The 57,671-nt window shown below is 48.6% G+C and carries 38 protein-coding genes (1 of these 38 running past the window's edge); 12 read left to right on the forward strand and 26 right to left on the reverse strand.

From position 1 onward, the window contains the following. From H4O21_RS16510 to H4O21_RS16570, 13 genes are all read right to left on the reverse strand, one after another. A partial coding sequence (locus H4O21_RS16510; RefSeq protein WP_220495701.1) for a hypothetical protein occupies window positions 1–186 on the reverse strand: 186 nt, incomplete at its 3' end. Window positions 187–440: 254 nt separating this feature from the next. Then, entirely contained in the window at window positions 441–4,649 is a 4,209-nt protein-coding gene (locus H4O21_RS16515; RefSeq protein ID WP_182809982.1) for a beta strand repeat-containing protein, read from the reverse strand. A gap of 124 nt (window positions 4,650–4,773) precedes the next feature. Continuing rightward, a complete protein-coding gene (locus H4O21_RS16520; protein WP_182809983.1) occupies window positions 4,774–9,207 on the reverse strand; it encodes a beta strand repeat-containing protein in 4,434 nt (1,477 codons plus the stop codon). Window positions 9,208–9,599: 392 nt separating this feature from the next. Further along, complete coding sequence (locus H4O21_RS16525) at window positions 9,600–10,970, reverse strand: tetratricopeptide repeat protein (protein ID WP_182809984.1); 1,371 nt, start codon at window positions 10,968–10,970, stop codon at window positions 9,600–9,602. Window positions 10,971–11,217: 247 nt separating this feature from the next. After that, on the reverse strand, window positions 11,218–12,339 hold the full coding sequence (locus H4O21_RS16530; RefSeq protein WP_255487344.1) for a glycosyltransferase: 1,122 nt from the start codon (window positions 12,337–12,339) through the stop codon (window positions 11,218–11,220). Window positions 12,340–12,439: 100 nt separating this feature from the next. Next, window positions 12,440–13,393 carry a dTDP-4-dehydrorhamnose reductase gene (gene rfbD / locus H4O21_RS16535; protein WP_182809986.1) on the reverse strand — a complete coding sequence of 318 codons (954 nt, stop codon included), beginning with the start codon at window positions 13,391–13,393 and terminating at the stop codon, window positions 12,440–12,442. A gap of 3 nt (window positions 13,394–13,396) precedes the next feature. After that, window positions 13,397–13,951 (reverse strand): dTDP-4-dehydrorhamnose 3,5-epimerase, encoded by a 555-nt coding sequence (gene rfbC / locus H4O21_RS16540; RefSeq protein WP_182810034.1) that lies wholly within the window; start codon window positions 13,949–13,951, stop codon window positions 13,397–13,399. A 71-nt stretch (window positions 13,952–14,022) separates the two neighbouring features. Beyond that, window positions 14,023–14,898, reverse strand: coding sequence for a glucose-1-phosphate thymidylyltransferase RfbA (gene rfbA, locus H4O21_RS16545; protein ID WP_182809987.1), 876 nt, complete (start codon window positions 14,896–14,898; stop codon window positions 14,023–14,025). A 166-nt stretch (window positions 14,899–15,064) separates the two neighbouring features. Then, on the reverse strand, window positions 15,065–16,129 hold the full coding sequence (rfbB, locus tag H4O21_RS16550) for a dTDP-glucose 4,6-dehydratase (protein ID WP_182809988.1): 1,065 nt from the start codon (window positions 16,127–16,129) through the stop codon (window positions 15,065–15,067). Between the two features lie 23 nt (window positions 16,130–16,152). Then, a complete protein-coding gene (locus H4O21_RS16555; protein WP_182809989.1) occupies window positions 16,153–18,993 on the reverse strand; it encodes a glycosyltransferase in 2,841 nt (946 codons plus the stop codon). 65 nt (window positions 18,994–19,058) lie between these two features. Continuing rightward, window positions 19,059–21,413: a GNAT family N-acetyltransferase gene (locus H4O21_RS16560; protein WP_182809990.1), complete on the reverse strand. Its 2,355-nt coding sequence runs from the start codon at window positions 21,411–21,413 to the stop codon at window positions 19,059–19,061. After that, complete coding sequence (locus tag H4O21_RS16565) at window positions 21,403–22,212, reverse strand: ABC transporter permease (RefSeq protein WP_182809991.1); 810 nt, start codon at window positions 22,210–22,212, stop codon at window positions 21,403–21,405. The genes H4O21_RS16560 and H4O21_RS16565 overlap by 11 nt, the downstream gene beginning before the upstream one ends. Window positions 22,213–22,428: 216 nt before the next feature. Next, window positions 22,429–23,127, reverse strand: coding sequence for a Crp/Fnr family transcriptional regulator (locus H4O21_RS16570; RefSeq protein ID WP_182809992.1), 699 nt, complete (start codon window positions 23,125–23,127; stop codon window positions 22,429–22,431). A 272-nt stretch (window positions 23,128–23,399) separates the two neighbouring features. Between H4O21_RS16570 and H4O21_RS16575 the strand changes: the two genes are divergently transcribed. Continuing rightward, window positions 23,400–25,046 carry a FecR family protein gene (locus H4O21_RS16575; RefSeq protein WP_182809993.1) on the forward strand — a complete coding sequence of 549 codons (1,647 nt, stop codon included), beginning with the start codon at window positions 23,400–23,402 and terminating at the stop codon, window positions 25,044–25,046. Beyond that, the gene (locus H4O21_RS16580; RefSeq protein WP_182809994.1) at window positions 25,046–27,070 is read left to right on the forward strand and encodes a CHASE2 domain-containing protein; all 2,025 of its coding nucleotides are present in this window, start codon (window positions 25,046–25,048) and stop codon (window positions 27,068–27,070) included. Before H4O21_RS16575 ends, H4O21_RS16580 begins: the two co-directional genes overlap by 1 nt. 132 nt (window positions 27,071–27,202) lie before the next feature. Here H4O21_RS16580 and H4O21_RS16585 read toward each other — a convergent pair whose 3' ends face one another. The 3 genes from H4O21_RS16585 to H4O21_RS16595 are packed head-to-tail and all read right to left on the reverse strand — an operon-like array spanning window position 27,203 to window position 31,258. Then, entirely contained in the window at window positions 27,203–29,224 is a 2,022-nt protein-coding gene (locus H4O21_RS16585; protein ID WP_255487342.1) for a polysaccharide biosynthesis protein, read from the reverse strand. Then, window positions 29,221–30,255: an MraY family glycosyltransferase gene (locus H4O21_RS16590; RefSeq protein WP_182809996.1), complete on the reverse strand. Its 1,035-nt coding sequence runs from the start codon at window positions 30,253–30,255 to the stop codon at window positions 29,221–29,223. The genes H4O21_RS16585 and H4O21_RS16590 overlap by 4 nt, the downstream gene beginning before the upstream one ends. A 4-nt stretch (window positions 30,256–30,259) precedes the next feature. Then, on the reverse strand, window positions 30,260–31,258 hold the full coding sequence (locus H4O21_RS16595; RefSeq protein ID WP_182809997.1) for an NAD-dependent epimerase/dehydratase family protein: 999 nt from the start codon (window positions 31,256–31,258) through the stop codon (window positions 30,260–30,262). Window positions 31,259–31,450: 192 nt separating this feature from the next. On the opposite strand from H4O21_RS16595, the gene parE reads away from it, so the two are divergent. Beyond that, a complete protein-coding gene (gene parE, locus H4O21_RS16600; RefSeq protein WP_182809998.1) occupies window positions 31,451–33,352 on the forward strand; it encodes a DNA topoisomerase IV subunit B in 1,902 nt (633 codons plus the stop codon). An 84-nt stretch (window positions 33,353–33,436) separates the two neighbouring features. On the opposite strand, the gene ftnA is transcribed toward parE, so the two are convergent. The 3 genes from ftnA to H4O21_RS16615 form a co-directional block, all read right to left on the reverse strand. Next, window positions 33,437–33,979 (reverse strand): non-heme ferritin, encoded by a 543-nt coding sequence (ftnA, locus tag H4O21_RS16605; RefSeq protein WP_182809999.1) that lies wholly within the window; start codon window positions 33,977–33,979, stop codon window positions 33,437–33,439. A gap of 72 nt (window positions 33,980–34,051) precedes the next feature. Then, window positions 34,052–34,219, reverse strand: coding sequence for a hypothetical protein (locus tag H4O21_RS16610; protein ID WP_182810000.1), 168 nt, complete (start codon window positions 34,217–34,219; stop codon window positions 34,052–34,054). A 165-nt stretch (window positions 34,220–34,384) separates the two neighbouring features. Continuing rightward, the gene (locus H4O21_RS16615; RefSeq protein WP_182810001.1) at window positions 34,385–35,557 is read right to left on the reverse strand and encodes a GGDEF domain-containing protein; all 1,173 of its coding nucleotides are present in this window, start codon (window positions 35,555–35,557) and stop codon (window positions 34,385–34,387) included. A 550-nt stretch (window positions 35,558–36,107) separates the two neighbouring features. Here H4O21_RS16615 and H4O21_RS16620 point away from each other — a divergent pair. Next, on the forward strand, window positions 36,108–37,040 hold the full coding sequence (locus H4O21_RS16620; protein WP_182810002.1) for a LysR family transcriptional regulator: 933 nt from the start codon (window positions 36,108–36,110) through the stop codon (window positions 37,038–37,040). A gap of 287 nt (window positions 37,041–37,327) precedes the next feature. Here the strand turns inward: H4O21_RS16620 and H4O21_RS16625 are convergent, their stop codons facing one another. Next, complete coding sequence (locus H4O21_RS16625) at window positions 37,328–38,983, reverse strand: ATP-binding protein (RefSeq protein WP_182810003.1); 1,656 nt, start codon at window positions 38,981–38,983, stop codon at window positions 37,328–37,330. Window positions 38,984–39,085: 102 nt separating this feature from the next. Further along, window positions 39,086–39,805, reverse strand: a complete 720-nt coding sequence (locus H4O21_RS16630) for a response regulator (protein WP_182810004.1) — start codon at window positions 39,803–39,805, stop codon at window positions 39,086–39,088. An 844-nt stretch (window positions 39,806–40,649) separates the two neighbouring features. On the opposite strand from H4O21_RS16630, the gene H4O21_RS16635 reads away from it, so the two are divergent. Both H4O21_RS16635 and H4O21_RS16640 read left to right on the forward strand, forming a co-directional pair. Continuing rightward, the gene (locus H4O21_RS16635; RefSeq protein ID WP_182810005.1) at window positions 40,650–43,535 is read left to right on the forward strand and encodes a ribonucleoside-diphosphate reductase subunit alpha; all 2,886 of its coding nucleotides are present in this window, start codon (window positions 40,650–40,652) and stop codon (window positions 43,533–43,535) included. 286 nt (window positions 43,536–43,821) lie between these two features. After that, window positions 43,822–45,087, forward strand: coding sequence for a ribonucleotide-diphosphate reductase subunit beta (locus H4O21_RS16640; RefSeq protein ID WP_182810006.1), 1,266 nt, complete (start codon window positions 43,822–43,824; stop codon window positions 45,085–45,087). A 122-nt stretch (window positions 45,088–45,209) separates the two neighbouring features. Here H4O21_RS16640 and H4O21_RS16645 read toward each other — a convergent pair whose 3' ends face one another. After that, window positions 45,210–45,746 carry a nucleoside deaminase gene (locus tag H4O21_RS16645; RefSeq protein WP_182810007.1) on the reverse strand — a complete coding sequence of 179 codons (537 nt, stop codon included), beginning with the start codon at window positions 45,744–45,746 and terminating at the stop codon, window positions 45,210–45,212. Window positions 45,747–46,188: 442 nt separating this feature from the next. Between H4O21_RS16645 and H4O21_RS16650 the strand changes: the two genes are divergently transcribed. The 3 genes from H4O21_RS16650 to H4O21_RS16660 all read left to right on the forward strand — a co-directional run bounded on the left by H4O21_RS16650 (window position 46,189) and on the right by H4O21_RS16660 (window position 49,415). After that, window positions 46,189–47,811 (forward strand): methyl-accepting chemotaxis protein, encoded by a 1,623-nt coding sequence (locus tag H4O21_RS16650; RefSeq protein ID WP_182810008.1) that lies wholly within the window; start codon window positions 46,189–46,191, stop codon window positions 47,809–47,811. 232 nt (window positions 47,812–48,043) lie between these two features. Beyond that, window positions 48,044–48,433 (forward strand): hypothetical protein, encoded by a 390-nt coding sequence (locus tag H4O21_RS16655; RefSeq protein WP_182810009.1) that lies wholly within the window; start codon window positions 48,044–48,046, stop codon window positions 48,431–48,433. Then, complete coding sequence (locus H4O21_RS16660; RefSeq protein ID WP_182810010.1) at window positions 48,375–49,415, forward strand: hypothetical protein; 1,041 nt, start codon at window positions 48,375–48,377, stop codon at window positions 49,413–49,415. The genes H4O21_RS16655 and H4O21_RS16660 overlap by 59 nt, the downstream gene beginning before the upstream one ends. 88 nt (window positions 49,416–49,503) lie before the next feature. Here H4O21_RS16660 and H4O21_RS16665 read toward each other — a convergent pair whose 3' ends face one another. Next, on the reverse strand, window positions 49,504–50,682 hold the full coding sequence (locus H4O21_RS16665) for a MalY/PatB family protein (RefSeq protein ID WP_182810011.1): 1,179 nt from the start codon (window positions 50,680–50,682) through the stop codon (window positions 49,504–49,506). Between the two features lie 83 nt (window positions 50,683–50,765). On the opposite strand from H4O21_RS16665, the gene H4O21_RS16670 reads away from it, so the two are divergent. Beyond that, a complete protein-coding gene (locus tag H4O21_RS16670; RefSeq protein WP_182810012.1) occupies window positions 50,766–51,188 on the forward strand; it encodes a hypothetical protein in 423 nt (140 codons plus the stop codon). A 101-nt stretch (window positions 51,189–51,289) separates the two neighbouring features. Here H4O21_RS16670 and nrtS read toward each other — a convergent pair whose 3' ends face one another. Further along, on the reverse strand, window positions 51,290–52,375 hold the full coding sequence (nrtS, locus tag H4O21_RS16675) for a nitrate/nitrite transporter NrtS (RefSeq protein ID WP_182810013.1): 1,086 nt from the start codon (window positions 52,373–52,375) through the stop codon (window positions 51,290–51,292). 130 nt (window positions 52,376–52,505) lie between these two features. Further along, on the reverse strand, window positions 52,506–53,219 hold the full coding sequence (trmH, locus tag H4O21_RS16680) for a tRNA (guanosine(18)-2'-O)-methyltransferase TrmH (RefSeq protein ID WP_182810014.1): 714 nt from the start codon (window positions 53,217–53,219) through the stop codon (window positions 52,506–52,508). Window positions 53,220–53,462: 243 nt separating this feature from the next. Between trmH and H4O21_RS16685 the strand changes: the two genes are divergently transcribed. Both H4O21_RS16685 and H4O21_RS16690 read left to right on the forward strand, forming a co-directional pair. After that, the gene (locus tag H4O21_RS16685; RefSeq protein ID WP_182810015.1) at window positions 53,463–55,430 is read left to right on the forward strand and encodes a HAMP domain-containing methyl-accepting chemotaxis protein; all 1,968 of its coding nucleotides are present in this window, start codon (window positions 53,463–53,465) and stop codon (window positions 55,428–55,430) included. Between the two features lie 281 nt (window positions 55,431–55,711). Then, complete coding sequence (locus tag H4O21_RS16690) at window positions 55,712–56,890, forward strand: MFS transporter (RefSeq protein ID WP_182810016.1); 1,179 nt, start codon at window positions 55,712–55,714, stop codon at window positions 56,888–56,890. Window positions 56,891–57,012: 122 nt separating this feature from the next. Here the strand turns inward: H4O21_RS16690 and H4O21_RS16695 are convergent, their stop codons facing one another. Further along, window positions 57,013–57,671, reverse strand: the 3' portion of a protein-coding gene (locus H4O21_RS16695) for an ABC transporter permease (RefSeq protein ID WP_182810017.1). 64 nt of this gene lie beyond the right edge of the window; 659 of the gene's 723 nt are visible here — the last part of the coding sequence; its start codon lies beyond the right edge, outside the window; the stop codon is at window positions 57,013–57,015.

A 57,671-nucleotide genomic window follows, 5' to 3' on the forward strand; every position in this document is an offset into this window, starting at 1 on the left:
AATATCAATCGTAAACACAGAGGCTAACTGGAGAATACGTTGCTCAATCCAATCACGGCGGTGTTCAAAACTCTGACCACTGACCTGATCAATACCACACAGATAAGCTCTGCGTACACAGCGATTAACTACGTGATACCAGGGTGTATCGGAAAGACTGATTTGTTCACAGCGAGCTTTAGTCATGATGCCAGACCTTCAAATGATAGATTTATGATAACTCATATTTATCACTATTTAAAAGTGGACCAGTTAAAAGTGGGTGTCCTTTTGTCTCCCTCCACTATTTAAAAGTGGGTGTCCTTTTTGTCTCTGTCCCTTCCTTTTGTCTCTGATGTTAGACATGATTCAGTTCCTGTAATTAAAGAAAAACCGCCACCTTGCGGTGGCGGTTAATAGCTTAACTAAGCCTTACAACTGGTCTTAGACCAGCAGAAGGATTAAGCGATTTCGATCAGGTTTACAGTACCAGCACCTGCAGCTTCCAGACCAGTAAAGTTTCCGCCTACCAGCTGTACAACTGTGTCGGTTACACCATCCTGGAATACGAAAGCAGCATCTTCCGCATCAGTTGTGTCAAGATCACCGTTCGCGTCGTAGTTAAACATTACCGTTGCACCACCATCAATGTTAGCTGCTAGGTAAGCCAGAGCATCAGCCAGAGAGATCTGATTTGCGCCAGTACCTACTACAACTGCAGAGAATGCGTCAGTGTCGTCAGTATCGAAGGTGATAACACCATCATTACCGATTCGGTGAGACTGAATCACACCTGCATTATCGCCATCGACACCGTTAGCACCACCGGCATCGAGTGCAGCAATAGTAGTCGTATCCAGGTTCAGCTTGTCATCACCTGAGTTGGTACCCGCAGTAGCAGCAGCTACCGGAGTAGCTAGTGCAACGCCACCCGCATCGAAACCATAGATCACGTCCCAACCGCTAGCAGTGGATTCACCGTCAGCGATAGATACAACGTCTGCATTGCCATCAATAGTCGCAGTGTTCTGCAATACGAACTGATCTGCACCCGCACCACCGTTGAACAGGTCAGTACCGCCACCACCGACAGCAGCATCGTTACCCGCACCACCGCTAAAGGTCAGGAAGTCATCTGCTGCAGTCAGCAATGCAACGTCGTTACCAGCTCCACCGGAGAAAGTAACGCCCTCTGCAGTAGCACCACCAGCAGTATCAGTCAGGATGTACAGGTCAGAGTTAGCAGTACCAGCAAAGCTCAGGTTAGGAGCTGCAGTGCCGTCGTCAAACGTAGTTGCCACGCGACCGTCCAGTACAGCCGTACCAGTTGACAGAGCGGCGCCGGTCCAACTCAGTCTTAGGTCAGAGCCTGCACCTACCGCCAGCATCTGATCTACGTCACCCACACCCGCGCCATCACCTGCAACGTCGATAGCGACCGCAGCAACACCACCGCTCATCGCCACCGTGTTGGTCGCCAGGCTGGCGTTGATACCGGTGTTCAGGTTGTCAGTGAAGCTGTCGATACCAGTACCCAGGTCTACCGTGTCGTTGCCGTCTTTGGCGGTAACGATGTCATTACCCGCACCAGCAGTAATAACGTTGTCACCACGGTCACCGTGAATGGTATCCCAGCCGCTACCGGTGGTGATGGTGTCGGACTGCGCAGAACCCGTCAGGTCATTGTCACCATTACCCGCTGTGATGCTGATGTTCTTACCCGCAGAACCCAGCGCGCTGAAGGTGTGGTCACCGTTCGCCAGCGTTACCTTTGCGTTGTCACCCAGCGAGATAACGTCTGCTGTTACATCACCGCCAACCTGAGACGCATCCAGAGTAGTCAGGGAGTTGTTCAGCGCTGCACCGGATACGGTGTTCAGGTCAACATCATCCGCTGCCGAAATCGTCAGAGATGCCATGTTCTTAGCATAGATGTTGTTGATGGTTGTTACTGCATTAGCTCCACCCACCTGGTCATCTTCATCTGTGATCTTAATATCCATCGACGTGATGCCATGCGCCGTCAGCTGACCCAGGTTGTACGCCTGAGCACCGAAGATAACATCATCCAGGCCAGAGTTGATGTTCACGGTCAGGGCTGTTGCGGTGTTGTTCGCCAGCGTCACACCGTTGAAGTTCGCCGTGTCTTCAGCATCATCGAGAACACCTTTGTAGGCTGCATCGTAGGCTGCTGTACCCACTGCACCAGCCGCCAGACCTGCCGCTTCAGCCACAGCGCGGGCAGCCGCTGTGTTGCGATCATCCGTGTCCAGGTCAGCCTGGAAGTTCAGTTCGGTCAGCGCAGTATCGGTCAGCGTGATGATATCTGTTGGGCCCGCACCGTTGATGTTGAATGGCTCTGCCGTGGTTGGGGACGCATCAGCATTACCATCCGCTGCGATATCCGCCAGGATAACCAGCTGATCAACATCGGCGTTAGCCATGCCCAGCTCAACATTTTCAGTCGCAATGATATGCAGACCTTCAATGTCGGTCAGAGACAGTGCAGAATCATCGCTGAAGGCCGCACGCACAATATCGCTACCACCTGCATCAGAGATGCTGTCAACGGCCTGGAAGTCGTCGATGTTTTCAAAGGTCAGGATGTCGTTACCGGCACCCAGTTTGATATCCTGAGTAACCGCTGTACCGTCAGTTTTACCTACGGTCAGACGCAGGTCGCTCAGCTGAGCAGATGCATCAACCGTTGCGGCAACCAGCGAGTCGTCTACTGTGTAGGACTGGTCTGCAACACCACCAGACAGCGTAACTGTACCGGTGTGGTTCTGCGCCTGGGTCAGGTTAACAATGTTGGACTCTGTGTCCGCATCAACGATGGTTACGCTTTCAACCGTTTCTGCCGCTGAAGCGCCTGTCGCGTTCAGGGTGTAATCGAAGGTTGTGCCTGTGTTGAGGTCATTTTCAACGGTGATCGCAACAGTGTCGTCATTACCGGAAGCATCTTTCAGCTGGGCATTAACCACAGCGTCAGTGCCAGCAACCGCATCTGTAATGGAGTGACGCAGCACCAGGTTACCGTTAGATGCCAGATCTGCACCCAGATCTACCAGGTTGAAGGTCGCGCCATCGAAGTCACCGCCACCGACGTCACCAGTTGCATCGCGGAATTCATCACGCATAATAACTTTGGTCAGGTCTGCATCGAATGCATCGAAATCAACAGTCTGAGCTGTAGCAGCATCATCATTCACCGTATCTGTACCCTGCTGACGCAGTTCCAGAGTCTGAACGTTGCTGATTGCAGCATCACCGGCAATGCCTGCTGTCGTCACCAGAGTGTTTGCACCGGTACCACCGTCCAGTGTATCGCGGTTGGTCGTAGACGTTGCAGCGAAGCTTGTACCTGTCCAGAAGGTGTCATCGCCCGTACCGCCCTGAATGCTGGTGTGTACGGGTTCACCGGAGTTACCTGGATCCTGGAAACCACCCAGTGCGGTGCTCACATCCAGTGTCAGAGTACCGGTGAAGGCAGAGGCATCCAGGTCCAGCAGGCCAACCGCTTTAGGGTTTGCCAGTGCACCTGCGGTAAAGTTCATGAACTCGGTCGCCGCGTTGGCACCTGCGCCTGAAGCCGCAGTCAGGTTAACGATGTCCAGGTAGTCACTACCGGTAATCGTCAGGGTTTCCATTTCGTTCACGGACAGGGCGCTGATAGCAACGCCATTTACTGCGTGCAGGTTTACGGCTTCAAAACCTTCAGTATTAGCGCCAGTGCTCAGTGCGTTCTGAGTGATGGTGTTCGCCAGTACATCGTTGAGTTCCAGATTGGCGGTTTCAGTACCGGCCAGTACACCGCGCTGGTAGTTAAAGGTAACGGTCGTTGTTGCATCCGCCGCGTCTGCTACACGCAGGTTGGCCGCTGGCGTGGTGATGTTGTTGACGGTTACGGTGTTTGCATCCGCTGTGATTTTGTCGATGTTTACGGTACTAACATCGTCTGCATAGCGCAAGTCAACAGTTGTGGTGTTACCGGTCCACTCCAGGTTAACAATCTGGATATTGTTCAACTGTGGTGTAACGGTGGGTGTAGTACCTTCATCAGCGTTGGTGTTACCGATTTCAGCGTTCAGTGTGTTATCGGTACGGCCTGCTTCACCCGTCAGCTCATCTTCATCCTGTAGGGACAGGATGCGGTCACTGCCATCTGGAGTGAAAACCATGTCAGAGTTGAAGATGTTTGCGGTTGCTTTATCGCTTCCATTGGTCAGGTCAAAGCTAGGGCCAGCAGGGGTGCTGGTATTCGTATCAATAGTACCATCATCCTGAATAGTACCAGAGTTAACACCATCAACTACGGAACCATCAGTCGGTACGGTTGTACCCAGAATGTCAGCAACAAACGCATCATAATCTTTGGTAACACCTGCAACGCCAGCTAATGGGTTACCACCAATTACGTAAGACATAGTACTCGCACCCAGCACAGTGACAACAGCACCGTTGCTTAGTGTTAATTGAGCCGTATCGCCAGCTATTCTTGCACTGGCAATTGTCAGACCGCCAATCAGCTGAACTGTATTTGAACCCTCAACATCAGAAATACGGATTTCTGCATTATCGTCAATCAGGTTAGCAGACAGTACATAAGTGTCATCACCTGCTGCTGCACCTACGATTCCACGCTGTACGTTAACTGTATCGTTAGACATTCCTACTTTCCTCAAGAATTTAAACTATAGGTTTGTGATGCAGCAGGAATACCACATCACAAACCAAGTATCATCCATTAACACTACCCGCAAATTATTGCCGTTAGTGTCAGCTACTTACTAATTAAGCCAGAGTAATATCAACCAGCGAAGGATCTGTCACGCCATTCAGCTCGACACTGATAACATCACCATTTGCATCCTGACCCAGGTTAACAAAGATAGACTGATTAATCTGATCAACCTGAACACCGATAACACCAGTGTCGATTGTATCACCTGCCAGATCAGACAGAGTCACACCATCTGCACCCGTCAGGCCTGCCAGACTCAGTTTATCCGCAGCAGTATCAAAGCCATCAATCACATAATTGCCATCATCCAGCTGATCACCAGATAACTGGATAACATCTGATCCAGATGTCGCTGTTACATTACCAGAAGCATCAGGTGTCAGCACATTAACACCACCGGTAACACTTGTGTCATTAACTGTGACTGTAGCAGTCTGACCAGCTACCGTAAGAGCCAGAGTTTCTGCGCCTTCAGTTGCATTATCTGCAGTCAGATCAACAACCAGAGTACCTACGCCATTAGCTACAGTAATATTACCTGTCAGAGCCGTTGCAGTATCTGCCGCTTCAACACCAGAGATAGTGTAAGCATAGTCACCATCAGTAGCGTTCTGTGCATTCAGAGTAAAGGTTACAGAAGAGCCCTCATTTACTGCTGATGCATCAGAAGCCAGAGTATAGGTAGGCGTTACTGCATTCATACCATCAGTAATATCAACATTAAATTCATTAATGTTTGTTACACCGTCTGAAGCCTTCAGCTCACCATTCAACAGCTGGTCAGCTTTCATTTCCAGATCAGCCATTACAGAATTAGCAAACTGACCGTCAGTTGATACTGCATTGCCAGCCAGGTTGAAACCTGTGCCAATACTATAGCCAAAGTCCAGAGTTCCCAGCAGTACGCCATCATCATTAAAGTTTGCACTATCGGATGCAGAAGTTAATGAGAATACCTTGTACTCACCTGGGTTGTTTACATTCTGAACCATAACAACATGCTTATGTGTAGAACCAATCAGGTCACCACCAGCGGTTGTTGTTGCTGCATCCAGCGATGAATTCTGAATTGTACCGGTACCCAGAATTGCAGCACCAGCATTACCATTCAGAGCAGCAACCAGGTTAGTCGCATTCAGACCAGCCCAGTCAACTGCATTAGCGTTAGCCGCATCAGCAGTAAAGTTCAGAACGCTAACAGAGTTAGCTTCAGCCGTTGCGTCAGTATTAACAGTGTTAGCAATAGCTACAGTAGACTGAGTATTGCTGTTACCTGTAGATACATCTACACGGTTATCCAGGATAGATGTGAAGTCCAGCAGATGGTTACCAACGGTCAGAGCACCAGAACCAGCAACATCGGAATCAGTGTTATCGAAGAAGTTAACAACACTTACTTTACCGAATGTACCTGTCACTTCCAGTACGTTAGCACTGTTATCATTAGAGTGCAGCACAACCAGATCGTTGCTACCAGTACCCATGTTGATGGTAGAGAAGTTGATAGCAGTAGCATCATCAGTTGTAGCAGTGATGTTACCTGTGTTAATAGCAGTATAGTCAGAACCTACCACACCATTAACACCAACATTACCGGCAAAAACGCCCTTCGCGCCGTTACCAAACTCCGCCTGCCCCATTTGAGCAACGATAGCTGCGCTATCACCCAGGCTGGTAGAAGTAATATCAGTTGTATCAATAATACCCTGACGCAGAGCTGTTACGTCAGCAGATGCCAGATCATTCGTAGTCAGGACAGGCTGAGAGATCTTAACACTCAGATCATTCAAGCCACCTACAGTAGAGGTAATAACCAGCTCCTGCACACCTGTACTGGATGTATCAGAAGAAGTACCACCTACGCCAGCTGTAGTTGCAGTTTCAGCATCGTTTTCAACTTTCAGCAGACGAGCCAGCTCAGGATTAGCAGCAATCGCACTCTTAATCGCTTCGTTGATCGTCAGCTGGTTAGCAATGTAGTTACCGTTCGCATCTGTTGGGATATTAACAGTCTGCTCGAAACCTGCGAAAGAAACTTCAAGTGTTGCGTTATACAGTACACGCTCACCAAACACCTGCGCTCCGGTATCCTGACCGAAGGTCCACATACCAGTAGATGCATCGCCATTCTGATCAGTGGAGTTGATACGAACGAAGTCGCTGCCGTCACCAGCATTGATATCGAACGTGCCATAAGCATTCAGATTAACGTCATCATCACCAGAACCGGCATTAATCGTCAGGTTATCCAGCGCCTGCATAGTCTGGAAAGACACGTCTGGCACGTTATCCAGATCAACGGTATCCATGATAACCGTAACTTTATCACCACTTGCACCAGTATTCACTGTAAAGCTGGTACCGTCCTGATCAACCGCATCACCGTCCAGAGCAACTACAACAGTGTCGCCTGCCACACCAGTAGTGTAGTTGAAATCACCTTTTTCAGTACCGTCGATTGACGCTGTAACATTGATAGCACCACCACCAGTTGCAGTGAAGGTATCAACATTCATCATCGCTGTTGAGCTACCAATGGTCAGATCACCAGAGAAGCCACTTGCGTTAACCGTTTCAACATTAGTATTGTTGCTCCAGTTTTCGTTATCACTACCACCATTAAAGGCATCACGGATAACCAGATCAGCGCCGTCCCAGGTAGCACCATCAGCGATATTAACAGTGTTCAGAGCCTGATCAGTAGAGGATACATAGCCCAGGTTAGATGGCTGGTCATTAGTACCATTAACATCAATATTAAATACTGCGATACCATCAACCTGATCAGTTTCAGTGTCAGTCAGAGAATTCTGATCCTTACCACCGATAACCAGGTTACCACCTTCACCGTCGCGGCCTACTTTTTCCAGCTCAACGTTGATAGTAACAGGCTTATTCTGCTCTTCTGTAGAGCTTACTTCTGCACGGTCATAACGGTTAGAGTTCTGAACCAGGGTACCATCAGTAGAAGTAGGGTTCTGATCAGAAGGCGCCAGATAAACCAGGTTTTCGTTTGCTGTCAGCTCAACACCTTCAACACCTTCCAGACGAACAATTGGAGCAGTACGACTACTACCAGTTGCACCCTGTGCAGTTTCTTCGGTGAACTCACCACCGATAACAGCAGTTACCTTATCAGACAGTCCCAGCTGCTCAATTGCAGCATTCATCGCCTCAACCAGCTGCTCGTGTGTACGAATCGCTGTACCAGTAGCATCCTCATCGCTACCAATCAGAGGAGCCAGCTGATAAGTTTCACCATCCAGTTCAAAGTTCAGACGCTCGAAGGTTACACCATCAAGCAGTTCAACATCTTGTTTACCTTCTTGAATCAGATCGTATGCATCCTGGTTCATAACGCGGTAATCAATGCTGCTAGAAGCACCGATCTTGCCAGAAATCAGGTAATCTTCATCGAAGTATACTGTCAAATCGGATGCATCACCGTCGCTATTAACGTTATCAGTGTGATCCATAATAATGGTCAGATCTTCGGTGTTACGAGCATCAGCCAGGTTACCCGTTTTAGTCAGTGTGGTCAGGTTTTCGATAACCAGATCACCGTCAGACTGTTTAGAACCGATCTTAACAACATCGGTCATGTACTTGGCATCAACAGTTACAACTGCACCACTGCCATTGAACCCCAAGTCAGGAGCATAATCACGAGACTCAATCGTTATCTCTTCAATCTCTTCTGTCCTAGGCTGAACATCAATATCGTTCCAGCCGTTATTAATACCAACAAATTCTTTCGTCAACTGAGCATGCAGGTAGTCATAACCATTCTGACCGTCCAGCTTATCAGCAGAAGAAAGGGTATTAGACACACCACCAGCCATGCTATTCTGAGCCATGAAGGCTTCAAAAGAGTCAGACTCTGAAGTACCTGTCAAGCGATCAGTACCAGAACTCAGCTCAATAGGGGCGTTATCAGAAGGTGCTTCAGCACCATTAATCAGCTCTACAATTGAGGTAGAAGAAGATACATCAGAGTTCTGGTCAACATTCTGCAGAACAGCCTGCAGTGAAGCCAGATCATTAGCGTTGCCGCCCATGTCTACACTGTAGTAAGTCGCTACAGCAACTTTGTTAGACAGAGCCTGGGCAGATGCACCCCAGTTAGCGTCGTCTGCAGATACAGCGCTCAGAGCCTGTACTGCACTCAGAATTACTTCACCACGATCCGCACCAGCATTCAGCTGACCAGTAACAAAAGCTTCTGCTTCTGCAACAGTGTCTGCGCTGGCTTCAACCAGAATGTTTGAAACAAACTTTGCTGCAAACTCTTCGTTTGTCAGCCACTCTGCGTAGATAGACTTAAACTCAGCAGATTCTGCCAGACCAGAAGCCGTTACTTCCAGGCTTTGGCCGATTTCCGTTGCGCGTACAAAATCATTCAGCAGATTAGTGCTTGGAGCAGCATCAAACATGCCTACTACCAGGCTAATGATATCTGCGCGAGTTTCAGCTGTAATAGCCATCCATTTCTCCTTGATCAAGGGTCAGAAATTAACATCGAATGTTAAATTAAATTTACTGTTTCTGGTGAAAGACACCACCTGCGCCCAGCCATCAGACTGCATCCTGCAGGCCAGTGCATCCACACAAACTTGCACGTCGGGCAAGACTACTGAAAGAAAGTCTACCGGGATGTGACCAGCATCACACGATGCTGAAATTACCCCGGTTCAGTACCGATGGGTACATCAAGGCAACATATTGTTACCTTAATGACACCTGCGGAAAAAAGCTTTTCAGATAATACTTTACCCCACGGCGATAATTCCGTGCGCCGGTCATCATAGACATAGTCGCCTTTTTTGACAACCCATTATATTGCCCATCGCTACAGACATCGTTTTGACGTAAATCATCAAAAACTGAATGCCAGGCCCAGGTCAGTCCGGGTCCCTCTGGTATGGAACAATTCAAGGTTACTTTTTTGCCGCTGACGGCTGACGCTGGCCATCAGGGTAATATTGTCAGCGACAGGGTACAGATACTGTATGACAATGCCGCTACGGAAAATCCGACGAGCTTCTCCATCAGACAGAAGGGGACTGTAGCTTTCGGCATCATTCAGATCCGATAAACTGACCTGTCCATGAAGCACGCCCTTACCAAACGGATACTGGATACCAAACAGAGCACTGATTCCCGCTCGATCTCCACCCGGACGACGACTATAAGCCGACTGGCTATTCATATAATCCAGCTCAGCCGACAGGCGGCTATGACCAATACGACAGTTTGTGCCTGCGGTCAGCTCAATACTGGTGTCATTAACTTCTTTCTGGCCAGGAAAGAATTTCTGCTCTGCTTTCATTCCGGCATAAGGCCTGCAGTTCTCATGACGCCATTGATATCTTATGTCCAGCTCAACACCACTTGATAATGAATGCCCACCATAAAAGATATGATTAACGCCGATCGAACCGGACACGCTGCCACTTAACAGCTCATGGCTGACCTGATAGCTGGACCTGAGTTCAGTGACATCGGTAAAACTGTAGTCACTGAATTTACTGTTAATATAGAAACGCAGGTGCTGAGTATTCCCTGTCCCTGTTTCAGACCTCTGGGCCTGCCATATAATCTGACCAAAATGCCCTTCCACCGGCTTAGAGCTTTCATGCAGAGGCAGCGCCTGAGCAACGCCATCAATCGTCAGCGTCAGATACTCCAGATCGGCCATACCGCTCAGATTGCTGTCATAACCACTTTTCAACATCAGATTATGCCGCCAGCTTACAGCCTGCTGTTCCCAGTATGACTGTCTCTGCTCCAGGTAAGGTCTCAGGGTATCCGGCAGGTCTGACCTCATTAATAGCTGCATATTCAGCTGCAACGCTGCCATCAGCTGTCCATTCAGATAAAGAGCCTGAGAATAATCGACCAGAGCGCCACCGTTTTCAGGATCAAGTAGCAGCGCCCGCTCCAGCATCTCCAGTGCCTGATCCAGTTGACGCGTATTCAGTAACGACGCGCCGTATAAAGCAAAAAATTCTGCTGAATCAAGGCACAAAGGCATCTGCTTACTGAGCCATGATCGGGCTTTCAGCCATTGCTGTACATCGGCATCAAAAGAAACGTAAGGCAACGCCGGGCACTCAGCAGTCAATTGAACAGAAGGAGATGCACCAGCCAGTTCCTCCCCTGCAGCTTTTAAATCTGCTGCAAGCAGAAAAGACAGACAAAAAGGCAGGAGATATCGGATACACCGGATAGAATCAAAACAGGTCATATGACTCATATCATAAAACGAGGGACTGTCCCCGGAGAGAAAACAGATAAAAAAAGGCTACAGGCATTACTATCCACTGTATATTTCCCAACCACCGATTCAATTCCTGGCACCTGTTAAACAACATACAGCCATTTGCAAGGGCTGCCCAAAGCAGACCGGAGTATGCTCGTACACACCCGGACTATCTGATACTGGCAGGCAGATTATTCTACCTTTGCATTTATGTAACGATCTGCCAACTTTTTCACAGTTCAGTATCTTTTTGTTTGCGATCTGTGACGTTTCTGCGACCAGAAATGGACAGCATCAGACAGAAAAGGAAAAATAGCATCTGATCCTTACGCTTTCTGCGGCAACGCATTGATTCAATTCCCAGCCGGATCGCCCCGAATCCTGCACGGGGTTTCAGGTATCCCGGATAGTGTGTTGATGAACCTCCCAGCATAGCCAGCGCTTTCAGCGTCAGCTCAACCTGATCAAGCGCCTCCCCTCCCAACAGTTTTTTCATACGGAATAAAAAAGCCTTATGGCCACGATTCACACCAATCAGGTTACTCTGGTGCTGACGGTAGTCCATCGTAATAGATGAATCGATATACCATTTCATATTGAGGTGGCGCGCCACGGCATAGCAGAACCAGTCATGATATTTAAGGCTTCCCGCCAGCGCCTGATGATCAGACAGGAAGCGCTGAATGGTCTTACTCAACTCAGGAGTCAGAACATAAGTGCAACCAGGACCTGCCGCTTCAAAGCAATAATCCCACTTTTGCTGAGACTGAGATTTTTTCACCTTCTCAGAACGACCATCCGGCCAGAATGCACGCACATCGGAAGAATACCCGGATAACTGATGCCGCTTCATTAATTCGCTCGCCCGGCTGAGTTTATCCTGGTACCAGATATCATCCTGATCGGCAAAAGCTACATAATCACTCTGGGAAAAATCGGCGTCTCTCAGCAAGCGAAAAAAGTTAGCTGTCGCTGAACCATACCGCTGTCCATAAGGCAGCACAGAGATACGATGATCATTCTGTGCCTGTTCGCAGCACCAGTCATAACTGTTGTCATCGGACAGGTCGACACTGATCAGCAGTTTTATACGTACATTATCCTGCTTCAGAATACTTTCCAGCTGTTCAGGCAACCAGTTCATGCCATTAAAAACAGCCATAAGAACCAGTACTTCGGGATAAGCAGAAGCCACACCGGGAAGCTCATCCATCACTTGCTCATGATTACCAGGCAAATCATTCGAAGGCTGGCCAGGCATAGCATCATCCGCGGCTCCCGTTTTGAAACTGCCCCACCATGAGGTATGAGTTTTCCCTGTACGAAAAGCATTACTCAGGAAAATATTCTGCATCAAAAGTCAGCACCTCTGCTAACATAGCGGTAAAAAAGAATGGCTGTCACCAGCCTTATAAAACATGAAAACATGAGTCATTTCCCTGACCTGCAGGTCGTCAGGGAGTTCTGGCAAGAGCGTTTAACGACAACATAACCCCATCTTTCCAGTCATTACAGAATGACTCCTGCAGTAAAAGTTCCAGCCGATTAGTGTTTAATGCAGAGTTTGCAGGGCGGGCAGCCGGAGTAGGGTAGGCTTGCGTCGGAATTTCTGACAGTGCAGGAATATGGTAAGCCAGAAAATCAGAATCCGGCTCGCTGGCACTTTCTTCCTGACGCTGTTTCAGCTGTCTGAAAATCTCACTGGCAAAACCATACCAACTCGTTACAGGTTGACCGGAAAAGTGATAGACCCCTTCAGGGCGATCCTGATCATCACTCAACAGATAATAAGCCAGCTGAAGGCAGACGCGAGCGATATGAGGTGCATACGTTGGACCACCGATCTGATCAGACACAATAGATAAGGCATCTCTGTCCCTGGCCAGTCTGAGCATTGTCTTCAGAAAATTCTGTCCGAATTCACTGAACACCCAGCTGGTTCGGAGTATCACAGCCTCAGGCAGCACCGCCTGTATCTGCTGCTCACCTGCCAGCTTACTGGCACCATAGACACTACAGGGGTTTACAGCATCGGATTCAGAGTACGGGCCGGATTTCGCCCCATCAAAGACATAATCCGTTGAAATATGAATCAGCTTAACGCCACAGGCATGACAAGCCCTGGCCACAGCAGCAGGCCCATCCTGATTAATCAGAAAGGCCTGTTCACGGTCACTTTCTGCCTGATCCACAGCAGTATAAGCCGCAGCATTAACCACAACATTAACAGAGTGAGCAACCAGAAAGGTTCTGATCGCCTCCTCATCGGTAATATCCAGCTGCTGTCGACCCGCAAATATCAGTTCAATTCCGGATAACATTCCATTATTAAGACAGTGCCCTGCGTCCAGAGCACGAAAAGCCTGGCCCAGCTGGCCATCAGCTCCGGTAATCAGCATATTCAGCATAAATCAGCTGGTTCCTTTTAACTGGTTTACTAATTCCGACAGACCTGGATAATGCTGATCTTTTTCTGACAACGCAGGCGTTTCAACAGGCCATTCAATACCGACTTCAGGACAATTCCATGCCAGCCCGGCCTCATCCTCGGGATAATAATAATCGGTGCATTTATAGCTGAAATCAACCGTATCAGACAAGACACAAAAGCCATGAGCGTAACCTGGTGGGATATACAGCTGTCGATGATTATCATCACTTAATTCGACCGCAACATGCTCACCAAAGGTCGCTGATTCAGGGTTAATATCAACGGCCACATCAAGTACCGCCCCTCGGGAAACACTGACCAGTTTACCCTGTGGGTGATTTTTCTGAAAATGCAGCCCCCGCAGCACACCTTTTACCGAACGAGAGTGGTTGTCCTGCACAAAATCCAGCTCAATACCCGCATCTTGCTTATAACGCTCAGCACTGAAAGATTCCAGAAAAAAACCTCTGTGATCCCCGAATACCCGAGGCTCAATAATTACTACACCAGGTAGCCGGGTCTGAATAACATTCATAATATAGAAATAGGTTGCTACAGGAGAAAAACCAGAAGACCGCCCCTGCAACAATTATCTGTCCTGTAAGGTTAAGCGGTTGGGGATTTCAGTAAACTCAGCAGATACTGTCCATAGCCTGTTTTTGCCAGCTTCTCGCCCTCGTCCTGCAATTGTTTTGCACTCAGCCAGCCCTGATTAAAACCGATCTCTTCCAGGCAGGCGATTTTAAGCCCCTGGCGGTTTTCTATAGTTTGCACAAACATCTGAGCTTCCAGCAAACTCTCATGAGTGCCGGTATCCAGCCAGGCAAATCCTCGACCAAGAAGCTCTGCATTCAGATCACCTCGCTCCAGATAGGCCTGATTTACAGAAGTGATTTCCAGTTCACCACGATGAGAGGGAGTGACCTGCTTCGCAATATCCACTACGTCATTATCATAAAAATACAGTCCGGTCACTGCATAACTGGATTTGGGTTCAGTCGGCTTTTCTTCGATAGACAACGCTTTGCCATTCTGATCAAACTCCACGACGCCAAAGCGCTCAGGGTCCTTCACCAGATAACCAAAGACGGTCGCACCACTCTTCCGCGAGGCCGCAGTCTTTAATTGCTCGCTGAAGCTCTGGCCATAAAAAATATTATCACCCAGCACCAGACAGACAGAATCATCACCAATAAAGTCTTCACCAATAATAAATGCCTGTGCCAGACCATCCGGGGAAGGCTGAACGGCATAGCTCAGCTGGATACCAAAACGGCTACCATCACCCAGAGCTCGCTGAAACCCGGCCTGATCTTCCGGCGTGGTTATAATCAGAACGTCACGTATACCTGCCAGCATCAGCACAGATAACGGATAATAAATCATTGGCTTATCATAAACAGGCAGCAATTGTTTAGAAACGCCCATCGTCACCGGATAAAGGCGAGTGCCTGAACCCCCCGCCAGAATAATACCTTTCATGCCTTAGAACCTGTTTTCCTGCAATTCATTGCCATGCTATCACTCTTTATGACAGAGACAGTCTGTTTTTTTGAATCTTTATGTGATTCATCAGCCTGCCCGGATAACAAATACGACCTGTACACTTTCCGGACTCGCATTTTCAGTTATCACATCAACAGATGATCTACAAACTCTGCCCCAGGCGCTCTCTCTGGTAAGAGCCATCCTGGACTCTCTGACACCATTCCAGGTTATCAAGATACCACTGAACCGTTTTGCGCAGCCCGGAAGCGAAGGTTTCTTCTGGCTTCCACCCCAGCTGTCGATCAATTTTGCCCGCATCAATGGCATAACGCAGATCATGTCCGGGGCGATCTTTTACAAAGGTAATCAGCTCCCGGTAGTGCTCCACACCCGATGGTTTTTCTGGCGCCAGCTCTTCCAGCAGATCACACAAAGTGTGCACTACATCCAGATTACGTACTTCGTTATGACCGCCGATATTGTACGTTTCACCAACACTGCCCTCTGTCGCCACTTTATATAGCGCGCGCACATGATCATCAACGTACAGCCAGTCTCTGATCTGACTGCCATCACCATAGACAGGTAAAGCTTTACCCTCCAGTGCATTCAGGATCATCAGAGGAATCAGCTTCTCCGGAAAATGGAAAGGCCCATAATTATTGGAACAGTTAGTGACCACAACAGGTAAACCATAAGTCCTGTGCCATGCCCTTACCAGATGATCGGAACTGGCTTTACTGGCAGAATATGGAGAGCTGGGGTCGTAAGCGGTCTGTTCGGTAAACAAAAGACCTGTGTCTGCCAGATCGCCATAGACCTCGTCGGTAGAAATATGGTGGAAGCGGAACTGAGTCTTCTGAGCGCAATCCAGCTGTTCAGAGTAATGCCGCGCAATATCCAGCAGAGTATAAGTCCCGACAATATTCGTTTCGATAAAAGCAGACGGGCCATCAATTGAACGATCCACATGAGACTCTGCCGCCAGATGCATGACAATATCAGGCTTAAACTGTTCAAATGCCTCTGTCATTGCCTGACGATCACAGATATCAGCCTGCAGAAACTGATAACGATCATTATCAGCAATAGTCTTCAGAGACTCCGGGTTACCCGCATACGTCAGCTTATCGATGTTCAGCACCTGGTGGGACGTATCATTAATCAGAAATCGAACCAGAGCACTGCCAATAAAACCCGCTCCGCCTGTCACAAGAATATTCAAGTTAATACCTGTCAGAAATCAGTTTACTTAATATCGGCTATAGCCTGTGCCGCATTTTGTTTCACATCAGCATAGGCATCATCCAGCAATTTTTGCCTGCGAGCCCGCTCATCACTGTTCATTGGCGTCCGGTACAAAGACGTTGTTTTAGCGACATAAACAAAGGTCTGGTTATACGCATAACGCTGCCAGAGATGCCAGTCTTCCAGATAGTCTATATCTGTATTAAAGCCTCCCCGTTCATGGAAGAGCTTTGCACTAAACAGAATGGCTTGTATCGGAATGTAATTACATTCACGCAACAAAGCATAATCATAAGACTGCCTGAGTGCCGCAACCTGCCGGTAGCCCCCTTCTTTAATCACGGCACCACCCTGCTGGATATCCGATTCAACTTCCCAGGCCAGAGAATAAGCAGCAGATGCCTGCGGATTCTCCAGAAGTTGCAGCATCAGCGTTTCAACATGATCGGCGTACAGGCAGTCATCATCATCCAGAAACATCATCCACTCGCCAGAAGCCAGCGCCATGCCCTGGTTACCCGCCGCGGAGCGCCCTGCTTTTTCAAGACCCTGGTAGACGATTTTTATTCTGGCATCAGCCTGCATGAATGCTTCAACAACATTTTTCTGCTGCTGACCACCATCCTCAACAACAACCCACTCAATATTCGGGTAGGTCTGATTCAGTACGGTATAGCCCGCTTGTCGAAGCAGTTTATCACGGCCAGCAACGGTTCGGGTAATAATGCTGACCAGCGGTAATTCCTGCTGATCGCCCTTATTTAAAGGTAAAGCTTCAACGAAAGCCCCTTCACGGGCCTGCTCATAATCCATAAGACGGAATGGAAAAAGCATTCCCTTATAAGCCTGCTTTTTACGATCAGCAATCAGCGAAGGCAGATGTTTCAGATAACGGCTATACACCCCTTTCAGCAATGCTCTTCGGCTTCCCCTGAACGGAGATCGTAACAGGATTGCCGCCAGCAAAGGAAAAATCAGCGCCCGATCTTTTTTATTACCATACCGACTGCGCAGATAAAAATTGGACAGGATGCTACCAACATATTGTGCAGGTTTCACCTCTCCCGCACTGTCATAAGTGTAATGCCAGACAGATGAAGCAGGGACATATTTCAACCGGAATCCGGCTTCTCTAAGACGGTAAGAAACCTCTACATCCTCACCATACAGAAAGATTCTCTCGTCATACCCACCAATCTCAGCCATAGCGCTTCGACGTAGCAGAATGCAGGCATGAGAGCACCAGATAGCTTCCAGAGTGACCGGATCATAGCGCTTGGGATGCTCGTAAGGCTTTTGACGCGCCTCCCAGCATGCAACATCTGAATCATCCTGAACAGCCTGTGTAACCAGACTGGTCAGTGTATCCGCTTCAAATTCAATATCCGGGTTGACCACCAGAACATAGTCAGCCTGACCTTCGGCTATGCCAGCATTATGCCCCGCACCAAACCCCCGGTTAGTCCGGTGCAGAATATTAAACCCGGCAAAAAAGCGGCCAAAACTGGAACGCAGCGATTCCAGCACCTGGATACTATTATCTGTTGACCCATTATCAACAAAAGTCAGAACCAGACGATCACACGGATAATTCTGTCGGTGCAAACTACTGATAAACGTCTCCAGCAATCCGCTACTGTTATAAGTCACTACCGATAAATCAATAACCGGAAGATCATCTATTACCCGCAAGTAACGCAAAGGGATATTATCAACAGGAGAAGCAGATGAAATAAATTTCTGGCGCTGCTCCAGAAACGCTTCAGCAACCACGTTATTAGAAGTGGAATAAGCTTCACGCTGAACAGACTGGACCAGCCCGGATGGTAAAGATCTGATCGCCTGCTTTGCCACTGAGGGCAGAGGCAGTGCTTTCCATAGCCGTCGCGCAGTGATAAAGACCAGGGTACGAAGAGAACTCTGCCCCCTCAGATACCGACTTAACGTCCTCAGAGGGCGGGTTACTTTCCAGCTTTTTGAAGCATAAATATGATCCAGCTTCTGGTGTGCATCCTGCAGATCAGATTTCAGTCCATCAATATCATTTTCCAGCCTTTGTACAAAGTCTGCTTGCAACCGAAACTCTTCGTCCAGTTTCTGATAACGCAGGTCTGCAGCAATAGCGTCTTGCTGAAACTGCTGCACAGCCTGTTCAGCCGCAAGCAACACTTCATTTTCCTGACGCGCTTCGTTCTTAGCCGCTATTGCACCCGCCTGTTGTTTATTCAACAGAAAAAAGGCCTCAACAGATTTAACAGACAAAGGTAAAGAGTAAGTACGATACGCATTCAACCCATTGATCTGATTGCTATAATTCTGTTGAGCCAACTGACTATGAAAACAGGACATGGCCTGCTCTTTAACCTCTGCCTGTGGCGTAATATTGAGCAAGAAGTTGCTTTTCAGTGGTGTCCCAATTTCATACATCGCCAACTGGCAATCATCAGACATATCAGCCATCACCTGCAGAGCAGCAATAGCAACAGCCCGATGATCTCTGTGCATTTCCCATACAGATGGTGCCAGAATCAGATCAGGATTAATGGCTTTCAGCCAGGCCGAAATTCTGACCTCCAGACCAGTCTGCTCCAGCAGACTTCCATCTGGCAGCCCCAGAAATTCAGGTGATTCATAACCAATAACCTCTGCCGCCTGGCAGGACTCCTGACGACGTAACAGGTGATAAGGCTCTGCCTGTGCATCATCACCTGATTCTGAACAGATGGCAGTATCCTTCTGGTGATCCGTCAGAACCAGCACACGAACCTCTGCTCCTGCAGCCACCAGCTGCGTCAGAGCACCGCCACAACCAAAAACTTCATCATCTGGATGCGGAGCCAATACCGCAACGACGTTTCCCGGCAAGCAATCATTTGCTGTATATGGAATAAAAAATTGCTCAAAATTCATCGAAAATCTGTATCGCCCCCTGTCAGCCACCAGCGGTCTTTAACCTCCAGGGCATATTCTTTATCATTTACAGCATTACCGGGTATGACCACTTCCGTCGGTTCTATCACCGGAGATGTTTCATCCAGCCACGCCTGTACTGACGGCGTTGTCCAGGCAAACAGCCATTGCTGTCCCATCTGAGCGGTCAGTACCTGAGCAACACGAATCACAGATGGGGCATCAGCCCGCGATGAAACAAAATCAATCAGTTCAATACCTGAGCCATCTCTATGGGCTTTCAGCACCAGCAAACCACAAGGCTTCAGCGCAAATCGGCGAAACACCAGTTTAATCAGATAGTCCTGTTCAGGTTTATTCAGGTAACGGTGTTCAATGTACTGTCGGTCACGTACACCAATCGCCAAATCAGACACGTCAGCAGCCATCTGTCGCCATAACATATCAATATATTTAAGATGAGCTGGTTTTAAATCAACGGCCCGCCAGCGCAGTAACCTGGCAGAAAAAGCAGGCCAGCGCGCCTGATCAATACGATCCGTATCAACATAAAGCCCTTGCTTCACACCTAACCGACAACTCCTGGCATGGGGAAAGCCAAAACCATAGGCATACGTCTTGCCCCGACCAACATATTGTTCAAGAAAGTGTTTTGCAGCCAGATAAAAAGGCCCTTTACGTGTCAGCACGCCCCGGACTTCAGGCGCTACCATCACATCGCCCAGCTGAACAGTCAGCGTTTCACGCCCCAGGACCAGGGATCTTCTCGGTATAGCGCCATTAAAAGCAACCAGCTTGCCACTTTCAAAAACAACACTGCCATCATTATCAGCACTATGATACTTCCAGCGCCATAATGCTTCCGACATTGGCTGACCAAATGCTTTATGGAACAGTTCAAGCTTCTGCTGCTGACTGGCCCTGGTTGCATCAGTTACTTGCCAGCGAGATGAAGTGCCCTTCACTGTTTCTACAGAAACTGACTTAATGTGGCTATCAGAAGGATCATCATTCACAGAAACGCCGGCAACAGGTGTTTCCTGACTCCAGTATCGAGGCAAGCTTATCAGCCCCCGCTCTCTGCCATCCTGAACCACTTCAAGCGTAGCCGCAGGCTCTACCTCATCATGCAGAAACAATCCTCTCTGGCAGAACAGCAGAACACCAAGCGTATAACGCCCTTTTAACAGCGGGATTTTATCAAATACAGCCCTGAGCCTGCCCTGCCCCGCATCATTTATTTCCACCTTTACACCATCAGCCCAGCTGCCACAACTGGAAACCAGCTGCCCCCCTGAACTATGAATGGCGATGGCTACACCAGGCAAATCATCTGATATGCCTTTCACAAAACTGATATCAACTTCCAGGCAGCTATGCTCACTTTTTACCGTCAGCACTTTTCCCGGAACTCCATCCGATAAAACCCGGACGGAGGTCAGTCGCGTATCCGATGTCGCGCTACTGTTCTGCCCGGCCACTGCACTCTGATTCTGAGCCTCAGTTTCGCCACTATTGCTGTCATTAAGGCTAAGACGGTCCAGATAAGACTGATATTCAGCCACCACTTTATCTGGTTGCCCTTCGGCAATAACATTACCTTTATCCAGCCATATCGCTCTGGAACACAAGGTTTCCAGCTGATATAAAGAGTGGGAACAGAACAGAATGGTTTTACCCTGTTCTTTCATCGACATAATGCGTTCAAAAGAGCGACGGGCAAAATCACCATCCCCCACTGACAGCGCCTCGTCAATGACCAGGATATCAGGATCGACACTGGTCGCCACAGAAAAAGCCAGACGCACATACATGCCACTGGAATATGTATTGACGGGCTGATCAATAAAATTCCGGATACCCGAAAAATCAATAATACCTTCCAGTCTCTGCTCTGTTTCACGATCAGAAAGCCCCATGAGAGCAGCAGACAAACGAATATTCTCCCGCCCGGTAAATTCGGGGTTGAAACCGGCACCGAGTTCAAGCAGTGCAGCAATGCGCCCGGAAACGTGCAGTTCCCCTGAACTGGGGGTCAGGGTGCCACAAATCAGTTGCAGCAGTGTCGACTTACCCGCCCCATTGCGCCCGACCAGCCCCAGCACTTCACCCTTATGAAGTTCAAAACTCACATTATTCAATGCTGTAAACGCTTTGTAGTACTGGTTTTCAGGCTGGATAATCTGCCTGAGACGGGCGACAGGAGAAGGGTACTGATGATAGACCTTACTCAGCCCATCAGCTCTGAGCACAACCGATCTGTTATCAGACACACTACTGTCTTCTGGTTTATCGATCACGGGGAAGTCTTTCTCTTTTTCAGATATCACAGAAGAGGAATCAGAGCACATCGGCAAATCCCTTCCGGGTTCTATCGAAGCACCAGGCTCCGAACCTGGCCACGATAACGCCTGTTGCGCCATAAGCCGTCAGCATATAAAAATCTGGCCAGCGACCATCCAGCAAACATGCTCTGAAGGCTTCAATAATCACCGTCAGAGGATTCAGCAGCATCAGGTCCTGAACAATCTCAGGCAGGGCTGTCACGGGATAAAAAACAGGAGATAAAAATAACATGGGCGTCAGAATCAGACCGACAATATGACTGATATCTCTCAGATAAACCCCCAGAGCAGCCAGCAGCCAGCTGAAGCCAAGCAACAGAGGTAAAAAAGCCAGCAAAACAAAGGGAATTGCCAGAAATGAAACCGCCACACTTTCCCTGACAACAGCCACAGCCAGCAACAATACGACAAGGCTGGCCATCGTATAGAAAAAAGAAGAGGCGGCGGAAACCCAGGGTAAAATTTCCAGAGGAAAGATAACTTTTTTAACCATATTAGGCTGACTGACAACCAGCAAAGGGGCGCGACTGACAATCTCACTGAAGAGACTGAAAATCATCAACCCTGAAAAAATCTGTAACGCAAACTCTGTATTTGAATCTTCAGCTCCTGGCCAGCGTGCATTTAGTACAGTCCGAAATACAAAGGTATACACTGCCAGCATTGCCATTGGAGTAATCAGAGCCCAGCCCAGTCCCAGCCATGACCCCCTGAAGCGTTGCTGAATATCTCTTCTGATCAGCTGTTTCAGTAACGCTTTATGCTGAACAGGAAAAAAATACTCCCGAGGAAATAAGCGCGACATAAACCCTCTCTAGTTAGCATCAAACAGCGCCATGCTCAGAACCCTGTTGGCTGTATGTAGCCATAATTTAACAGGTTCTGGCGATCTGCCAGACAAAAGGGGCGCATTATACAACAGAATGCAACAACAATCTTTCTGGTAATCGGGTAAACCCGGAAGGGTAAACACAAGAGATACACACTGAAAGCAATTGCCAGATTATTATTCTGGGCAAATTTATTCTCCTTCGCCTTCAGCCATTAGTTTCAATGCTTCTGGCTCCATGATCAACAGCCGGGTGGTGCCATCCCGCTTAACAATTTTCTTCTTCTGTAACGACTGGAAGACCCGAGTCACCGTCTCCCGGCTCATATTCAGCATAATCCCCATTTCCTGATGGGTCGGAGGGTTCAGAATTTCCATCGCGCCTTCATCATTTATTGACTTCTTATCTGTCAGCATCCATAACTGGCCACAAACCCTCTGGTTAGTATTAGAAAGCCCCAGCAGCGCCCGCTGTGCCGACATAGTCCGAATACGCCCGGCCATACGGGAAAACATCTGTTCAACCAGTCCCTGGTGAGTCAACAGAATGCTTCGAATGGCAGTAGCAGGCACAAAAACCACCTGAGCTTTTGTCAGAGCAATAACGTACTCCGGCTGTCCACTGGCATCAAAAAGTCCCAGCTCACCACAGAAATCTCCCGGATCAACAAAATACAACCCAACCTCTCTGCCATCCAGAGTAAAGTCAACGCCCTGCAAACGACCTTCAAACAGAAAGCATAAATATTCAGACTGATCTCCGGCGTTAATCACCACGCCTCTGCGAGCAAACTTTCGGAGTACAGACTGGGAGGCCAACTCCTCCAGAGCAGGCTCCGATACTCCTTTAAGAACAGGAAAATACTTTAACAACTCAGTAGAAACAGCCATTCGGACCTATAGGATTGAACAAGAAACAGTCCAGGGAATTATACCGAAAAGAGATCATTAACCGCGAGGAATACAATGTTCTTTACATGTTCTGCGATATTGACAACAACTCAGTACGAGCTGACACACTGAAACACAACAGTACCAGTCAGTAAACAATTCACTGAAAAAGTGTGATCCATGTGATGCTCATCACCTCATAAAATTTTGCAGGATTTACTATACCATCAGATTATCAGACAACGAGGGCTTACAACAGGCAGGCTCTGGCAATGCATACAGAACAATTTCTTCACAAGCTGACACAGCGGTTTATTTCTCCAGTGAAACCTGGCAAGCAAGTACTGTCTCTGACTATGACGGCTCTGCTGTTTCAGTCCGCAGCGGCTTACGCACAAAAAAACGAACATGATCAGAAGAAACAACCCGCAGCCGGGCATGTTTCTCTGGTGATAGGTATCGCCTACGCCGAAGGACCAGAGAGAAGTAAGCGACAGAAGCTTTCATCTGGCATGCCTGTTTATGAAAAAGATCGCCTGGTAACGTCCTCCGGCGGACATGTTCACATCCGCTTTATTGACAACGGGCTTGTCAGTCTGCGCCCTGACAGTCAGCTTGAAATTGCACATTACACCTACAATGCCAGCATGCCAGAAAAATCAACGATTAAGTTTAATCTGGAAGAAGGCATAGCCCGATCAGTTTCAGGCACAGGTGCAAAAGCGGCCAGACATCGCTTTCGCATGAACACACCGATTGCAGCAATTGGGGTCAGAGGTACCGATTTTGTGGTCAGCGCGGGTAAACAGGATGTCAGGGCTATTGTTAATGAAGGCATCATTGTTGTAGCACCTTTTTCAGATCAGTGTACAGCATCCGCTCTGGGGCCCTGTAACGTCAATGCGGTTGAACTCAACGGCCTGTCAAAGCAGATGCTGGAATATAATACACTGCTGGATAAACCGAGACTCGTTCCTGTCAACGCACCTGATTTGCCAGATGTATCACAGCAACAATCTTCTGCACCTGAAAAGAAACAGGTTACCGCGTCTGAGCAAACATCAGATCAGGATCAACAGGCATCCTCAGAGTCAGATAACTCTTCCACAGAGAAAGACAGCACAGCGTCTGAAGAGCAGACTGCAGGCCAGAAAACCTCCGGTACAAACTCATCTCAGACAGAAAACACCGATAACAACACCGCATCGGATAGTAGTGCGATACCGGACAATACAACGGATTCCTCCACGGCCGATAACGAAGCGGCTTCTGAGGGCAGCGACACATCGGGAATCATCCAGGGAGCGGATACAGACACAACCGATGAGGACATCAGAGAAACAATTACGGATCGCTTATCTGATAGCCTGCCCGGAGTGATCGACTACACCCCGACTGCACCACTGGATACTAACGCCCTTAAGCGCCGCCAACTGGCATGGGGTCGCTGGGGACAAACTATGCCAAACGATGTTTATATGCTGAAACCGGGTGACTTGTCAGGTAGAAAAGTTACGGTTGGAAATACCCGTTATGCATTGTATCGACTGGATACCGGAGCCACAGAGGTCCAGGCAGGACTGGGTGATGTCAACCTGAATCTTCGTCATGCTCAGGTGAACTATAATGAGAAAGGTGGCAGTACTGATGCCATGAGAGTATCCGGTGGATGGCTGAATATTAACTTTAACAATCAGACATTCAGGACAGGTCTGACGATGGACCACAACAAAACAGGCGATGTACTTTTCTCTGCCGAAGGCGACATCAATAAACACGGCTATTTTTCCAGTAAGACCAATGATAGTCAAATGGCAGGAGCCGTTAGCCTGGACAGTCGTGAAGCAGGCTATTTCTTTGAAAAACAGCTGGAAAACGGATTTATTGAAGGCACTACATTATGGGAAAGGCCTGAATAATGAAAATGCCTTTCAGAACATTACCACAATCCGATTCTGCTGGTAGCAGTCAGAATAATGTGTTGTCAGTCACTCTTTCCGCATCAGGCGTTCGAGCTGCGGCTATAGTGCTGGCTGGCATTGTTGCCCTGATACTGACTGGAGTGGCCTCTGATACCAGCCAGACAACCGAAGAGCGCCTTGGCAGCCTGACCTGGTCTCTGAATCCAGACCAGACTACGGAAAAACGTCTGGCTATCGTTGCCATTGACGAGCAGAGTCTGGCAGAAATCGGCCCCTGGCCGTGGCCTCGGGAAACGATGGCCCGGCTTGCAGATAAATTACAGGGCTACGGCGCTGCTCAGCTGCTTTTTGATATCGTATTTCCGGAACCAAGATCAGGTGATCAGGCTCTGGTCAGCAGCCTGCAGGACTCCCCTTCAGTTCTGGCTCAAATCCCGGTACTGGAGAGTAACCAGTCGATTCAGGCAGGACTAATGACTCATGCTGCCCGCGGCTTAAGTTGCCAGCCTCCGTTTCCCAGAACAAACAGCTTTCTGGCCAGTGATCGCGTATTTTCAGGCATTGCCAAAGGGCATATCACACCAATTGTGGATCACGATGGCATGATTCGACGAATACCTGCGGTCATTTGTGTTCAGGATGAACCCTATACGGCTCTGGCGATCAGCGCACTGATTAACAGCCTGCCACTATCATCTGAACAGCCAGCTCTTACTCTGAAGCAAGGCCGGGGAATATTCTCCCCTGACTGGATACTCAGGCCGTCAGGTTATCCTGGAATAGCCATTCCTATGGACAGCCGGGGTAATATCCGGATTAATTATCAACAACACCCTTATAGTTACCAGGTTATCCCCGCATCTCAGATACTGGCAGGCACAGCCCCTGAGACACTGATTAAGGATCGCTGGATACTGATTGGTGCAACGGCTTTTGGCCTGGGTGATGTCGTCCCGACACCTCACAGTGGAGCCACTCCCGGAGTAGAGTTGCAGGCTCGCCTTATCAGCAGCCTGCTGAACAACCAGGTACCTTATACCCCGCAACATTCTGCCATCATTCAGCTGTTGGTCGCAGGTCTGTTTGCCTGGGGATTATGGTTCATCGCGGGGCATAGCAATAGCCGCATGGTCGCCACCGGCCTGCCTGTTGCAGCAATAGCCATGCCTCTGATAGCTCTTGCTTTGCATCTGTATCTGCTGGAACAGGCCTATATCTGGCTGGGGTGGCTGAAGCCTGCTCTGTTTGCACTGCTGGCAGCAACCTTGCTAGCGTTACTGGAACATGCCAGAGTTCGCATTGAAAAAAATCGGGTCTTTAACAACCTGAATAGTTACCTGCCAGGTGATATTGCCAGTGAAATTGCATTCAACCTGCCAAATGGGGCTATTGAAGCGAAACGGAAAGAGCTGGTATTGCTATGCGCAGATCTTCGTAATTTCTCTGCGTATGAAGAAGCAAGACCGCCAGAAGAAGCCGCTGCATTACTACATTGTTTTTTTGTGAAAGCCACAGAAATCATTGAGCAGAACAACGGTCAGCTGGAAGAGTTCAAGGGTGATGCCGTACTTGCCAGCTGGAATGTCAGCGAAGACAGTAATGCCAGCCAACAGGCTCTGGCCGCAGCTCATCAGCTACAGGATAACATTACCCGGATGATTCCTGACAAAGCACCTGCAGGCCTGGAACCGCTTGCACTGGGTGTGAGCATTGAAAAGGGGCCGGCTCTGGTAGGCTCTATAGGCCCAGCTCATCGGCGCACACATACACTGTTAGGCGATACAGTGACCATCACACTACGCATCCAGGAAATGACTCAGGAGCTGGCACAACCCATACTGGTTGGAGAGTGTGCCGCTCGGGACTTACCGGGGGAAACTCTGGAATCCCAGGGAGCTTATCTGCTTGATGGCCTGCAGAATCCTCACAAACTCTTTGCCCCGGAAATGGAGTTCGATGATGAAGAGAATGATCAGAGTGCTGTCCATCTGACGCTGCTCAGCGGTGGTAAAGCCCACTGAACAAATTCCTATCTGCTCTGATTGAATCAATCGCAACTGACTATCAGAGGTCAAAGAAAAGCCGGCATGAAAGCCGGCTTTTTCTTATCCGGACAGAATGAAACGAAAAAACACAGGGTGTATCTGCTTACTCTATAGTGTCCCGTCAATCCGTTTTTCTGCATCCCTGCTATCTGCTGGTTCAGGCTTCAACCAATCTGAAAGTTCATCGGTAGGTTGATACCCCGACACCAGCTTCATCATTTGCTCTCTTATGCCATCATAGTCGGCATTCAGCATCAGCTGTTCCAGTAGCATTAATTCAGGTTTCAGCTCATCCCAGGGCAGAAAACCCTCACGGGCCATCATAATCATAGGATGCTCTGTCCCCGATACGTCGCCACCAATTAATAACTCTTCGTAAAGCTTTTCACCAGGACGCAACCCGGTATACATCAATTCAATATCACCTTCCGGGTTATATTCATCCCGAACCGTTCGACCTGCCAGTCGGATCATCTCTCTGGCCAGTTCAGCAATACGTACGGGCTGGCCCATATCCAGCAAGAATAGATCACCACTTCGCCCCATCGCACCAGCCTGAATCACCAGTGAAGCAGCTTCCGGGATCGTCATAAAATATCGGGTAATTTCCGGATGCGTTACCGTGACAGGCCCTCCTCTTTCAATCTGAGTGCGGAAAACATGAACCACAGAACCAGATGATGCCAGTACATTACCAAACCGCACCATAGCAAAACGGGTTTTCTCTTCGTTTAAACCATCATTTTCCCGAGCCGATATTGCCTGTAAAACCATTTCAGATAACCGTTTGCTGGCTCCCATAACATTTGTCGGGCGTACTGCCTTATCCGTCGATATCAGAACAAAGTGCCGCACACCACCGCTCACAGCAGCCTCTGCGGTTTGCCAGGTTCCAATCAGGTTGTTACGAATACCTGCCACCATGTTCTGTTCAACAATAGGCACATGTTTATAAGCAGCAGCATGATAAAGGGTCTCTACAGAGAATCGCCTGATTACCCTTTCCAGATGCTCCCTGTCCTGCACATTGCCCAATACGGCAATAAGTTCTGGATAATAGCCTGCTTTACCCTCATGAATCGCCTCCGATGAGGACAGAAAATGCCGCAACTCCCTTTCAATGGTATAGAGTGCAAACTCACTCATTTCATAAAGCACCAGACGGGCAGGCTTGAGTGTCAGCACCTGACGACACAATTCAGATCCAATTGATCCTCCTGCCCCGGTCACCATCACAGAACACCCCGCCACGCAGGATGACAACAACTGCTTATTCAGCTGAACAGAGTCACGACGTAGCAGGTCCGTTACTTCAATATCAGACATATCAGAGTACTGAATTTTCTGACTATCAACATCCACCAGAGCTGGCATCACTTTTACCGTCACCGGATGATTTTCCAGCATACGCACCATCTCTCTTTGTCGGGAGACAGTTAAAGAGCCAATCGCCAGAACTACACTATCAATACCATAGCGCTCAATGAGTCCGGGGAGTTCTTCCGGACTATAAATACGCAGTCCTACCAGCTCACTCCCCTGAATACTGGCATCGTCATCAAGAAAACCTACCGGACTGACATCCGTACTATTAATAAAAGCGGTTGCCATCTGATTGCCGAAGGAGCCAGCACCGTATATCAGCACCCTGTTAGCATGTCTGTTTTTATAACTGTATCCGACAGGCGATAACTGCCGGAACATCCAGCGCCCCAGCATTCGGGTACCTCCCACCGCCAGCAACGCCGTCATCCAGAAAATGATTATGACAGCCAGAGGCAGAGCTGCACCGATCACATTCAACGCCAGCATCCATATCAGTGTCCCCAGACTGACGGCCTTTACTACATTCCATAACGCGTGATAGCCAACATAGCGAATCACAGCCCGATATAACCCGGTCGGTATCATCACAGGGATCACACTGACCGGAGCCAGAACAGATACCAGAATCAGACTGCTATCTCCGGCATATAACCAACGGCCATAATGCAACACCAATGCGACCTGGCAGGCCACACAAAGCAGCCCGACATCCACAGCCACACTGACCAGCCGCTTATATGGCCTGGAACGTTGTAAAAACCAGTTAAATAAACGCTTAAAGGGTATCAGATCAGGTTTACTCAAAGACTGCATTCCTGTTTTTCTTCCGCTCCGGCATGATAGCGCCACGCCAGAAATATCAAAGGGGCATAAGCAGCTATCAGCCCTGCCCAGTCAGCAATTTTCCCCTGACTAACCAACAGCGCCAATGGAAATAACCAGAACACGTTAATCATAGCGACACCCAGCGACACCCTTATATGGCTATTAAAGGTACGAGCAGCAAACTGATAAGCATGACTCCGATGGGCTTCGTACAGTGCTTTTTTACGCCAGGCTCTGCGTATCAGGGTAACTGTGGCATCCGTATTAAAAACAGCCATCAGCATCAGAGCGCTCCAGAATAGCTCACTATTCAACTTACCCGAAATCAGCACCAGAGTGGCAAATGTAATCCCAAGAAAGCCACTTCCGGCATCTCCCATAAAAATTCTGGCGGTCGGAAAATTCCATAATAGAAACCCCAGAGCCGACACTGAAATTACCGCAGGTAATATCCACACAGAGTCATCCGATGACAACGAAAACAGGATCGCAAGCCCTCCTGCGGTTGTAACCGCCTGAATACCTGCAATACCATTAATACCATCCATGAAGTTATACAGATTCAGCATCCATACCATAGCAGGCAGAATCAGCATCATGATCAGTACCGGAGTAATAGTCACCCCTGCCAGAGAGATCTCAGGTAAACCGCTCAAGGCAACCACAGCGATCAGCACAGCCAGAAAGTGTGCCATTAAACGCCAGCGCGCCGGAATATGGCCATGATCATCAATAAAGCCCGTTATGGCCGTCAGGCTGCCCCCCGCTAATAATGGCAACCATGCAAAAGCAGGCACTCCATCCCATACCGACATGAGCACCAGCACCAGCAATACCGTCACCACGACAGATACGCCACCACCTCTGGGGGTAGGGACCTGATGAGAGCTCCGTCCTCCGGGCAGATCTATCAGATTCTTACTCAGAGCATACTGCCTAATCAGCCCGGTCAGTCCGTAGCTAACAAAAAACACCAGTATTAATGCAATTAAAAAACCCGTCTCGTTCATCTGTTTATTCTGCTTTTATCTTACGATTATTCCCTTTACCGGATGACTCTGTATTCTGAGGCTCTATCAGGAAACAGCGGACTGTCTCCGTTAATCCCTGATCCACAGTCACCGGAGGCTGCCAGCCAAGCTGACGATTCTTACTGATATCCACAGATAAAGGCTCACATAATCTCTGATAAATTCCTGCCTTACCCGCCATAGTGGCTGCCAGTTTCAACAAGCAATCAGGCAAGGCAAACAGTCTGGAGGAGCGCCCCATCGCTTGCGCGGTTTTACTTAAAAGCTCACCAATGGTCAGATCCTGGCCATCGCTGACCATAAAGGTTTCATTAGCCACATCCGGGTGCTGTAAACAGAAACAGATAAAGTCCACCAGATTATCGACATACACCAGACTTCTTCTGGCCCGGACGGCAGCCAGGGGCAAAGGTATCCCTTTTGATACCCAGCGCATCAGAGTCCGGAAGTTCGCTCTGACTCCAGGCCCATAGACCAGAGGAGGTCGGATAATGACCACCTCCAGACCTGTTTTTTCTGCAATATCAACCAACTGTTGCTCAGCGATCCATTTTGAATCGCCGTAAGGATCAGCCGGAACCGGAGTCTGTTCCGGGCTATAACAACCTTTTTCGCCATTTACTTTGACGGAACTGATAAATATCAGGCGCTTTACACCTGAACGGACAGCACTTTCAGCCAGCCTGACCGTTGCCAGTACATTGACAACATTAAACTGCTCCCTGGCATAAACAGGGTCTTCATTCATCACATGAGCCCGTCCTGCACAATGGACCACCACATCAACCCCTTGCAACGGCTCTGACCAGTCTGTATTACCATCAAAATCCGGCATGACAAAATGATCCGGGTGATCATCCTCTTTACGACCTGCTGTCATCAGATGTAAATCACCATCAGCGCTCAGCCGATGGTATAATCGATTCCCCACAAAACCACTGCTACCGGTCAGCAGAACCCTGAGTTTTGCCTTCTTTTTCACTGGCAATATCCAACATAATCAAAGCCTGCCATCATACCAGATTATCGGTGCAATGCTCTGGGCATCCTGTGATCCGGGGCAAGATGCCCCGACAGGTACTGTTCAAAAAAACAGGAAACACGTACACTGCTGTTTTTCTTTTTGATCGGAACATCATCAGACCTCAGATGATGATCACTGTCGGGAACAGATATGAGCGGTAGTCAGAATAACGACCAGTATAATGCCCAGGCCATTGAAGTACTCAGTGGTCTGGACCCCGTTAAAAAACGGCCAGGCATGTATACAGATACCACACGCCCCAACCACCTCGCCCAGGAAGTCATCGATAACAGCGTCGATGAGGCACTGGCCGGGCATGCCCGGAATATCCAGGTCACGCTGTATAAAGATGGCTCATTATCAGTCGAGGATGATGGACGAGGCATGCCAACGGATATCCACCCGGAGCATGGCGTCAGTGGCGTGGAACTGATCCTGACCCGACTACATGCCGGTGGTAAGTTTTCCAATAGTAATTACCAGTTCTCAGGCGGTCTTCATGGGGTGGGGGTATCGGTTGTCAACGCTCTGTCATCAAGACTGGAAGTGTACGTAAAACGTGCTGGCGAACAGCTGAAAATGGTATTTGCCGATGGAGAAAAAGTATCGGATCTGGAAATCGTCGCCAGTGTAGGCAAACGTAATACCGGTACCAGGGTCCACTTCTGGCCGGATGCCAGCTACTTTGACAGCGCCAGAATCTCAGCTACACGACTGAAGCATAATCTGAGGGCTAAAGCCGTTCTCTGCCCCGGTCTGTGCATCTCCTTCCGGGATGAAAATACAGATGAACAGATACAGTGGCAATATGAAGATGGTCTGACAGACTATCTCAAACAAGCGGCAACAGACTGGGAAACCCTCCCCGCTACACCTTTTACCGGCAGCTTCAGCGCTACTACAGAAGCAGTAGACTGGGCGCTGCACTGGATGCCAGAAGGCGGGGACCTGCTGGGGGAAAGTTATGTCAACCTGATTCCTACCGCTCAGGGCGGCACTCATGTCAATGGCCTGCGTACCGGATTACTGGAAGCTCTGCGGGAGTTCTGTGAGTTCCGTAATCTGCTGCCACGAGGTGTAAAGCTGTCCCCGGAAGATATCTGGGAGCGCTGCAGTTATGTCTTATCCGTTAAGATGCAGGACCCTCAGTTTGCAGGACAGACCAAAGAGCGCTTGTCATCCCGGCAAACTGCCAGTTTTGTCTCAGGTGTTGTCAAAGATGCTTTCAGCCTCTGGCTGAATCAGCATACTGCCGAAGCAGAGCAACTGGCTGAAATGGCCATTAGTTTTGCCCAGAGACGCCTCAGAGCCAGCAAAAAAGTGGCTCGCAAAAAAGTGACCCAGGGGCCTGCACTACCCGGAAAACTGGCAGACTGCTCAGGACAGGACAGCCTGCGTTCCGAACTCTTTCTGGTAGAGGGAGACTCAGCAGGCGGATCTGCCAAGCAGGCCCGTGACCGGGAGTTCCAGGCCATACTGCCCTTGCGAGGAAAAATCCTCAACACATGGGAAATCAGCTCAGACCAGATTCTGGCATCCCAGGAAGTCCATGATATCGCGGTTGCCATTGGTATTGACCCGGCATCCGATGATCTGACAGGGCTACGCTATGGTAAGGTCTGTATTCTGGCAGATGCTGATTCTGATGGTTTGCATATTGCGACCCTGATCTGTGCTCTGTTTATCCGTCATTTTCCGGCTCTGGTAGATAAAGGCCATGTCTATGTGGCTATGCCTCCTCTGTACCGCATCGATATCGGCAAAGAAGTGCACTACGCCCTGGATGATGACGAAAAGCAGGGAATTCTTGATCGGCTGGAAGCAGAGAATAAACGCGGCAAAATCAATGTACAGCGTTTTAAAGGTCTGGGTGAGATGAACCCGATGCAGCTCAGAGAAACCACTATGGACCCCAATACCCGTCGCCTGGTCCAGCTAACCCGCGAAGAACATGACGGTACACTGGAAGTGATGGATATGTTGCTGGCGAAGAAGCGTTCCGGAGATCGTAAACACTGGCTACAACAGTACGGTAATCTGGCTGAGATCTGATTCTGCGCTCAACAGTATTACCGGATAAGAATATTCTGGTCCTGGACCAGAATATTCAACTCATTGACTGCTTGCGGATGTATGTCAGGCTTCAGTGCCATCCTCCGCAGAAGCATCCATGATACTACCCGACTCGCTGGCAGCCATCTTGCCAATTTCTTTATCAATAAAGAACAACCCTTTCCCATCTTCACCAATAATTTCAATCTTATCCAGGATACCTTTGAACAGCTTTTCCTCTTCATGCTGCTCGGCAACATACCATTGCAGAAAGCTGAACGTAGAGTAATCCTGAGTTGTAAAGGCAGTATGAGCCAGATCATTAATTTTCTGAGTAATCAGGCACTCATGCTCAAACACTTTCTCAAACAGATCTTTAATGGATCCAAACTCTGCCGGAGGAGCCTCAATTGAGCCAATCATCGCCTGAACACCGGTTTCATTTACATACGTAAACAAACGTTTCATGTGCTCCATCTCTTCATCCGCATGCTTCTGCAGGAATGCCGCGCAACCTTCATAGCCTTTATATTCAGCCCAGGCACTCATTTGCAGATACAGATTTGAAGAATAAAATTCCAGATTAATCTGCTCATTCAGACGATCGATCATGGCTTGTTTTAACATGGTGTCTCCTGACAAAGGGGGTATCTCTTGATTATTGTCTCTCATGATACTGCATCAGTATCAGAGGATAGATTACATTTCCTGAGGCTTACAAAGCCGCTTTTTTTCCATAGCAGAGCGAGCACACTTAACACACAGATAACGGCTTTTTTCCGTCAGTCTGACCAGCTCATCAAAGTGATCTTTGATATCACTTTTACTGAATTTGCATAAAGCTCCGGAGCGGATAGATTTCCCCATAATTTTACCTGCTGCAACAACATACACAAGAGAGGTCAAAAACCGGCCACATCTGCAAGGCTGGTAACTTTTTGCATGATAACAATTATCATCCTTAATTTATATCAGAAACAACCAGAGTCAGAGTAATATCAAATATCTGATAACGACGGGATAACATAGAAGTTAATCGGTATATAAATCAGCATCATTATGTAATGACGACAGAATCAGACTACTCAGATTATCTTCTGTCACCACCTGATTACGACCACGGTTCTTTGCTGAATACACCGCAATATCAGCTCTGTGCATCGTCTCTTCAATGGCTTCTTTTGGTTTATATTGCGCAACCCCAATACTGGCCGTAACCCGATGAGATGGCTCCAGAATTTCAAGACGCGCCGCTTCCATTGCCTGCCGGAGACGCTCCGCAACATAAACTGCACCATCCAGAGGTGTTCTCACCAGTACCAGTACAAACTCCTCTCCTCCCAGACGGGCTACAAAGTCCACTTCTCTGACACTGTTTCTGGCCAGATCCGCAAATGTCTGCAGCACTTCATCACCGGTTTTATGGCCATACTGATCATTAATCTGTTTAAAGTGATCCAGATCGACAAAACAGAGACTGAATTCGTAGTCACCCCGTACAGCCAGAGCCTGTTGACGTCTCAGAATATCCATCAGATGGCGCCGGTTATATAAACCGGTCAGATCATCCGTAATAGCCTGCTCTTTGACCTGTTTCATAACAGCATTCAGCTCGGAATTTCTTTTTTTCAGCGCCCAGCGCAAGCTACTGATTTCAGTACCGATGATGCTTACTCCGATAAGCATAAACAGAAAAACAATACCGCCCAGAAACTCACTGAGTAAACCATGCTCGTGCTTGCCGCTCAGATGCAACAACGCCATCACTCCCGTGTAACAGCTCAGAATAACGACGCCCATGATAAGAAAGCCCCGACGCTTCATTCTGAAAGCACCAAACAGAACCACCAGAAGATAATGCATTAAAAAGACACTATGCAGGTCCGGTACCAGATAGATAGAAATGGTGTTGGTCAATGTATGCCAGATTAACTGAGGAATAGTCAGGCTGGGGTCTTTAAATAACAGGTTGATGTCATAACTGATCATCAGAGGGAATGACAGATTAATCAACCAGATCAGACTGTACAGCAGAATAAAAGCCGTTATGGACATATCCACCAGTCCCATCATTCGGGCGACTATAACAATAACGGTCAGTACCAGCCCTGATCCTGTCGCCATCAGTGTCCGGCGCATACGCAGCATCTGATGCGTTTCAGAAGGTATCAGGTGTGGAAAGTAACGATACAAAAGTGTAGTCATATATCCCTCATGCCAATCACATAGGTACGCCCGCTTCATCCCTGCTGTCATTACAGACAAGCTACCAGAGCAGGCTTGTTATTATTATTAATCATTACATGCTTCTACTTTACCGGATATATCTGCAAATCTCTGTAACATGTCTTGTCTTTTTTCGTCTTAGGGATACAGATCTCATTTTAATGACGTAAATGACATTACACTGGCAAAGCAGTCAGGAGCAGGCATAAATATTATTCTGTTCATGCCGATGATACATACCTGAACCAAAAGTATTTCGACTTCTCCTGCCTGCAGACAAAGACAGTAGCGCCTGGCAGGAAAGCTTCCGTTCAGTTGTTTATCGCTCTTAGCAAACCCGGAAACAAGAAGAAAGCGGATTATCCCATTTGCCCCCTGAATATAGCGATCCGGACTATATTTATATCTATAGAAAAAAACCGATATAACGGATTGTTTTAAAAACCTGGTGCTTAGCTATTGGAAATAGCGGATGAAGCAAACTAAATTATTTAAATAATCATCTTGAGATTATTTCAACGAGAGAATCATGATTGAGATCAGACATCTGAAAACCCTGATGGCCCTTCGGGACACTGGCAGCCTGGTTGAAGCGGCTGAACGTATACACCTGACTCAATCAGCTCTGTCTCATCAGCTGAAAGATCTGGAAGAACGTCTGGGTTGCACTCTGTTTATCCGCAAAAGTAAACCACTGCAGTTTACCGGCGCAGGTATGCGCCTGTTACAGCTTGCTGATGATACAATGCCCCTGCTTCGAGCTGCGCAAAGAGATCTGGATCGGATGGCCGGAGGGGAAGTCGGCCGTTTACATATGTCGATCGAATGTCATAGTTGCTTCCAGTGGCTGATGCCGACTATCGACAGCTTCCGCAATAACTGGCCGGAGGTTGAGATGGATTTCGCATCAGGTTTTAACTTTGCTCCTCTGCCAGCACTGGCCAGAGGCGAACTGGACCTGGTCATTACCTCTGATCCTCAGCCGCTGGCCAATGTCAGCTATGTCCCTCTGTTCCGTTATGAAGGGATGCTGGCTGTTGCCAAACAACATGAGTTTACCCGAAAACACTTTATCACCGAACAGGAATTGGCAGATGAAACCCTCATTGTCTACCCGGTAGAGAGAGACAGACTGGATGTATTCAGTCATTTCCTGACACCCGCCGGTATAGAACCCAGAGAAACCCGCTCTGCTGAACTGACCATTATGATGATGCAGCTGGTCGCCAGTGGTCGGGGAGTCTGTGCCCTGCCAAACTGGGCTCTGACAGAGTATCTGGAACGAGACTATGTCCGTGCAGTCAGATTAGGCGAACAAGGGCTCTGGAGTACTCTGTATGCAGCAATCAGAACGGAAACAGCCGATACGGCCTATATGAAGGATTTTCTTCGAACAGCAAAAGATGTTTCATTCAGAACACTGAATGGTATCCAGCCAGTCCATCCATCAGAAGAACACTGAGATATAAAATCTGAAAAGAAAAGCCGGGAACAAAAAGAAAAGCTGGGAATGAAAAAAAAGGGGCCCACTGCACGGCCCCTTCTCAACAAGGAGAGATAAAGGATAGAACATCAAGTCTCAGCTACAAATCAACCTGCGTTCCAATTTACTGCAGGAAAAATATTACTGAATCCCCACACTTTCTTTGTTGATATCCATCAAAAAAACCCAGGTGAAGAATTAATCTGCATCAAGTTTCTGTGAGTCATGCTTTTTTCTACGGCAAAACGCACCTGATCAGAAAACATTTATTTCCCGGCAACAGATAGTATATTGTCAGATTCTCCCACCAGCTCCGGCCGGAAACGAGGGAAAATCAGACTGAATCTGGCCCCCCCCAGGTCATCGCTTCTGTCAACCATCGCACTACCCTGATGCCAGTAGGTAATACGGCGCACAATGGACAAGCCGAGGCCATAACCTCCGGTCTCCCGTGTACGGCTGTCATCCAGCCGGGAAAAAGGCGTAAAGACCCGGTCCCAGTCTGCTTCAGGAATACCAGGTCCATCATCATCCACATCAATACGCAAGCTATCTGCTTCGGTATAACAACTGACCACGACCTGGCTTTCAGCATAACGGCAGGCGTTGCTGACCAGATTCTGCACGGCTCGCTGAAAATAGCGTACTTCAACGTCTGCAGTATCACCATAATCAGGGCTCAGATGGATAATCTTCAGCTCCAGCTCTGGCTTCAGTACCTGTAAACCATCTGTTACCTCTTTTATCAGGGGCATCACCTGGACATGTTCATACTGCAGCTTCAGACTCTCCTGCCCGAGCCGGGCATAGGTCAGAATTTCGTCAACCAGTTCATCCAGTTCCTGAATATCATTATCCACCCCTTTCAGCTGCTTACGAATGAAAGGATCTTCAGCCAGATCCTCAATCATCTGCATACCAAAACGTATTCGGGCAACAGGCGTTCTCAACTCATGAGATACCGCATGAATCATCTCCTGCTGTGTTCTGAGAAGCTCTTGTACCTGACGGGTCATTGAGTTAAATGCCGATGCTAAACGGGCAACAAAATCATCTCCGTCAACCCTGACCCGTGTATTAAGATGGCCCGCAGCAATCCGACTTGCCGCCTGCTCAACTTTCTGTAACCGGTGTTCGAGCACCCGGACAGACAGATAAACACCGCTGGCTGACAACACCAGAGCAATCAGCGCAATGCCTGCCAGCATGGGTACAGGATACGGATCAAACAGTTCGACCGGTCCGACCTGAAGTAACTCATCATCCTGAAGATGGGCATAGGCAACAACGGAACGCCCGCTTTCAGTAAACGTCAGCACAGTTTCACCTTCAGCCAGCTGGACCTGCTCCAGTCGCCCAAGATTTAACTCAGAGGTGCGCACACGATTCAGCTCATAATAAAAGTGGGCTTCCTTACTGGCCAGTACCTGATCAACCGGCTCTCCGGTTGACAGAATAGTCTGTCTTAACAACTGAACCGATGCCCTGGCATGTTGTTCCGATAAACGGGGAATCCTGGCAGTCACCAGCAAATCCTTCGACATATCCAGATAACGATAGGCTACCAGCTCTCCGGTATCGCCGCTGTCCAGCAGTAACACCCGGTTTTCTGCCAGACGCTGCATCTGCCAGCTATCCAGCGAGGTATCACCAGACGTCACAATATTCAGTTCCAGATCCATCAGATCTGCTGTCTCAGACAACCACTGTTGCCTTTGCTCTGCCGGCGTTTGTTGCCAGCCTTTTGCCAGAAGAAAAAATGTACCTGAGGCCAGCTGTTCACGGTACTGTTCAAGACGCACATGATTAATCAGAGATGTCGCCAGCACAGCCAGAAGAATCACTACCAGCATTGCCAGTAACATATGCAGATAGACACGAATAAAAATACTGTTTACACGAAGAGAGTTCGCCAGTTTCAATGCAGTATCACCCGATCAGGATCCATCAGAAACAAAACCACCGCACAAAGGCGGTGGTTAAGATCAATAAAAAAGGCAGGATAATCATCCTGCCTTTCTATCTTAAACTTCCTTAACAAAAAGGTAACCCTTACTGCGTACCGTTTTAATACGACGTGGATGCATAGGATCATCTCCGACCTTAGGCCGTATACGGGACACCCTGACATCAATAGAACGGTCCTGACCGTCATATTCAATGCCTCTCAGCGCGGTAAAAATTTCTTCCCGTGTCAGTACACGTCCGGCATTAGAAGCCAGCAACCACAACAGATCAAACTCAGCACTGGTCAGATCAATACTTTCATCTTTCAGCCAGGCCTCTCGCATAGCATTATCAATGACCAGATCTCCGAACTGCAGACGGCTGTCATCATCCGGTACGGCTTCAGCAGGTTCTTCTCCACCAGTTACCCGCCGTAATAAAGCCCGGACTCTGGCCAGAAGCACCCTTGGACGAACAGGTTTGGAAACATAGTCATCAGCTCCCATTTCCAGACCAACCACCTGATCCATATCATCCGTTCTTGCTGTCAGCATCAGTATCGGGCCACTGTATTCAGGGCGCACACGACGACAGACACCTAGTCCATCTTCACCCGGTAGCATTACATCCAGAATAACCAGATCAGGTTTTTCATTCAGAATACGCTCTACCGCGCGATTACCATCACCTTCAACACCCACTTCAAAACCATTTCCTTCGAGGTACTCTCTGGTCAACGTGGCGAGGCGTTCATCATCTTCTACAATCAGAATGCGGGAAGTTTCTTGTGTATCCACGGAATAATCTACCTAAATTATCTGTATTGTCAGCTACGGCCAGGCGTCACCTGAAAAATAACAAGTAAAGGTGCGCTGCTGCTTGTTTTATTTTTACACACTTTAGTAACGATATAACGGCCTTAAAAGACAATGCTTTACATTTCTGTCATAGTTTTTGCCACAATAACGGAAACACGACACTATTTTTCTTGAACCTCTATCAGGATACGCCTTTTCTTCTGTCTGTGATTCACTGATATTCAATCATATTTTATCAGCACCCGGTCGTTCTCTGCGATTCCGACAACCCGACCAGAACAGGTATATTCAATGCACTTTCTATGCATAATGCGTATCTTTTACTCACCGTAATCATACATCAGGTTACATTTAAAACAATATGTGTCGTCTGAGTTGTTGTCTGAGCGAGATCAAAAAAAACTTTCATTTATTTTGCCTGATAAGCTGAAAAAAATTCTTTTTTCTAGCTTGAATTTTTCATTTCCCCTCTGGAGTCATCCTTTCCCGGTTAGTAGGTTTTCACCCCCTGAATAAACACAATTTATCCACAGGTTATCCACTTGCGCAAGAAAAAAAACAACATTATCTTGTGCTCCCGTTCACAGCAAACCCAATATATTGGGTTTATGCATAAACAGAACTACAATTCAATACAGCCCTTTAATTCTGGCAGTTTTTCCGGATCCGATCCGGTTTTTTTGTTTAACGGGCAGACAATATTTGCGCTTTTATAGAACACTGCTCTTCTGCTACAGGCCGTTGATCCGGGCAGGAGATCATTTACGACGATTTGAATCGCCGTTTCCATAACCGACATAACCAGGCAGGCAATTAAATAGCTATGGCACAGGATATAACTCAGAATGCAGCCCTGAGCTCACTTCAGGTCATGAAGCGTACGGGTGATCTGGTAACTTTTGACCCGCAAAAAATCTCTGTAGCGATGAGCAAGGCTTTCATTGCTGTCGAGGGAGATAATGCTCAGGCATCCAGCCGAATCCATGAACAGGTTGAGAAGTTCACCCAGTTAATTGCCGGAACCTTTCTGAGACGCATGCCTGCTGGCGGAGTCGTGCACATCGAAGATATTCAGGATCAGGTTGAGCTGATGCTGATGCGTTCAGGTGAACACAAGATTGCCCGTGCTTACGTACTGTACCGTGAAGAACACGCCCGCTTACGTGCGGCTAAAGAAAAAGGTATCAGTAAACCTCATCCAAGCATCAACGTGACTCATCCGGATGGCCATAAACTCCCTCTGGACATGGGGCGTATCGAGACCGTTGTATCTGAAGCCTGTGCAGAACTGGCTGAGGTCGATAAACAGATTATCATCAATGATGCGCTGAAGAATCTGTATGACGGTGTACCTGCTGATGGTGTATCGACTGCGCTGATGATGGCCGCACGTACCCTGGTAGAAAAAGAGCCAAACTACACTTATGTCACCGCTCGCTTACTGCTGGATAACCTGCGCCGTGAAGCACTGAGCTTCCTGAATATAGCCGATGAAGCGACTCAGCATGAAATGGATGAGCTGTACCCTCAGGCATTCAGAGCCTATGTTGCTAAAGGTATAGAGCTGGAACAGCTATCTCCGGAACTGGCAGAGTTTGATCTGGAAGCCCTGGGAGCCGCGATCAGACCAGAAAACGATAACAACTTCACCTATCTGGGCCTGCAGACTCTGTATGACCGTTACTTCCTGCATTGTGACGACGTACGCTATGAGCTGCCTCAGGTGATGTTTATGCGTGTTGCTATGGGACTGTCGCTGAACGAAGCACAACGCACTGAGCGTGCTATCGAGTTCTATAATCTGTTATCCAGCTTTGACTACATGGCATCAACGCCAACCCTGTTTAACTCTGGTACCCGTCGTCCTCAGCTGTCTTCCTGCTACCTGACACACGTGCCGGATGACCTGGAAGGCATTTATGGTGCCATTAAAGATAACGCCCTGCTGTCCAAGTGGGCCGGTGGTCTGGGTAATGACTGGACACCTGTGCGTGCACTGGGCTCTTACATCAAGGGCACCAACGGTAAATCTCAGGGTGTAGTACCTTTCCTGAAAGTCGTTAACGATACCGCTGTTGCTGTTAACCAGGGTGGTAAGCGTAAGGGTGCGGTCTGCGCCTATCTGGAAAGCTGGCATCTGGACGTCGAAGAGTTTCTGGATCTGCGTAAAAACACCGGTGATGACCGTCGTCGTACCCACGATATGAATACAGCAAACTGGGTACCGGATCTGCTGATGAAACGTGTGTTCGAAGACAAAGATTGGACTCTGTTCTCTCCATCCGACACTCCGGATCTGCATGATCTGTACGGCCTGGCTTTTGAAGCACGCTATGAAGAATATGAGCGTAAAGCCGAGCTGGGCGAAATTCGCCTGTTCAAGAAAGTAAAAGCAAAAGACCTGTGGCGCAAAATGCTGTCCATGCTGTTTGAAACAGGCCACCCATGGATCACCTTTAAAGATCCGTGCAACCTGCGTTCACCTCAGCAACATGCCGGTGTTGTACACTCGTCTAACCTGTGTACAGAAATCACACTGAATACCAGTGCCGATGAAATCGCGGTCTGTAACCTGGGTTCTGTTAACCTCGCCCAGCATGTCACAGACTCTGGCGAGCTGGACGAAGATAAGATTCGTGCCACTGTGACCACAGCGGTACGTATGCTGGATAACGTGATTGATATCAACTACTACGCAGTACCTCAGGCACGCAACTCTAACCTGAAGCACCGCCCTGTGGGCCTTGGTATCATGGGCTTCCAGGATGCACTGTACAAATCCAAAACCCCTTACGCTTCAGAGCAGGCCGTTGCTTTTGCCGATCGTTCAATGGAAGCGATCAGCTACTTTGCGATTAAAGCTTCCAGCGACCTGGCCAGAGAACGCGGCCGCTACGAAACCTATGATGGTTCTCTGTGGAGTCAGGGCGTATTGCCAATCGACTCACTGAACAACCTGATTGAGGCTCGTGGTGAGAAATTTATCCAGGTCGATCAGAGCAGTACTCTGAACTGGGATGCTCTGCGCGATCAGGTACAGACTCAGGGCATGCGTAACTCCAATGTGATGGCCATTGCCCCAACAGCGACGATTTCTAATATTTGTGGTGTATCTCAGTCTATTGAGCCGACGTATCAGAACCTGTACGTAAAATCGAATCTGTCTGGCGAATTCACGGTGGTGAACCCGTACATGGTACGTGATCTGAAAGCTCGCGGTCTGTGGGACGAGGTCATGGTGAACGATCTGAAATACTACGATGGTTCGGTTCAGCCGATTGAGCGTGTACCTGCTGACCTGAAAGCACTGTACTCTAATGCCTTTGAGGTTGAGCCACGCTGGTTAGTGGAATCCGCCAGCCGTCGTCAGAAGTGGATCGATCAGGCACAGTCCCTGAACCTGTACATTTCAGGAGTCAATGGTAAGAAGCTGGATATCACCTATCGTATGGCCTGGCTGTGCGGCCTGAAAACCACGTATTACCTGCGTGCAATGGGCGCTTCAACTGTTGAAAAATCAACCGTTGACCGGGGCACACACAATGCCGTTTCGGCCAATGCAGCGCCCACCACACCAACGGCTGCACCGGCACCAACCCCGGCTCCGGCAGAAAAACCGGCGAAGGATGAGTTTGAGCTCGACGGTGAAGCTGCAGCAGTACCACTGGCCTGCTCTATTGATAACCCGGATTGTGAAGCCTGTCAGTAAACACAACCGGTTGTGGATAGTACTGGTCGGCAATAGCCGGCCAGCTGGCAGGGATGCCAGATCATAACTCTTAAACGGACCCATACCACCGGGGACGGTTTGCCTCAGTGCTTTATCCGGGTGTTATAAGACAGCTCTCTGGTTTTGCTGATTGATCAGATCAATTTCAGAATCACCGGATTTATCCTGTCAGAGCACTGCAGCAAACCGGAGTTTCGGTATAATACGGGCTATACTGTATAAATAATCAGTTATCTGATCTCTTATCTTTTCAGAGGTAATCACTATGCTAAGCTGGGACGAATTTGATTCCGACGATACCGCTGTCGCAGAACCAAAACCACATTATGCCCCGCAGCCAAAAGCTGCTCCACAGGCAACAGCACCAGTTAAGACTGCTGCTCCGTCCCCTGCTCCAGAAACGGCTGCCGTTCAGGTCAGCCAGCCAGCCGACCTGAGTGCACAGGAAAAAGCCCGTCAGGCTGTTAAAAATATTGATGTAGCGCCAGGTCTGGAAGATCTGGAAATGGGTGCTGCACGTATCGAAGTCGACGACAAGCGTATGATCAACTGTCGTGCCGACCTGAACCAGCTGGTCCCCTTTAAATATGATTGGGCGTGGCAGAAATACCTGGATGGTACTGCAAATCACTGGATGCCGCAGGAAGTCAACATGAATGCGGATATCGCCCTGTGGAAAAGCCGGGACGGTCTGACTGAAGATGAGCGTATGATTGTCATGCGCTCTCTGGGTTACTTCTCCACGGCAGATTCTCTGGTTGCGAACAACCTGGTACTGGCGGTTTACCGCCTGATCACCAACCCAGAGTGTCGTCAGTACCTGCTGCGTCAGGCATTTGAAGAAGCGATTCACACGCACGCTTATCAGTACTGCGTGGAATCTCTGGGTATGGATGAAGGCGAAGTATTCAACATGTACCGTGAAGTACCGTCCATCGCGAAAAAAGCCAGCTGGAGCCTGAGTCACACTCACTCCCTGTCTAACCCGAACTTCCAGACCGGTACTCCAGAGACCGACCAGGAACTGCTGCGTAATCTGATCGCCTTCTACTGTGTGACCGAAGGCATCTTCTTCTACTGTGGCTTCAGCCAGATTCTGTCTATGGGTCGTCGTAACAAGATGACGGGTGTAGCAGAGCAATTCCAGTACATTCTGCGTGACGAATCTATGCACCTGAACTTTGGTGTCGATGTGATCAATCAGATCAAAATTGAGAATCCGCACCTGTGGACATCAGAGTTCCAGGAAGAAGTGACTCAGATGATTCTGGAAGGCACTGAGCTGGAAATTGAATACGCTCGCGATACCATGCCACGTGGTGTTCTGGGTATGAACGCAGGCATTATGGAAGAATATCTGCACTTTATCTGTAATCGCCGCCTGCAGCAGCTGGGCCTGAAAGAACAGTTCCCTGGAGCAACCAACCCGTTCCCATGGATGTCTGAAATTATCGACCTGCGTAAAGAGAAGAACTTCTTCGAAACTCGTGTAACCGAGTATCAGGTTGGTGGTGCTCTGAGCTGGGATTAATATCTCTTAGCACAGATCATGGGATATATTTCCCACAACTCTGTTCCGGTTGTGATCAGCAACCGGGGCAGAGTCCCTGCCATCAAATCCATCTGAGAAACGATCACTCTGCGTATTTACCTTCAGCCTCGCCAGGCTTTTAATACCTTTTCTCTGTTTCGAACCAGATTCTCCTCGGCCAGCTGCCGGGCCAGCTTTTTCCAGAAAGGATGCACACGAGCCTGAGCCACAGATAAACGACTGGACAGATTCTTCCAGGCCGGGGGCAAATGATGCAGATGGCAGGCAAAGCCACCATCCGGGTCACGGGTCAGATAACGAACACGCCTGATACCTGATAACAGAATACGTCCGGTACACATCAGACAGGGTTCGAGGGAAACATAAAGAGTCAGACTATCCCGGGGTAAATCAGCAAAATGCAGCTCCAGCTGATTAATCAGCTCCATCTCTGCATGCCTCTGACTCTGATAACCTTCAGAAAACACCTTATTATGCGCTTCAGTGATCAGATCAAGGTCTTCATTCACCAGAAGAGCACCAACGCCATAACCGTTTTCTTCTGCTGCTAGCATAGCCTGCTCACAACATAAACGAGCCCAGATATCATCTTCATAATCTGCCTCTGGAGCCTGCTGGAAAATAGTGCGATTGATCATCAGTCACTCCCTTCATGCCTGGCAGATGTTATCAATAGAGCTTTCTGAAGATGCCTGATCACATCACCAGACAATATGATTAAACCAGTAATTTTTTCTACCTGACCCGATAATATCAGCATAAATTAAGATCAAACTGGCAATTACTGGCCAGTCAGTCGATATATACGGGTCTGGCGTACATGAAAACGCTCTGTATAAGGGCATCCTTTAGTCTGACTACCAACTGGCAGAAAGATCCATCAATACAATAAAGCTATTATTAATCAAATATTTGTAGAATTATTTAATTTAAATAAAACTAATATTAAGAGTAATCACTCAGATTCTTGTCCTGCCTCAATTGTTCGAATATCACATCCAAGTTACAATCCAATTACATAACTAAAATAAATGTTTACACCCTTAATAACCAAAATGACTATTACAGGACTGGAATCACATGGGAATCCGTCATTGGCCAGTAGGGCGCAAGCTAGCTCTGCTTATCGGATTAATGCTGACTACGCTGACTCTGATAGAATTAAACTCACTGTATCGCTTGTATGATGAACTGCTGACAGCACGCAAGGCTCAGGTTCAGGAACAGGTACAATCCGCACACAGCCTGTTAGGCTTTTACTATAAACAGATCCCTGAACTGGGGGAAGATCAGGCTAAAGCCCAGGCTCTGGCTGCAATAGCCAGTATGCGTTATGGAAAAAACGGATACTTCTGGGTCAATGATATGAACCATAAACTGGTCATGCATCCGATCAAAAAGAAAATTATCGGAAAAGACATGACCAGCTCAAAAGATGCCTCAGGTAAACACCACTGGCAGGAGATGGTACAAGTGGTTAAATCACAAGGCGAAGGCTTTGTTGAATACACTTACAAAGGCCCTCAGTTCAAAGAACCCAAAGATAAAGTCTCCTTTGTGAAAGGCTTCAAACCCTGGGGCTGGGTTGTGGGAAGTGGGGTTTATCTGAGTGATGTAGCTGATATTTTCTGGGCTGCACTGACTGAATCTCTCCTTTTCCAGTTGTTACTGCTGACACTGGCGGTCTGGGGCAGCTGGGTCATGGTGCGCAGCATTACTCAACCACTGAATAAAGTACTGGAAACCGTTCGCTTTATTGCAGGGGGTGACCTGACACATCAGGTTGGGCTGACCCGTAAAGATGAAATAGGTCAACTGGCCAGAGAAGTGGATTCTATGACACGCTCACTGAAGGATATCCTGACCGATGTCGAGCTGGCCGCTGATCAGCTGAGAACCCATACCAGTGAAATGCACCACAACACCGAAGAAACCCGTAATGGTATGGACCGTCAGTTCCATGAAGTTGATAAGCTGGCTTCAGCGATGGAAGAGATGTCCAGCACGATACAGGAAGTGGCCAGAAATGCCGTTGATACTGCCAGTACAACTCAGGCAGCTCGTCAGGAAGCCAGCACCAGCCAGCAGGAAGTAGGTGAAACCGTCAATGCTATCAACTCGCTGGCCAGTAACGTGGCTAATGCCAGCAATGTCATGAATCAGCTGAGCGAACAAACGGATCAGATTGGCAATGTCATCAGTGTTATCCGGGAAATCTCAGAACAGACCAACCTGCTGGCCCTGAATGCAGCCATTGAAGCCGCCAGGGCCGGAGAAGCCGGGCGAGGCTTTGCCGTGGTAGCAGATGAAGTACGCAATCTGGCCAGCCGGACACAAGGCTCCACCGGAGAGATCGAAAATATTATTGAACAGCTGCAACGCAGGGCAGAAGCCGCCAGCAACAGCATGTCCCAAAGTCAGGAGCAGGCCCGTCAGAGTGTCGACCTGATGAGCCAGGCTGGCAGTGATCTGAATCGTATCGTCAGCCATATCAGTCAGGTCAGCGATATGAGTACTCAGATTGCCTCAGCCGCTGAGCAGCAAGGCTGTGTTGCCGAGGAGATTAATAATAATCTGACCGGTATCCGGGATATTTCACAGGACGTTCTGGACAGGACCGGCACCATCACTCTGAGCAGCCAGCAAATTGCAGGTATGGCAGATACATTAAGAGGCAGACTCAGCGCCTTCAGACTGAACTGATCCTGCTCAATAAAGGTCCGGCGTACTGTCCGGGCCTTTATTTCAGGCTCAATCGGTATTTATCCGATATCCCCCCATATTCATACTCAAACAATTTAGTCTGCGCCCACCTGCCAGCAAGTCACTTTGAATATTGATCCTGGCCGTTGTTTCTCATTTTGTGACAGCTTTTCCATTAAAGCTCTGCTATTACTCATGTATGATACATTTTCCACATATACAGAGAATTGTTATGCAGGTTTATCGGGTATACCATCATCCAACCCAGGGATATGCGGCAATCACCTCAGGATTTAACTGGTCTGCAGCTATGATGAATCTATTCTGGACTATGTCAAACAGCTTATGGGGCCCCAGCTTTTTGCTTCTGATCGGCTGGATCGCCTGTATTGCAGGTATTGTGACTGCAGGGCGAATGAATCTCCAGATGCTGGCACTGACATTTGTCGCTCTGGGTGTTCTGCTTCCACTCTGGTCAGGCATGAGCGCTATGGGCTGGCAGGAAAAGCAGTTAAAGAAAAAAGGTTTTAATCTGGTTAATAAAGTAAGGGCTAAATCGGGTAATGGAGCAATACACACCACCCGCCAGAAAGCTGGCAACAAAAAACAGGATTCAGCCTGAGGCCACCTGCCTGCAGAATCTCCCGATACGAAGCCTGACACTGCTGATAACGGCTTGCTTATCCAGCCAGCTGAAAGCTGATAACGGACAGGCTTATTTGCCTGCCAATATTATGGATGGCAGAAACCTGCTGGGGGAAACAGCCAATACCATTGGCAACACCCTGGACTCTCTTTTCGGAGCACCGGATAAAAACCAGATCAACGATAGCGTACTTATCCTGCGTAGCGGTATCTATCTGGATGATAAGAACGAAGCCAGCCTGTTTGGTGAAGTATCTTTTCGAGCCGATCTGCCATCCACTGAAGAAAAGTTACAGCTGCTGGTTCGGGCGCAAAAAGAAGATAACTACGGCGACAATGATAATACCTCTGTACATGACAGAGGGGACAGTCGCTCATCAGAGCAGTTTATCCGATCCAGTAAAGCCGGTATCTATTTCCGTTATATCCATCAAAAAGAAACTTCTCCCTGGCAAACGATTATAGATACGGGATTTGCTTTCGATAATACCGATGCAGAACCGGTCAGCACCCTCAGGGTACGTAAAACCTATCAGTTCCCTAATGGCTGGCAGGTTCGTCCTGAACCCACAGTATTCTGGAGCCATAAAAATGATTTTGCTGTAGGACTGGGCCTGCATAGCCAGAAACGTTTATCAGACACTCTGCTGCTACAAAACAGTACGAACTTCGGAGTATATCTGACGCCTGAAACAAGCTATTACAACCACGGCTGGCAACTGAGCAATCGTTTATCAGACGATCTGCGCGTTTCTTACAACCTGTCATTCTACTCTCACGATGATATTGATGATCCGGTTGATACTGTGGAGATTTCTGCCAGCCTGCGTCGAAGAATTCATGAAAACTGGCTATTTTTCAGTGTAATTCCTGCAGATAAACACAGCTCTGACAATGACTATAAACGGGATCTCAGCCTGACATTACAGCTGGAAGCCAAATTTGGTTCTCAATACTGATTTGTTCCGGGCAGCCCCCGCTATAGCACTCTGTTAACAGCGCTACAAACCATACCAGGCCAGCCTGGTATGGCTCAGACAACTAAAGTCAGCATCTGGTTGTTAAAGCCCGATCCAGTCGTTGCAGGGCTTCTTCAAGCTGAGCTGCCGGGCAACCAAAGTTAATGCGGACAAATCCGGGCAAGCCAAAATCAGCTCCTTCTGATAACGCTACACCCGACTCGTTTAACAGATAACGTGCCGGAACCTCCTGCTCCAGAGTCCGACAATCAATCCACCCCAGATAAGTGGCTTCAGGCGCAGCCATCGACAGCTCTGGCCGGGAATCAACCCATTGCTTTAATTGCTGGCGGTTCTGACGAAGGTAGTCTATCAGCTGGCATCTCCAACTATCCCCCTGCTGAAAAGCCGCTTCGGCAGCCACTAACCCCAGAATATTAACTTCTGGCAAAAAACCCTGAATCGATTGTTTAAATTGCTGTCTCAGTTTACGGTCAGGAATAATGGCTGCAGAACAGGCCAGCCCCGCAATGTTAAAGGTCTTACTGGGAGCAACCAGTGTTACCGAACGCGCGGCAATCTGATCATTCAGTGCCGCAACAGGCCGATGAGTCTTATCCTGATCCAGTACCAGATCACAATGAATTTCGTCGGAACAGATCAGCAGATTATTTTCCAGGCAAAAATCAGCAATCTGCTGCAATTCATATTCTGTAAAAACCCGGCCAGTGGGATTGTGGGGATTACAGAACATAAATAATCGGGTATCTGACGTACAGGCCGCCTGCATCGCCTCAATATCCAGAGTCCATTGTGCAGTAATAGCATCAGGCTCACGCATTGCAACAGTCTGCAGGTGATTCTGATTTCGCTCAGCCAGTTTCAGAAAAGGAGGGTATACCGGCGTATGAGTCATCACAGACTGCCCGGCTGGCGCAAATGCACGGGCAACAGCATGTAATCCACAGACCAGACCTGGCAACCAGACAATGGATTCCGGGGTAATCACCCAGTTATGATGCCGGGCATACCAGCCACATAAAGCGTCTTTCATCGATGAGCTGACTGAACCATAACCAAATACCCCCTCAGCAACCCGGCTTTGTAAGGCCTGAATCACAGCATCCGGTGAAGCAAAATCCATATCAGCAATCCACATAGGGATAACATCCTGACCCTGATAACGCTGCCATTTAATACTGTCGGTCTGATCCCGACGAAGTATCTGATCAAAGTTGTGAGACGTTTCAGAAACCGGGTTCGACATAATTGATCCTTAATAACCTGGGCTTTTACTCAACAATTGTTATACTGCAGCCAGCAAAATATATACAGAGGAGATCTCTGACAATGACACAGATACCAGATGATCTGTATGCCCTGACAGCATGGTTCCAACGGGCCGATGGTGATGAAGCTCTGCTTATCCGGGTACTGGCCAATACCGCAGGTCTGAAAGGCTGGCTGGCTCGTGATATTCACGACCGTTTATGTGAAGGCACCTTATCGGACGCACTGGGCAGTGGAGAAATTCAGGCTTTTGAACTGGCCGCAACCTGGCTATTAAGTCAGATGCCATCTTTCCCGGGGCCGGAAACACCTGAGCAATGGCAACAATGGCTGACCAGCTGGCAGAAGATTCATAAACAGGCAGGACCAGAACAACAGATTAGCCTGCTCCCGGAACGTTTTAACCATGCAGACGCTGAAATCGCACTGCAACAGCTCAGAAACCAGCAGCAGCAATCAGATATCAGTGTGGTACAGCATTAATCCTGTATCGACAGGGATGACTGACTTATCGGAAACGAACACAGATAAGGCTGAACACCCGGCCTTATCTGCTACCTGCATTAAAAATAAACAACACTGACTTAATGACGACTCAGTCTGTCCAGTTCCACCAGCTGCTCTGCAATTTGCTGACTTAACCCCATATTCGTCGCCGAGCCTTCTACCGCAGCCTGAGCATCACTGGCCATCTGCTCAACTTTCTCTACGACAGATTGCATCTGTCCAATCTGGCCATTTGCCATATCTGCCACGCTGCTCATTGTGCCTTTAAGCGAAAGGATAGAAGCTTCAATAAGCTGAATACTGTCATCATTACGTTGTTGCAGCAGCTCATCCATCGTTTCTGAAAAGTGCACCACTTTATCCGACAGCTCCTGGCTGGCTTTACTCAGTACTGCCATCAGGCTGTTAATTTCTCCGGCATACTCACCGGACTTATTCGCCAGGCTCTTAACCTCATCCGCCACAACGGCAAAGCCCCTGCCCGCTTCCCCGGCACGGGCAGCCTCAATGGAGGCATTCAATGCCAGCAGATTGGTCTGTTCAGCAATCCCGGTAATGGTTGAGGCAATATTCTCAACTTTTTCAAATTCAGACGTAAACTTCTGAGTATCTGCCAGCAGCTCTCTGGCCCATTTAGATGCCTGTTCAAACTCCCGGGTAAAGCTTTCGTTCTGACGGTTCAACTCTGCCAGTTGAGTTCCCAGAGCCACAATCTGCTCTGACGCAGTCTCAACTTCACCACTGACCCGGCCAGAATCATCAGACACGGAACGTGACAGAGCCGCGGCTTCATCAGCAAAGGCTACTCTGGCTTTGGAGCGCTCATTCACATTCATCGCATTACCACAGACACCCTGTGCAGAGCTTTTTAATGCCTCAATCATCGGCATCATTCTGGTATAGGAAGACTGCTGAAGCTGATCTGCCGATCTGGCCTGCTGTTTTTCCCAGGCATGCTTCAGGCTGGAATGGGCGCTGAATAAAGACACACAAAAAGGTACAAGGTAGGTCAGAAGTGCTGGAAAGATACTGAAAGTGGCATCCCCCCAGAGCACATCGCCCTGATTAATCAAATTCAGTAACGTTCCGACAATAACGGAAATTTTGATAGCTTTAATCAGAATAACAGAGTCAAAAAGCCCGGGGGCCTGATCATCAGACATAACGCAATCCTTTCTATCTGCAGAGAAAAATTGCGGACCACCTTAGCAGATCCGCATGACAACAGATTAGAACCTTTTGTACAGAATTTGTAGCACAGAACAGATTACGCTCTGATAACAGGATATTAAGCTACAGCTGCATTTTATGCCGCTTACGCTCTGCCCGTATCTCCCGCACTTCCTGATACCACTTAGACGGTTCGACAATTTCACCATCCTCCGCCAGTTCAGGATATGCCAGACGGCGCTCCTGACAGAAACGGGCAATCTGAGGCTGCGCCCACTCAAACAGCGTTTTCTGGTACTCCTGAGGGTCCATTCTGGATTCAGAATACATATTGGCCAGACTGCGCTGTCGCTGTGCCTCCGCCAGAATAATTGCTCCGGCAACCGATACATTGAATGATTCCACCATCCCCATCATAGGAACAATAATATGTTCGTCAGCCAGATCTGCCGCCGTATCACTGACACCAAACTTCTCAGCGCCTAATAAAATAGCGCAGGGCTGAGTGTAATCCAGAGTACGATAATCCACCGCTCTGTCAGTCAGAGTAGCAGCGTAAACCTTAAAACCCTGCTCTTGTAGCATCTGTATCGGCTTTTCAACGCCTTCGTGAATACTGACATTCACCCAGCGATGGCTGCCTTTTGCCGTGCCATGATATGTTCCGAAACCATCATCCGGATCAGCAGAGTGCACATGGGAAATACCCACTGCGTCACAGGTACGCACGATAGCAGACAGGTTACGGGATTTATGGACATTATCAGTAATCACGGTCAGATCAGGTTGACGACGATTCAGTACTTCTTTAATTTTGGCAAAACGCTCAGGGGTCACAACAGGCCTCGTGAAAGCAGCAGACAGACCGTACAGGGACGTAAGGCTGCCAGAACACAGGTAAAAATCACAGGGACGCAATCATACCCGCTTCCTTGTGCAGTATGAACCAGAAGCCTCCGGCTTTTCGGTGAAAAGCTCTGTCAGGTTAACAATTTATTACACTTGTCGCCTGATTCATGCGTAATATATCCCCCTTTCCTCTCCGACTTTAGTCAAACCCTGTCAAATAATAAGATTACTATGCATAAGCTAAGACTCAGTCAGCTTTCTATTACCAGCCGTATGCTGATCTCACCCGTCACCATACTGCTACTGCTAATCTCCGTCAGCGTTATTGCTCTCATATCTCTGCAAAAAATTGACAGGGATGTTACAGAAGCAACGACTCAGATCGCTCCAGTGACAGAACAGGCTCAGGCAGTCAGTCACTATCTGTCTGATCAACGTATTCTGGTTCTGAACTACCAGCGCATGCCTCGACCAGAACAACTGGAACAGTTTGCTCTGAGTGAACAAGCCTTCAGTCAGGAGTTACAAAAACTGGCTCCCTGGCTGACGACACCAGAACAGCAGACAGTATTAGGTAATATCCAACAGCTGAGTCAGGATTATTCCTCATTGTTCAGCCACCAACTGGTTGATCTGATAAACCAGCAACAAAATCTTAAAGAGAATCTGGAATCTATTGCACGGGGTGTCGACAGAGCCATCAGCAAGCTGATCGATCTGGCAATCACAGATCATAAAGACGAGCTGATTCTGCCTGCCAGTCAGCTACAGAGTAATTTCCAGCAAACCCGTATTTATCTGCATCAGTATCTGGCAGAACGCAGCGCCGATCAGATTGCAGAAGCTGATTTTTATCTGGCAGAAGCCGAGGCCTTCCTGATGCATCTGCAGCAATCCGGACTGGAACCTCGCTTAATGCGCCGCGTTAACCAGCTGAATCAGGCTCTGAAGGATATGTCTGTGATTATGCTTGATGCCCGGACACTGACAACACAAGGCATCACATTGCAACAGCAGCTGGATAAAACCAGCACTCATATGACACAGGCTGCCCAACAACTGAATCAGGGTATTGTTGGCTTACTGGGTGATACGACCCGGACGGTACAAGCGCTGACCAGCCAGACCCGGACCGGGCTGATCAGCGCCAGCGCTATTGCAGCGATTACCGGACTACTGCTGGCACTGGTCATCAGCCAGAGTGTCCGCAAGGTGCTAACCCGCCTGAACAGACACCTGAATGATATTGCATCTGGTGATGGAGACCTGACTTCCCGCCTGCCAGATCAGGGAGGCAAAGAACTCAATCTGATCTCACGGGCGTTTAACCGTTTTATGAAAAAACTGCAGGGGCTGATGCACCAGCTGACAGAAGCTGCGGACAATCTGGCCAGTGCCAGTAGTCAGCTGGCAGCAAACAGTGAACAGAGTGTCGTCAATGCCCGCCACCAGCAAAACAGCGTTTATTCCATTAATGAAGCGATCCAGCAGCTGGGTCAGCAAATCGACCATGTCAGCCAGAATGCCGATCAAGCCAGAAATACCAGCACAGAAACTGAGCAAGTAGCTCTGACCGGCCAGCAGCGCATTGAACAAACCAATCACTCCCTGCATGAATTATCCCGGCATCTGGAAGCCTGTGCCGACCAGGTTCAACAATTGAACACCAGGGCCGGACAAATTAACGATATTACAGATGATATTCAGGGCCTGGCCGATCAGACCAGTCTGCTGGCACTGAATGCGGCCATTGAAGCAGCCAGAGCAGGAGAGCATGGCAGAGGCTTTGCTGTTGTAGCCGATGAAGTAAGGCATCTGTCAGGCCGGACTCATGAGATGACTCAGCAGATTACCGGGATCATCGAGCAGATGGCCACCGATGTGCAGCAGACCTGCCAGACAATGGAACAACTGCAAGATCACTCAGGTCACTGCCGCCAACAGGCCGACACAACCCGGACGACTCTGGATAAAATTGCGGATCATGCTCAACACGCCAGGGCACAGATTCAGGCCATTGCAGACCAGTCAGATCAACAGCAACAACAGGTGCAGGCCTTACAGATACAGAGCCAGACTCTGCAACAGACTCTGGATGAGAACAGACTGGCAACAGAAGAACGGGCCAGAGCCAGTAGCCTGCTGAATGAACTGACCCGACAGTTACAGCATATTACCCATCAGTTCCGAATTGACTGATTGCAGCTATCAGGCAAGGGTAGTGTGATACACTGCCCTGCTGATATTGACCCGATTCCGAATCGGTAGTATTTTGATTCGCCTTATCATAATAAATATTCAGAACAACCGGCACTTGAAGAACACCAGGAAAGTTCTGTATTTCATTCTGCAAAAGCCAGCCCATTTCATGACTCTCTCTGAGACACCCGGCTCCTGACCTTTATGAACGGCTTACTAAAGAAGTCTTATCCAATTTCAAGTCAGGGCATACATCAGACCATTACCCCGGAGTCAACAACGTGTCCGAACACTTTATTCAGCGTCGCAGCCCCGACTTCTGGCGGGCCAGCCTTGCCTTATCTATTGGCGCTTTTGTCACCTTTGCTAATCTGTACAGTACACAGGCATTGCTGCCATTATTTGCCCGGGAATTCGGGATCTCTCCGGCCAGTGCCAGTCTGAGCCTGTCGGTTTCAACAGCCGCACTGGCCCTGGCTCTGCTGATCACTCCGATGCTATCTGACCATGCCGGACGCAAGTCAGTCATGTTGACTTCCCTGATACTGACAGCCTTATCCGGCTTTGCAATCGCTGCCAGTCAGCACTATCTGTGGCTACTTCTGTTCCGGGCAGTTCAGGGTTTCAGCCTGGCCGGACTGGCAGCTATCGCCATGACTTATGTCGGGGAAGAATTTGCGGCAAACTGCCGTGGACTGGCTATGGGGCTTTATGTCAGTGGAACGGCGATTGGCGGTATGATGGGACGCATTGTGACAGGCACCCTGACCGAGCTTTTTTCATGGTCTGCCGCCCTTCTGATACTGGCGATAATCAGTAGTCTTTGTACGCTGATTTTTGCCATCGCCCTGCCCCCTTCCCGACACTTTGACAGACGAAGTGCCTCACTGGCAGAAATGCGTCAGGGCTTCAGCTTCCATCTGCAACGGCCAGATCAGCTCGGGCGATTTATGCATGGTTTTCTTCTGATGGGAGGACTGGTGACTCTGTATAACTATCTGGGCTTTCGTTTACATCAGTCCCCTTATCTGATGAGCGATGGTCAGATCGGATGGCTATTCAGCATTTATCTGACCGGAATATTCAGTTCAATCTGGCTGGGCAGTAAAGCCGATAAATACGGTGCCAGAAATATTTTACTGATTTGCCTGGCACTGATGTTATCCGGCACCCTGCTGTCGCTAGCCACTTCACTGAGCCTGATCATACTGGCAATGGCTTTATATACTTTTGGTTTTTTTGGTGCTCACTCTGTTGTCAGCAGCTGGTGTGGCCAGCAGGCACAATCGTTTAAAGCACAGGCTTCAGCCCTGTACCTTTTATTCTACTACGTGGGTTCCAGCGTACTGGGAGCCAGCGGAGGTTATATCTGGTCTCAATGGCAATGGCCAGGCGTGGTGACTATGGTGTTGATACTGGTTTCCTGCAGCATTCTTATCACCTGGAACAGTAAGCAATAACAGGCAGAAAGAGACAAGTTTTTGCAGTCAGTCAGGAGAAATGCCAGCATCAGGCAAAGTGATTCAGGCGTGATAAAAAGGAACCGATCTGGCCTGCCATAGCAGGCCAGATAACAAACAGATCAATGCTGGGCGTCCAGATCCTGCGGTTTTTCTCTGGCCTGCTGATGGCGGTTAAAATGATTTTCCAGCATGCGGAACAGACCGATAATCAGCGCACTGATAATCAGATAGATGATACCGGCCGCCAGAAAAATCTCCAGAGGTGTATATGTTCTGGCAATAATAGTTCGGGCCATCCCGGTCAGGTCCAGCAGAGTAATGGTACTGGCCAGAGCACTGCCCTTCAGCATCAGAATCACTTCATTACCATAAGCCGGCATCATGATACCAAAAGCCCGAGGCAGGATAATACGTCGCAGCATCAGAGGGTAACTCATACCCAGCGCCTTCGCGGCTTCAATCTCACCTTTCGGAATAGACTGAATCGCACCACGCAGTAACTCAGCAATATAAGCCGCGGTATGCAAAGCAAAGGTAATAATGGCACACCAGTAGGGTTCACGCAGGATAGGCCATAATGCTGATTCTCTGATCACATCAAACTGTGAAGCTCCGTAGTACACCAGAAAGATCTGGATCAGCAGAGGTGTTCCCCGGAAAAAGAAAATATAGGCAAACGGAAAAGCCTGCAGCCAGCGGCGTTTGGATACCCTCATTAAAGCCAGAGGCAAGGACAGCATGACGCCAATCAGCCCGGATATCAGCACCAGCTCAAGGG

Origin of the sequence: Oceanospirillum sediminis, from assembly GCF_014164585.1 — a bacterium.
GTDB lineage: Bacteria > Pseudomonadota > Gammaproteobacteria > Pseudomonadales > Halomonadaceae > Oceanospirillum > Oceanospirillum sediminis.

Bases quoted from the DNA above. Each gene is read 5' to 3' on its own strand.
- H4O21_RS16515 (WP_182809982.1), bottom strand. From the start codon at position 4,649: ATGTCTAACGATACAGTTAACGTACAGCGTGGAATCGTAGGTGCAGCA.
- H4O21_RS16520 (WP_182809983.1), bottom strand. From the start codon at position 9,207: ATGGCTATTACAGCTGAAACTCGCGCAGATATCATTAGCCTGGTAGTA.
- H4O21_RS16525 (WP_182809984.1), bottom strand. From the start codon at position 10,970: ATGACCTGTTTTGATTCTATCCGGTGTATCCGATATCTCCTGCCTTTT.
- H4O21_RS16530 (WP_255487344.1), bottom strand. From the start codon at position 12,339: ATGCAGAATATTTTCCTGAGTAATGCTTTTCGTACAGGGAAAACTCAT.
- rfbD (WP_182809986.1), bottom strand. From the start codon at position 13,393: ATGCTGAATATGCTGATTACCGGAGCTGATGGCCAGCTGGGCCAGGCT.
- rfbC (WP_182810034.1), bottom strand. From the start codon at position 13,951: ATGAATGTTATTCAGACCCGGCTACCTGGTGTAGTAATTATTGAGCCT.
- rfbA (WP_182809987.1), bottom strand. From the start codon at position 14,898: ATGAAAGGTATTATTCTGGCGGGGGGTTCAGGCACTCGCCTTTATCCG.
- H4O21_RS16560 (WP_182809990.1), bottom strand. From the start codon at position 21,413: ATGTGCTCTGATTCCTCTTCTGTGATATCTGAAAAAGAGAAAGACTTC.
- H4O21_RS16565 (WP_182809991.1), bottom strand. From the start codon at position 22,212: ATGTCGCGCTTATTTCCTCGGGAGTATTTTTTTCCTGTTCAGCATAAA.
- H4O21_RS16570 (WP_182809992.1), bottom strand. From the start codon at position 23,127: ATGGCTGTTTCTACTGAGTTGTTAAAGTATTTTCCTGTTCTTAAAGGA.
- H4O21_RS16575 (WP_182809993.1), top strand. From the start codon at position 23,400: ATGCATACAGAACAATTTCTTCACAAGCTGACACAGCGGTTTATTTCT.
- H4O21_RS16580 (WP_182809994.1), top strand. From the start codon at position 25,046: ATGAAAATGCCTTTCAGAACATTACCACAATCCGATTCTGCTGGTAGC.
- H4O21_RS16590 (WP_182809996.1), bottom strand. From the start codon at position 30,255: ATGAACGAGACGGGTTTTTTAATTGCATTAATACTGGTGTTTTTTGTT.
- parE (WP_182809998.1), top strand. From the start codon at position 31,451: ATGAGCGGTAGTCAGAATAACGACCAGTATAATGCCCAGGCCATTGAA.
- ftnA (WP_182809999.1), bottom strand. From the start codon at position 33,979: ATGTTAAAACAAGCCATGATCGATCGTCTGAATGAGCAGATTAATCTG.
- H4O21_RS16610 (WP_182810000.1), bottom strand. From the start codon at position 34,219: ATGGGGAAATCTATCCGCTCCGGAGCTTTATGCAAATTCAGTAAAAGT.
- H4O21_RS16615 (WP_182810001.1), bottom strand. From the start codon at position 35,557: ATGACTACACTTTTGTATCGTTACTTTCCACACCTGATACCTTCTGAA.
- H4O21_RS16620 (WP_182810002.1), top strand. From the start codon at position 36,108: ATGATTGAGATCAGACATCTGAAAACCCTGATGGCCCTTCGGGACACT.
- H4O21_RS16635 (WP_182810005.1), top strand. From the start codon at position 40,650: ATGGCACAGGATATAACTCAGAATGCAGCCCTGAGCTCACTTCAGGTC.
- H4O21_RS16640 (WP_182810006.1), top strand. From the start codon at position 43,822: ATGCTAAGCTGGGACGAATTTGATTCCGACGATACCGCTGTCGCAGAA.
- H4O21_RS16645 (WP_182810007.1), bottom strand. From the start codon at position 45,746: ATGATCAATCGCACTATTTTCCAGCAGGCTCCAGAGGCAGATTATGAA.
- H4O21_RS16650 (WP_182810008.1), top strand. From the start codon at position 46,189: ATGGGAATCCGTCATTGGCCAGTAGGGCGCAAGCTAGCTCTGCTTATC.
- H4O21_RS16655 (WP_182810009.1), top strand. From the start codon at position 48,044: ATGCAGGTTTATCGGGTATACCATCATCCAACCCAGGGATATGCGGCA.
- H4O21_RS16660 (WP_182810010.1), top strand. From the start codon at position 48,375: ATGGAGCAATACACACCACCCGCCAGAAAGCTGGCAACAAAAAACAGG.
- H4O21_RS16665 (WP_182810011.1), bottom strand. From the start codon at position 50,682: ATGTCGAACCCGGTTTCTGAAACGTCTCACAACTTTGATCAGATACTT.
- H4O21_RS16670 (WP_182810012.1), top strand. From the start codon at position 50,766: ATGACACAGATACCAGATGATCTGTATGCCCTGACAGCATGGTTCCAA.
- nrtS (WP_182810013.1), bottom strand. From the start codon at position 52,375: ATGTCTGATGATCAGGCCCCCGGGCTTTTTGACTCTGTTATTCTGATT.
- H4O21_RS16685 (WP_182810015.1), top strand. From the start codon at position 53,463: ATGCATAAGCTAAGACTCAGTCAGCTTTCTATTACCAGCCGTATGCTG.